Here is a 57,671-nt window from a genome sequence, read left to right as displayed (position 1 = left end):
CAAGGCCGGGAAGGTCACTCTCACCGAGTGGGACCAGAACACCGACCCGGGCACCGACGCCTCCACCGAGGCGCTGAACAAGGCGTTCATGGCGAAGTACCCGAACGTCACCGTCAAGCGGGTCTCCCGCTCCTTCTCCGACCTGAAGACGACCCTGAAGCTGGCCCTCTCCTCGGCCAACCCGCCCGACGTCGTCCAGGCCAACCAGGGCTACCCCGACATGGGCGCCTTCGTGAAGGCGGGCCTGCTCCAGCCCGTCGACAGCTACGCCAAGGTCTACGGCTGGGACACCGCGTTCCCCGCCCAGCTGCTCGACCTCAACCGCTTCTCCACCGACGGCAGGACCTGGAAGACCGGCAGCCTCTTCGGCGTCTCCCAGACCGGCGAGATCGTCGGCATCTACTACAACAAGGCCAAGCTCAAGTCCCTCGGCCTGGCCGCCCCCACCACCCTGGCCGGCTTCGAGACCGCCCTCGCCAAGGCCAAGTCGTCCGGCCTCCAGCCCCTCTCCTACGGCGACGCGGACAAGAGCCCCGGCATCCACATCTTCGGCGTCGTCCAGGCGGCCACCGCCGGCAAGGCCGAGGTCCGCAAGCTCGTCTTCGACGAGGGCGGCGCCAAGTGGACCGACCCGGGCAGCCTGAAGGCGGCCACCACCCTGCGCGGCTGGGCGGACAAGGGCTACCTCGGCTCCGGCTTCAACGGCGAGAGCAAGGACCAGGCGGTCGCGGACTTCGCCGCCGGCAAGTCGCTCTTCCTGGTCGACGGCACCTGGCAGGCCGCCGTACTCGAACCCAGGATGAAGACGAACGTCGGCTTCACCGCGCTCAGCCCGGCCGCCGGACAGCCCCCGCTCACCCAGGGCGGCGAGGGCCTCGCCTGGGCCATGACCGCCAAGTCCAAGCACCCGGACGTGGCCGCCGCCTACATCGACTTCCTCGTCGACAGCAACGGCATGAAGGTCCTCGCCGACCACGGCAACCTGCCCGCCCTGCCGGGGGCCGACTACCAGCCCGCCGCGGGCACCGTCGACGCCGACATCCTCGCCCAGTGGAAGGCGGTCAGCGAGAAGGACGGCCTGCTGCCCTACCTCGACTACACCACCCCGACCTTCTACGACACCCTCACCGCCGCCGTCCAGGAACTGACCGCGGGGCAGCTCACCCCGCAGGCGTTCGGCGCCCGGCTCCAGTCCGACTACGCCCGGTTCCAGCAGGGCAGCTAAGGCGCACCCCCCTCATGGCTGTCACCGCATCCCGCCCGACGGCACGCAAGCGCCCGGCCGACGCCCCCGGCGGGCGCCCGGCCCGGCGCCGCGGCCGGATCCAGTGGAAGGGCTACCTCTACGCCCTTCCCGCCCTGACCGTCCTCACGGTCTTCCTCCTCGTCCCGCTCGGCCAGCTGGTCCAGATCTCCCTCTTCCACTGGGACGGCGTCTCCGCCTCCACCTGGGCAGGGTTCGCCAACTACACCGAGATCGCCCGCGATCCGCAGCTGCGCGCCGGGTTCCTGCACTCCCTGGTCCTCATCCTCTTCTTCTCCGTCCTGCCGATCGGGCTCGCCCTGCTGCTGGCCGCGATCACCACCCGCGCCTCCCGGCTGCGCGGAGTCTCGGTCTTCCGTGCGCTGATCTTCCTGCCCCAGGTGATCGCCATGGTCGTCACCGCGACCGCCTGGACGGCGATCTACGCCCCCGACGGCGTCCTGAACACCGCCCTGCGCGCGATCGGCCTCGACGCGGTCGCCCGCCCCTGGCTCGGCGACTTCACCACCGCCCTGCCGTCCGTCGGACTCATCGGCACCTGGCTGGAGATCGGCCTGTGCCTGGTGCTGTTCATCGCCGGCATCGGCCAGATCCCCGGCGAGCTGTACGAGGCGGCCAAGCTCGACGGGGCGGGCGCCGTACGGGAGTTCCTCGCCGTCACGCTGCCCGGACTGCGCGGCCAGATCACCGTGGCCCTCACGCTCACCGTGATCGCCGCCCTGAAGACCTTCGACCTGGTGTACGTCGCCACCCACGGCGGCCCCGGCAACGCCACCAGCCTGCCCGCCTTCGAGGTCTACAACCGGGCCTTCGGTACCGGCCAGGTCGGTTCGGCGTGCGCCGTCGCCGTGGTGCTGACCGTGCTGATCCTGCTCATCACCTTCCTGATCACCAAGCTCCAGCCCGAGGAGGACGGGACATGATCTCCGCACGCGAACGCGCGCTCAACTACGCCGTCCTGACCGTCTTCGCCGCGCTGGCCCTGATACCGCTGATCGGCGTGGTGGCCTCGGCCCTCACCCCCGCCGCACAGGCCTCCCCGACCTTCACCTGGCCCCACCACCTCGACCTCGGCAACTTCGCCACCGCCTGGCGGCAGGGCCACTTCGCCGGCTACCTGGGCTCCAGCGTCCTGGTCGCGGTCTCCGTCGTGGTCCTGACGGCCGTCCTCGCCGTCCTGGCCGGCTTCTCCTTCGCCCTCTTCGACTACCCCGGCCGGTCACTGCTCTTCTACGTCACCCTGGTCGGCCTGATGGTGCCGCCCGAGGCGTTCGTCATCCCGCTCTACTTCAACCTGCGCGACGCCGGCCTCACCGACTCCTACTGGGCGCTGATCCTGCCGCAGACGGCGCAGTCCCTCGCCTTCGGCGTCTTCTGGATGCGGAACTTCTTCCGCTCGGTGCCGGTCAGCATCATCGAGGCGGCCCGGCTCGACGGCGCGACGGACTGGCGGCTCCTGTGGCGGATCCTCGTCCCCACCAGCCGTCCCGCCCTGCTGACCATGGCGATGCTGGTCTTCATGTGGACGTGGAACGAGTTCCTGCTCCCTCTCGTCATGATCACCGACGAGAACAAGCGCACCGCCCCGCTCGGCCTCGCCTTCTTCCAGAGCGAGCACACCACCCAGTACTCCCTGCTCGCCGCCGCCTCGATCATCGTCGCCCTGCCGGTCGTCGCGCTCTACGTCTTCCTGCAGCGCCACTTCATCTCGGGCATGCTCTCCGGGGCCGTCAAGGCGTGACGGGCAGCGGGCGGACAGTGAGGATCTGCTCGGCCCGGCCCACCGGGCCGTCCACGTCGTACAGGACCGTGCTGGTGAGGCCCTGACCGGTGGGGCCGAAGGTGACCGTGGTGTCCAGTCCGGTCCAGTCGCCGCGCGGCTGCCGGTGCAGGTGGACGGTCAGGTCGACGTTGGGGAACATCCACTGCCCGGGCGGCTGCCGGGCGGCGATGCCGTTGGCGGTGTCGACCAGCGCCATATAGGAGGCGAGCGGGCTCACCGGGACGCCCGCCACCAGGTCCAGCGGCGTGGAGATCCAGGCGGTGGTACGACCGGGGCGGGGCGGGGCGACCGGGCGGACGTCCAGGGAGGAGATGTAGCCGCCGGGCCAGACGTCGGACATCCGCCAGGAGTCCAGCGACTCGGGTGCGGCCGGCCGGTCGTCGGGGCCGCCCGCGACCCCGGTGGTGTCGAGGCCGGCCAGCAGCCAGGCGCGGGCCCGCACGACCGGCCGGCCCGCGATGCGTACGACCGCTTCGACCAGTTCGATGGTCCGGCCGGGGCGGACGGTCTCCACCCGGATCTCGCACTCGTCCAGGGCCAGGCGGCCGAGGATGTCGTAGCTGATCCGCGACAGGACCAGGCCGTCGTCAGGGCCGGCCGCCCGGTGCCGGTCGATGGCGTGGACGACGAGTCCGCCCAGCGGGCTGAAGTGCTGCTCGTCCGGGTCCCAGGCGCCGCCCGCGTGCGCCGTCGGCTTGTAGCGGTGGTCGTCGATCGGTTCGAAGTAACCGCCCCGGGGCGCGGTCGAGAGGGACAACGGTCGTTCTCCTTGCGTGGCACGGGCTTCGGGCGGCGGCCGGAGCAGCCGCCACGTCGGCTGCTCCAGACGCTACCTGCGGCAGAGGCTCCCCACGCATGAGAAGGTGCACAGCGCAACCAATCACGTGCCCCCGTGGCGGGCCGGAGCGTCGCGCCCGGGTGGCCGTCCGGGCCGAACCCGACGCCCCGGCCGCGGGTCTGGGCGAGGCGATGCCGACGGCGGCACCGTCGCCGGCCCCTTCGGCGGTCGCCGACCACGAGCTCGGCCCGGTGTGCACCGACGGCACCCTGTTCAAGCCGGTCGACGCCACCGGCCGACCCGCCCCCGACGGCCCTGGGCGGTCCCGGGCGGTCCCGGGCGGTCCCGGACGGGCGCCCGTCCGGGACCGCCTACCCTGGACGCATGACCAGCAGCAGCGACCGGAGCCCGGTAGTGGACGTTCAGGCACCCAAGACCTACGAAGTGCGCACTTACGGGTGCCAGATGAACGTCCACGACTCCGAGCGATTGTCCGGCCTGCTGGAGGAGGCCGGGTACGTGCGGGCACCCGAGGACGCCGACGGCGACGCCGACGTGGTCGTCTTCAACACCTGCGCCGTCCGCGAGAACGCCGACAACCGGCTGTACGGCAACCTCGGCCGGCTCGCGCCCAGGAAGGCGGACCGGCCCGGGATGCAGATCGCGGTGGGCGGCTGCCTCGCGCAGAAGGACCGCGACACCATCGTGAAGAGGGCCCCCTGGGTCGACGTGGTCTTCGGCACGCACAACATCGGCCAGCTGCCGGTGCTGCTGGAGCGCGCTCGCATCCAGGAGGAGGCGCAGGTCGAGATCGCCGAGTCGCTGGAGGCCTTCCCCTCCACCCTGCCGACCCGGCGCGAGAGCGCCTACGCCGCCTGGGTCTCGATCTCCGTCGGCTGCAACAACACCTGCACCTTCTGCATCGTCCCGGCCCTGCGCGGCAAGGAGAAGGACCGCCGTACCGGCGACATCCTCGCCGAGATCGAGGCCCTGGTGGCGGAGGGCGTCAGCGAGATCACGCTGCTCGGGCAGAACGTCAACGCGTACGGCTCCGACATCGGCGACCGCGAGGCGTTCAGCAAGCTGCTGCGGGCGTGCGGCACCATCGAGGGCCTGGAGCGGGTGCGGTTCACGTCCCCGCACCCGCGCGACTTCACCGACGACGTCATCGCCGCCATGGCCGAGACGCCGAACGTCATGCCCCAGCTCCACATGCCGCTCCAGTCCGGCTCGGACACCGTGCTCAAGGCCATGCGCCGCTCCTACCGGCAGGAGCGCTACCTCGGGATCATCGAGAAGGTGCGGGCCGCGATCCCGCACGCCGCGATCACCACCGACATCATCGTGGGCTTCCCCGGCGAGACCGAGGAGGACTTCGAGCAGACCCTGCACGTGGTCCGCGAGGCCCGCTTCACCCAGGCCTTCACGTTCCAGTACTCCAAGCGCCCCGGGACCCCGGCCGCCACCATGGAGGGCCAGATCCCCAAGGAGGTCGTCCAGGCGCGCTACGAGCGTCTCGTCGCCCTCCAGGAGGAGATCTCCTGGGACGAGAACAAGAAGCAGGTCGGCCGCACCCTGGAGCTGATGGTCGCCGAGGGCGAGGGCCGCAAGGACGGCGCCACCCACCGGCTCTCCGGCCGCGCACCCGACAACCGCCTGGTCCACTTCACCAAGCCGGACCAGGACGTCCGCCCCGGCGACGTCGTCACGGTCGAGATCACCTACGCCGCCCCGCACCACCTGCTCGCCGAGGGCCCGACACTCGCCGTGCGCCGCACCCGCGCGGGCGACGCCTGGGAGAAGCGGAACGCGGCGGAGACGGCCCCGCCGGCCGGTGTCATGCTGGGCCTCCCGAAGATCGGCGTACCGGAGCCGCTGCCGGTGGCCACGGGAGGCTGCGCGGCGCACTGAACGCCCGCCACGCTCAGGGCACGGCCTGTCCTGAACGACACGGTCCGGGCACGGCCGGCGTTGAACCGTGGTGCCCGGACGTAGGCTGCCGTTCATGCTTGTCGCAGCCGCCGTCTGCCCCTGTCCGCCGCTCCTCGTCCCCGAGGTCGCGGCGGGCGCCGCACCCGAGCTGGACACGGCCCGTGCCGCCTGCGCCGACGCGCTCGGCGTGCTCGCCGCGGCCCGCCCCGACCTGCTGCTCGTCGTCGGCCCCGCCGAGCGGCCCGGCCGCGGCGTGTTCCCCCAGGGCAGCAGGGGCACCTTCCGCGGCTACGGCGTCGGGATCGACGTACACCTGGGAGCGGGGCCGCCGGCGGGCGGACGGACCGGCGACGGCGCGGCCGGGGAGCGGGAGCTGCCCGGGTCGCTCGCCGTCGGTGCCTGGCTGCTGGAGCGCGCCGGATGGGCCGGCGCGCCGGTCGAGGCGCTCGGCGTCGGCGAGCCCCTGGAGGCCGACCGGTGCGTGGCGACCGGCCGGGAGCTGGCCGGCCGGGCCGCCCGGGTGGCGATGCTGGTCATGGGTGACGCCAGCGCCTGCCGCACCCTCAAGGCGCCCGGCTACCTCGACGAGCGGGCCGCCCCCTTCGACGCCGAGGCGGCCCGGGCCCTCGGCACCGCGGACCTCGCGGCGATCAAGGACCTCGACACCGGCCTGGCGTTCCGCCTCAAGGCCTCCGGCCGCGCGCCCTGGCAGGTCCTCGCCGGTGCGGCCGAGGGCGCCGGTCTCGCTGGCGCGCTGCTCTACGACGACGCGCCGTACGGCGTCGGCTACCTCGTCGCGACCTGGTCCTGAGACGCCCCCGCGGAACGGCGGACGGCCGGAGCCCGCGGAACGACGGGCAGGCCGGGAGCCCGTGGAACGGCGGACGGCCGGGAGCCCGGTGGCTCTCGGCCGTCCGCCGATCAACGGGACCCGCCCGGCTCAGGAAGCCGGCGGCGGACCCTCCGGCCGCGTCGGGGTGGTGGCGTCCACCGGCGCCGTGCCGCCCATGGCGTCCGGGTGCACGAACCGGTCCATCGCGTGCTTGGCCCTGCCCGTGCCCGTCTGGATCTTGTCGCTGTACTTGCCCTTGGTCTTCTCGTCGACGACCCGCGCGGCCTTGTCCATGCCGTGCTGGAGCTTGTCGATCTTGTCCTCGTGCTGCTGCGCGAGGTGCGAGGCCTTGTCCTTGGCCGGGGCGAGCTTGGCCTTCAAATTCTCCAAAAGACCCATGGTTACCTTCCCTGTGGCTTCCCGCGCGGGCCGCTATGTGCGGGCGTTCTCGCCGGCTTCGTTGTCGGCGGCTTCCCGCGCCGACTGCTGCTTGGGGATCTCGGTGCTCTCGTCGGCCGTGACCGCGTCGGCGGGCTCCGGCTCCGGCTCCGTCCGCGCGTCCACACCGCCGTGGCCGCCGTCGGCGAGACTGCCGTCGGCGTCACTGCCGTCGCTGTGACCGCCGGCGTCGCCCTCCGTCGAGCCGGAGCCCTTCGCCGCCGTCGCCTCGGCCGTCTCCCGCGCCGCGCTCTCCGTCGCGTTCTCCGCCGTGTTTTCTGCCGTGTTCTCCACTTCGGGCCCGGCCGGCTCGACACCGGCCGTGACCTCGGCGCCGGGCTCCTCCGTCGCCTTCGACTTCTTCCCGAGGAGCCGTGCAAAAACGCCCATATCCACTCCATACGTTACTCGTGCGAGCGAAATCCCGCGTGACCCGGTGCGCCCGTCGGCGCCACCCCGGTCGCCGCCTCTCGTGGGCGGCAGGAACCTCGCAACGGCAACGAAGCCCGGACATGTACCGTCACGTAACTCGTTCGAGAGCCGCTTCCGAGGTTTGCGAGACTGGTGCCGTGAGCAGCGCACCCTCCGCCCCCCGTGTCATCGCCGTCGTCGGCCCCACCGCGGCCGGAAAGTCGGACCTCGGCGTCTTCCTGGCCCAACGGCTCGGCGGGGAGGTCGTCAACGCCGACTCCATGCAGCTGTACCGGGGGATGGACATCGGCACCGCCAAGCTGACGCCCGAGGAGCGTGCCGGGGTACCGCACCACCTCCTCGACATCTGGGACGTGAGCGTCACGGCCTCCGTCGCCGAGTACCAGCGGCTCGCCCGCGCCCGCATCGACGCCCTGCTCGCCGAGGGCCGCTGGCCGATCCTGGTCGGCGGCAGCGGGCTCTACGTCCGCGGCGCCGTCGACAACCTGGAGTTCCCCGGTACCGACCCCGAGGTCAGGGCCCGCCTGGAGGAGGAACTCGCGCTGCGCGGCTCCGGCGCCCTGCACGCCCGGCTGGCCGCCGCCGACCCCGAGGCCGGGCGGGCCATCCTGCCCAGCAACGGCCGCCGGATCGTCCGCGCGCTGGAGGTGATCGAGATCACCGGCCGCCCCTTCACCGCCAACCTCCCCGGCCACGACTCGGTGTACGACACCGTCCAGATCGGCGTCGACGTGGCCCGCCCCGAACTCGACGAGCGCATCGCGCTGCGCGTCGACCGGATGTGGGAGGCGGGCCTCGTGGACGAGGTGCGCGCACTGGAGGCGCACGGGCTGCGCGAGGGCCGCACGGCGTCGCGCGCCCTCGGCTACCAGCAGGTCCTCACGGCGCTCGCCGGCGAGTGCACGGAAGCGGAGGCGCGGGCCGAGACCGTCCGTGCCACCAAGCGCTTCGCGCGCCGCCAGGATTCATGGTTCAGGCGCGACCCGCGGGTGCACTGGTTGAGTGGGGCCGCGGCGGACCGCCAGGAACTTCCGCGGCTGGCCCTGGCGTTGGTCGAACGACCGGTCACAGCCTGATCACGTCATGGCATCGGGATGCGCCACCGGTCATCCCGGCCTCCGGCGCCGTGCCATCATCGAGCTTCGATCGCAAGTGGAGTCCTAGGTTGGGAGGGCGCGTGGCGATGGAGGCCGGCCCTCGCGACACCGCACAAGACGCCGAGCACGTCGCGGTAGGGCCCAGTGCGGCCGAGGAGCCTGAGGACAGGCTGAGCTCGGACGGTCCGGACGACACGGTGGGCGGCGGCGTGACCGCCGACGGCCCCGAACCGGAGGAGATGTTCGCGAGCGGCCCCGAGGTCGAGGTCGAACTCCGCCCGCAGCGCCGCCTGCGTCTGTGGCAGCTGGCCCCCATCGTGGGCCTGGCCGCGGTCGGCTCCCTGATGTTCGCGTTCCCGCTGGCCTTCGACTTCGGCGACAGCGGCGCGGTGATCGCCATGCTGGGCCTGCTGATCTGCTTCTGCGCGGCAGGCTGGGGCATGACGGCCGCCCGCCGGGTGGGCTACACCTGGCCGGGCGTCCCGGCGAGGGGCTCGGGCCGGAGACCCGACTGGCGCGTGGTGATCGGCTACGTACTCCTGGTGGCGATCGTGGTGGTCCTGGCCGTCTGGCGCGTGGCGCGACTGCGCTGAGGCAGAGAGCCCCGAAGGGGCGCGGGAACTGCGCGACCAGCTCCCACCGGGCCCGCAGCCCATGCACCACGCGACGCTCCTCTACCCTCGAAGAATGAGCATCCCCTTCCTCAAGGGCCACGGCACCGAGAACGACTTCGTGATCGTCCCGGACCCGGACAACGCCCTCGACCTCACCCCGGCCGCCGTGGCCGCCCTCTGCGACCGCAGGGCCGGCCTCGGCGCCGACGGCGTGCTGCACGTCGTACGGTCCGCCGCGCACCCGGAGGCCAAGGGGATGGCCGCCGAAGCGGAGTGGTTCATGGACTACCGCAACGGCGACGGCTCGATCGCCGAGATGTGCGGCAACGGCGTGCGCGTCTTCGCCCGCTACCTCCAGCAGGCCGGTCACGTCACCGAGGGCGACCTCGCCGTCGCCACCCGGGGTGGCGTCAAGTCCGTCCACATCGACAAGGCCGGCGACATCACCGTCGGCATGGGCCGCGCCCGGCTCCCCGAGGGGGACGTCACAGTGAGCGTCGGTGACCGCGCCTGGCCCGCGCGGAACGTGAACATGGGCAACCCGCACGCCGTCGCCTTCGTCGAGGACCTCGCGGAGGCCGGCGACCTCTACACCCCGCCGCCCTTCAGCCCGCCGTCGGCCTACCCCGAAGGTGTCAACGTCGAGTTCGTCGTGGACCGTGGCCCCGGTCACGTCGCGATGCGCGTGCACGAGCGCGGCTCCGGTGAGACCCGCTCCTGCGGCACCGGCGCCTGCGCGGTCGCCGTGGCCGCGGCCCGCCGCGACGGAGCCGACCCGGCGGTCACCGGGATTCCGGCGACGTACACCGTGGATCTGCCCGGCGGACGGCTCGTCATCACGGAACGGCCCGACGGTGAGATCGAGATGACCGGCCCCGCCGTGATCGTGGCCGCGGGCGAGATCGACGCCGAATGGCTGGAAAACGCCGTCCGTTGAGCTGACCGCACGTAGTGAACCGTGGTCCGGGGCGTCGTACCGCACCCGGATCCACGGCCCCGCTCGGCCTCGGTGGCGAGAAACACCGGCCACCCGCCGAACAGGTGGCGCAAAATCGTAAACCTCCAAATCGTCGCTCGATGGGGTGATCCGTTTCACGCTCGGCGGGAGGCGGTCAATCGGGCGCGACGGGCTCGATAGCATCAAGCACCGGCACGGACGGGGGGACGTCGCCAATCCCTGAGCCACGTATGCCCTGGGGCCCCGTCCGCCGGTCCACGAGCCGGAGGTGTGCCCATGAGTGCGGAGGCCACGAACCCTGCGACGCCCGGTCCTGTAGTGCCCACAGTGGCCCGCAGGAAGGCCCGCCCCCGGATCGACCTGCGTCGACTCGGACTGGCCGCGCTGCTCGGCAACGCCGCCCGCGGCAGACTGCCGGACGCCATCGGCCACGTCGCCGAGGCGCACCGCGCCCATTACCCCGACGCCGACCTCGAACCGCTGCGCCGCGCCTACGTGCTGGCCGAGTCGTCGCACCGCGGCCAGATGCGCAAGAGCGGCGAGCCGTACATCACGCACCCGCTCGCGGTGACGCTGATCCTCGCCGAACTCGGCGCCGAGACCACGACCCTGACCGCCTCTCTGCTCCACGACACCGTCGAGGACACCGAGGTGACGCTCGACCAGGTGGGGGAGGAGTTCGGCGCGGAGGTCCGCTACCTGGTCGACGGGGTGACCAAGCTCGAGAAGGTCGACTACGGGGCCGCCGCCGAACCCGAGACGTTCCGGAAGATGCTCGTCGCCACCGGCAGCGACGTCCGGGTGATGTCGATCAAGCTCGCCGACCGGCTGCACAACATGCGCACCCTCGGCGTGATGCGCCCCGAGAAACAGGCCCGCATCGCCAAGGTGACCCGGGACGTCCTCATCCCGCTCGCCGAACGGCTCGGCGTGCAGGCGCTCAAGACCGAGCTGGAGGACCTGGTCTTCGCGATCCTGCACCCCGAGGAGTACGCCCACACCCGCGAGCTGATCGCGGAGAACACCGCCCGCGCGGACGACCCCCTCGCCGACATCGCCGACGAGGTGCGCGCGGTGCTGCGCGAGGCCGACATCCCGGCCGAGGTCCTCATCCGCCCCCGGCACTTCGTCTCCGTCCACCGTGTCAGCCGCAAGCGCGGCGAACTGCGCGGCTGCGACTTCGGCCGGCTGCTGGTGCTGGTCAACGAGGACGCGGACTGTTACGCCGTCCTCGGTGAACTGCACACCTGTCTGACCCCGGTGGTCTCGGAGTTCAAGGACTTCATCGCGGTACCGAAGTTCAACCTGTACCAGTCGCTCCACACGGCGGTCGCCCGCCCCGACGGGCAGGTCGCCGAGGTCCTCATCCGCACCCACCAGATGCACAAGGTCGCCGAGGCGGGGGTCGTCGCCCTCGGCAACCCCTACGCGCAGGCCGCCGACGCGCCCGCCGCGGACACCGCCGACGACGCCGCCGACGGCGAACGCGCCGACCCCACCCGCCCCGGTTGGCTCTCCCGTCTCCTCGACTGGCAGAAGGCCGCGCCCGACACCGACACCTTCTGGTCCACCCTGCGCGAGGACCTCGCCCAGGACCGCGAGATCACCGTCTTCCGCCCCGACGGCGGCACCCTCGGCCTCCCCGAGGGCGCCACCTGCGTCGACGCCGCCTACGCCCAGTACGGCGAGGACGCCCACGCCTGCATCGGCGCCCGCGTCAACGGCCGCCTCGCGACCCTCAGCACGGTCCTGAAGGACGGCGACACCGTCCAGCTCCTGATGGGCCAGGACCCCGCCTCCGAGCCCTCCCGGGAGTGGCTGGAGCACGCCCACACGCCCGCCGCGCGCATCGCCATCCAGCGCTGGCTCGCCACCCACCCGACGACCGCCGCGGAGGAGCTGCCGGCCCCCGTGCCGAGCCGTCCCGTGCCCGAGCCCCAGGCACCCGCCCCGCGTACCGCCAGCGCCGTGGTCGTCGACCGCCCGGAGGCGGCCGTACGGCTGGCGGGCTGCTGCACCCCCGTACCGCCCGACGAGGTCACCGGTTTCGCGGTACGCGGGGGAGTGGTCACCGTGCACCGGATGGAGTGCGCCGCGGTGGCCCACATGAAGGGCACCGGCCGCCCGGAGGTGGCCGTGAGCTGGGGCGACAGCTCGGGCTGCCGGGTCACCCTGGTCGCCGAATCGTTCGGCCGCCCCCATCTGCTCGCCGACCTCACCGAGGCGATGGCCCAGGAGGGCGCCGAGATCGTCTCGGCGACCGTGGAACCGCCCACCCAGCAGCGCGTCCGCCACACCTACACGGTGGAGCTCCCCGACGCGGCCCACCTGCCGACCCTGATGCGCGCGATGCGCAACGTGCCCGGCGTGTACGACGTGGGCCGGGCGCGACACCAGTGATGCCGTCCTCACCAGGCACGTCACCGGAGTGAGCCGAACGAAATACCGGTGACCTACCCGTTCGGGTGGTTTGGTCGCGAGTCGTCACCGTACGTCGCGAACGCGCTGGTAGCGGTGGTCCATGCCGCTCACCCTCCGCACCCGCCCGCTCAGGCACCGGCGGGCCGCCGCCCTCCTCGCCTCCGCCGTCTCCGTCGCCCTCCTCGGCGCGAGCGCACCGCCGGCCCAGCTGGGCCTCGGCGACCGGCTCTTCCCGTACCTCGGCAACCCGGGGTACGACGTGGCGTCGTACGACCTCTCCTTCACCTACTCCGGCAGCAACAGCAAGCCGCTGCAAGCCGTCACGACCATCGACGCGGTCACCACGGCTGACCTGGACCGGCTCAACCTCGACTTCGCGCACGGCAAGGTCGAGTCCGTGGCGGTCGACGGCCGGCCCGCCGCGTACGCCAGTGCCGGCGAGGACCTGGTCGTCACACCGGACCGGCCGCTGCGGCGGGGCGGCTGGACGCGCATCACGGTCCGGCACACCAGCGACCCGGTGCCCGCCAAGGACCAGGACGGCGGCTGGGTGCGCACCACCGACGGGCTCGCCATGGCCAACCAGGCGGACGCCGCCCACCTGGTCTTCCCGTGCAACGACCACCCGTCCGACAAGGCGATGTTCACCTTCCACGTGACCGCCCCCGACGCCTACACGGTCGTCGCCAACGGCCTGCCCACCGAATCGGTCCGCACCGGCGGCCGGACCACCTGGACCTATCGCACCCAGCACCCCATGGCCACCGAACTGGCCCAGGTCTCCATCGGCCGCTCCGCCGTAGTGCACCGCAAGGGGCCGCACGGGCTGCCGGTCCGTGACGTCGTCCCCAGCGCCGACGCCAAGAAGCTCGAACCCTGGCTGGCCAAGACCCCGGACCAGATCGCCTGGCTCGAGGGCAAGGTCGGACCGTACCCGTTCGAGACGTACGGCGTGCTCATGGCACAGGCGGCCACCGGGTTCGAGCTGGAGACCCAGACCCTCTCCCTCTTCGAGAAGAACCTGTTCGCCGAACCCGCTTACCCCAAGTGGTACATCGAGTCGATCATGGTGCACGAGCTGTCCCACCAGTGGTTCGGCGACAGCGTCAGCCCGCGCGTGTGGTCGGACGTCTGGCTCAACGAGGGCCACGCCACCTGGTACGAGGAGCTGTACGCGGAGGAGAAGGGCCACCACCCCATGATCGACCGCATGAAGGCGGCCTACGGCCAGTCCGACGCCTGGCGCGCCGCCGGCGGCCCGCCCGCGCGGCCCAAGGCCCCCGCACCGGGCCAGAAGATCAGCATCTTCCGGCCGAACATCTACGACGGCGCGGCCCTCGCCCTCTACGCCCTGCGCCAGGAGATCGGCAGGCCGGCCTTCGAGCGTCTGGAGCGGATCTGGGTACAGCGCCACAAGGACGGCGACGCCACCACGGCCGACTTCGTCCAGCTGGCCTCCGCGATCGCCGGACGTGACCTCACCGGCTTCTTCGACGCCTGGCTGTACGGCGAGAAGACCCCGCCGATGCCCGGTCACCCGGACTGGAAGCAGGTCCCGGCCAAGCAGCCGCGCAAGGCCCACAAGTGACGACGGGGCCGGCCCCGGAAAAACGGCGGGGCCGGCCCCGGCAATGACGCCCCGGCAATAACACGGTGCCGAGGCGGCGCCCACCGTGCGACCATCATGGGGCCGGCGCTGCACGGGTCACCGGGAATCTCCCGGGGTACTCGTACGTTGAAGAGGTGTCGGCGCAACAACCGCCGGCACCGGCATTCCCATCGACACTAAGGACCCAATGACCTCCTCTTCTTCCCCTTCCCAGGACACCAGGCGCCTCGCGCAGGACTACCCCGACGGTCTTCGGGCCGATGCCCTGATGGAAGAGGACGTCGCCTGGAGCCACGAGATCGACGGAGAGCGGGACGGCGACCAGTTCGACCGCTCCGAGCGCGCGGCCCTGCGCCGTGTCGCGGGCCTCTCCACCGAACTCGAGGACGTCACCGAGGTCGAGTACCGACAGCTCCGACTGGAGCGGGTCGTACTGGTCGGGGTGTGGACCTCGGGCACCGCACAGGACGCGGACAACTCCCTCGCGGAACTCGCTGCCCTCGCCGAGACGGCGGGCGCGCTGGTGCTCGACGGCGTCATCCAGCGCCGCGACAAGCCCGACGCGGCCACTTACATCGGCTCCGGCAAGGCCCTGGAGCTGCGCGACATCGTCCTCGAGTCCGGCGCCGACACGGTCATCTGCGACGGTGAGCTGAGCCCCGGCCAGCTGATCCAGCTGGAGGACGTCGTCAAGGTCAAGGTCATCGACCGGACCGCCCTGATCCTGGACATCTTCGCCCAGCACGCCAAGTCTCGGGAGGGCAAGGCGCAGGTCGCGCTCGCGCAGATGCAGTACATGCTGCCGCGGCTGCGAGGCTGGGGTCAGTCACTGTCCCGGCAGATGGGTGGCGGTCGCGGCGGCCTGGCCACGCGTGGCCCCGGTGAGACCAAGATCGAGACGGACCGGCGCCGGATCCGCGAGAAGATGGCGAAGATGCGCCGGGAGATCGCGGACATGAAGACCGGCCGCGAGATCAAGCGCCAGGAGCGCCGTCGCAACAAGGTGCCGTCCGTCGCCATCGCGGGCTACACCAACGCCGGCAAGTCCTCCCTGCTCAACCGCCTCACGGGCGCCGGTGTCCTGGTCGAGAACGCCCTGTTCGCGACCCTGGACCCGACGGTCCGCCGGGCCGAGACCCCCGGCGGCCGCCTGTACACCCTGGCGGACACCGTCGGATTCGTCCGCCACCTGCCCCACCACCTGGTCGAGGCGTTCCGCTCCACCATGGAGGAGGTCGGCGACTCCGACCTGATCCTGCACGTGGTCGACGGCTCGCACCCGGCTCCGGAGGAGCAGCTGGCCGCCGTGCGCGAGGTGATCAGGGACGTCGGCGCCACCGACGTACCCGAGATCGTCGTGATCAACAAGGCGGACGCGGCGGACCCCCTGGTCCTCCAGCGCCTGCTTCGCGTCGAGAAGCGGTCCATCGCCGTCTCGGCCCGCACGGGCCAGGGCATCGACGAACTGCTGGCCCTCCTCGACAACGACCTGCCCCGCCCGTCGGTCGAGATCGAGGCCCTGGTCCCGTACACGCACGGCAAGCTGGTCGCTCGCGCCCACAACGAGGGCGAGGTCCTCTCGGAGGAGCACACCGCCGAGGGCACCCTCCTCAAGGTCCGCGTGCACGAGGAACTGGCGTCGGACCTCGCGCCGTACGTCCCGGCACCGCTGGCGTGACGACCGTTACGTGACGGCCCCGCTCCCTTTCGAGGGAGCGGGGCCTTCACATACCCAGGGGCGCGGGGAACCGCGCGACGAGCCACGACGGCGCTGAACCCGCCCGTGGACAGCGGCTCCCACGACGATCGGGCGACCCCACCGCCCTCACTGCCCGGCGAACTCCTTGCTGACCGTCTCGTACACACCCCTCGCCACGGCCCCGAAGCGGGGCCCGGCCAGCCACCCCGAGCTCACCGGCCCGATGGACGTGTTGGACACCAGCGCCACCTTCCCGTCGGCACCCTTCTCCACCCAGCCGCCGCCGGACGCCCCGCCGGTCATCGTGCACCCGATCCGGTACATCGTCGGCGCCGCCGCGTCCACCGACAGTCGCCCCGGCTTGTCCGCGCACTGGTAGAGCAACGACCCGTCGTACGGCTTGGCCGCCGGATACCCCGTGGCCGTGATGCTCGACACCTTCGGCACGGCCGGCGCGTCGAAGTTCACCGGGAGCGCCGAACCGACCGTCTCCTCCAGGGACTTGCCCCCACTGCCCTGCTCCGGCGTCACATGGATCACCGCGTAGTCGTACGACGCGCCGTCGCCGCCGGTCTCCCCGCCCTGGTCGATCCACTGCTGCGAGGTCTGCGCCCCGTCACCCCACCACACCCCGTACGGCGCGACCTCCGACCGGGTCGCCTGCGCCAGCGCCGCACCGGTGAGACCCCTGTCGTTGTACGACGGCACGAACGCGATGTTGCGGTACCAGCCGCCCTTCTTCCCCGCGTGCACACAGTGGCCCGCCGTCCACACCAGGTTGGACTTGCCCGGGTGCGCGGGGTCCTCAACCACCGTCGCCGAGCAGACCATCGTGCCCTCGGGGGAGTCGAAGAAGACCTTCCCCGCCGTGGCCGCGCCGGCGTGGTACGTCGGCGGAACCGCCTTCGCCTGAACCGGTGCCGGAGCCGGATCGGTCACCCCCTGGTCGCCGGAGAGGTCGTTGTCGTCGACGCCCTTGTTCTTGTCCGGGTCGTCGGCGTCCCGCATCCGGTGCGGGTCCCACAGGCCCTTGATGATGGGGTTGACGAAGTCGTTGGCCTCACGCAGCCAGTCGTCCCGGTTCCAGTTCTTCCAGGCACCGTGTTTCCACTTGTCGATGTCGATCCCGTGCTCTTTGAGCTTGTTCTTGATGTCGTCCGGGATCTTTATCTTGCCGTCGCCGGGGTCCGAGGAGACGGACGCGGACGCCGGGCCGCCCGCGTTGTCGTCGCTGGAGCCGCCGCACGCGCCGACGGTGAGCGCCAGCGCCGAGGCGAGGGCGACGCCCGCCAGCGCCCGCGGTGCGCGCCCTCCCCGCCGAGGGACGGACGACGGCCGGATGGATCGCATGGTGGTGACTCCCCCTGTCGGTAAGGAACTTCAGCGCCACACACTATGCGCTCGCTGTGGGGGTCCACCCATGGCCGGGCAACGGTTTCGCTACGGGTCTCACCAGCGGGGCAACCGCAGTTCGTAGCCGGGATCCACGCGCCGCATGTAACCGGTGTCGTCCCGTGTGCGCATTCCCGACTGCAGGTACAGGCGGTGCAGACGGTCGAGAACCTCGTGATCGAGTTCCACACCGAGGCCGGGACCGGTGGGGACGCGGACCTCCCCGTCCCTGAACTCCAGTACACCGGGCCGGATCACGTCGTCGGCGCCGTTCCACGGGTAGTGCGTGTCACAGGAGTGGTCCAGGTTCGGGATCGCCGCCGCGACATGGGTCATCGCGGCGAGGCTGATGCCGAGGTGCGAGTTGGAGTGCATGGACAGCGTGATCCCGAACGCTTCGCAGACGGCCGCGAGTTCACGGGTGCGTCGCAGTCCGCCCCAGTAGTGGTGGTCGGTGAGCAGCACCTGGATCGCGTTCTGCTCGATCGCGGGCCTCAGATGCTCCCAGGCGACCACGCACATGTTGGTGGCGAGGGGGAGGGGCGAGTCCTTCGCCACCGCCGCCATGCCCTCGATGCCCGCGGTCGGGTCCTCCAGGTATTCGAGGACGTCCTTGAGCTCGTCGGCGACGTACTTCGACGTCTGCACCGACCAGGCCACGTTGGGGTCCAGTCGCAGCGGCTGCCCGGGGAACGCCTCGGCCAGCGCCCGCATCGCCGCGATCTCCTCGTCCGGCGGGAACACACCGCCCTTCAGCTTGAACGACCGGAAGCCGTAGCGCTCCTGCATCAGCCGCGCCTGCTCGACGACCCCGGCCGGGTCCAGCGCCGGGCCCCAGTCGTCGCCGACCGCCGGGCGGCCGTCCAGGGCGGGGTGCTCCGCCCACTTGTAGAAGAGGTACGCCGCGAACGGCACCGACTCCCGGACCCTACCGCCGAGCAGATCGCTGACCGGGCGTCCGAGCAGCTTGCCCTGGGCGTCGAGACAGGCCACCTCCACCGCGCTCGTGGTCCAGCCGCGTTCGTGGGAACTGGGCACGGTCGGCAGCAGCGCCGCGTCGATCGCCGCCGACACCGCCGTCGTGTCGAAGACGTCCAGGCCGACGACCGTGTGCGCGGCCGCCTCGAGGCGCTCCAGACGCGCCGTCCCACCGGGGGACTCCCCGAGCCCCACGGTGCCGTCCTCCAGGACCAGTTGCAGCACGATCCGCAGGGCGAGCGGCTCGTGCACACCGTTCGAGTTGAGCAGCGGCGGGTCGCGGAAGGCGATGGGGGTGATGACCAGTTCCCTGATCCGGGTGGGCTTCATGCGTGGACGACCTCCAGTCCGTGATCGATGAGTGCCGCGAGCCGGGCCACATGCTCCGGCGTGGGGTCGACGAGCGGCGCGCGGCCCCCGCCCACGGCCGGACTGCGGAGCGCCCCCCGGCCTTGACCCGGCGGTGGGCAGGCCGTTGAAGAACACGAAGGCGTCGCCCTTCCCGGGCACCTGACCGAACGCCCGGACGATGCGCTGCCTCTCTGCTCGATGTCGAGAACAACACCCCTTGGAATCTCACGACTCCCTCGTGTTCATATCCATGAATCCTCTTCATGGATCTAAATACTGAGCCAAGCTATGAATCTCTTGATCCGCATGTCAAGACATGACGCGGAGTTCACCGAAGGGCAGGGGATCTCAAGGTGACGGCAAGGATCTTCGGAGCGACCCGTAACCCGCCGGACGGTCCGGGGTTGTAGCGGTGGGGGTCCGGCTGCCTGTGTCCGGTACCTCCCGAACAACTCGCCCCTGGACAGCGGGAGGACAGCGAGCCGTGGCCGTGACGGAGTCGGTGACTGGGGAAACGTTTGGGGGAGCACCCGGGGCGCACGAGGTGATTCTCAGGCGCCAGTCCGCGCGCGAGTCGCGGGCCCGCACCTATGCCCGAGCCCTCCCCATCGTGCCGGTGCGGGCACGCGGACTGACCATCGAGGGTGCCGACGGCCGCCGCTACCTGGACTGCCTCTCCGGTGCCGGCGCCCTCGTACTCGGCCACAACCACCCCGTCGTGCTGGAGGCGATCCGCAAGGTACTCGACTCCGGCGCTCCGCTCTCCGTGCTCGATCTGGCGACCCCCGTGAAGGACGCCTTCATCACCGAACTGTTCCGCACCCTGCCGCCCGGCCTCGCAGGCCGCGCCCGCGTCCAGTTCTGCGGGCCCGCCGGGACGGACGCCGTCGAGGCCGCCTTCAAACTGGTGCGCGCCGCGACCGGACGCACCGGCATCCTCGCCTTCACCGGTGCGTACCACGGGATGACCGCGGGTGCGCTGGCCGCCTCCGGCGGAGCAGGCGACGTCCGGGTCGCCCGGCTGCCCTATCCGCAGGACTACCGCTGCCCGTTCGGCGTCGGCGGCCCGCAGGGCGCGGAACTCGCCGCCCGCTGGACCGAGTCCCTGCTCGACGACCCCAAGTCCGGCGTCCCGCAGCCCGCCGGCATGATCCTCGAACCCGTCCAGGGCGAGGGCGGGGTGCTGCCCGCCCCCGACGACTGGCTCCGCCGGATGCGCCGGCTCACGGCGGACCGGTCCATCCCCCTGATCGCGGACGAGGTCCAGACCGGGGTGGGCCGGACCGGCGCCTTCTGGGCCGTCGAGCACAGCGGTGTCACCCCTGACGTGATGGTCCTCTCCAAGGCCATCGGCGGCAGCCTCCCCCTCGCGGTCGTCGTCTACTGCGACGACCTCGACGTCTGGGAACCCGGCGCCCACGCCGGCACCTTCCGCGGCAACCAGCTCGCCATGGCCGCCGGTACCGCCACCCTCGCCCACGTCCGCGAGAACGCCCTCGCCGACCGGGCACGCCTGCTCGGCACCCGCATGCTGAGCCAACTCCGCCGACTCCAGAACGATTTCGCCTGCGTGGGAGACGTACGCGGACGAGGCCTGATGATCGGCGTGGAACTGGTCGACCCAGAGAAGGAGCGACGTCCGCGGGGGGAGGCCACCCCTGCCCCCGGCTCCGTCTCCGACTCCCGGCCCGGCTCCGTTTCCCGGCTCGGGTCCGGGTTCTGCTCCAGCGGTGCGGGCAGTGGGGGTGACGGTGTGGCCCGGTCCGGACCGCATCCCGCCGCCCCAGACCTGGCCGCCGCCGTCCAACGAGCCTGCCTGGAGCGGGGTCTGATCGTTGAGCTGGGTGGACGGCACGCCGGTGTCGTGAGGCTTCTCCCGCCGCTGACGATCACCGACGAACAGGCGGCCGCCGTAATGGACCGCCTCGCCGACGCCGTGGCGGCGGTGGCCCGCGACCCGGCCGCGCACGGCGTCCGCCCCCGCCAACCCGACGGCCTCAAGGATCCGGCCGACTAGCCGGGGCGCCCGGAAATCCGGAAGAGCCGGAAGGCCTCCCAAGCTCCAGCAGCGCCTGAAGACCGGCACGACCCTGGACGTGGGCAAGGCTCCTGACGCCGGCATGACCCTGGCAGCCGTGCTGGGCCTCGCTCCCGGCCGGCCCACCGGGGTCAAACCGGTCGCCCTCCGCCGGAACCCCCACATCATCCACACCACCCTGTCCCCCTCATCCGTCTCCTCTCCCCTCATCCGTCTCGTCTGCCGTCTCTCGCCTTCGTCGCCCGCCCGGACCCGCCGCACTCGACTCCCGACCCCGTCGGCCCCACTCGCCCCGCTCCCGCACGACGCGCATCCGCACCGCCCGAGCCCCGAGGAGCCCCGTGAACGCCACCCCCGACCCCGACGACCCCGGAGACCAGGGCCCACAGGGACGTCCCCTTCCACTCGCCGAGTCGGTCCCCCAGCAACGCGGCCGCGCCTGCCGGCCCGAAAGGCCGAACGACGACACGGAGGACCTTTTGGAACACCCGGATCCCCACACCGCCGCCCAGGCCGCGGCCGTGGAGAACCTGCTCCGCTGCTGGGCGCGCGAGACGAACCTCCCCGCGCCCGACAACGGCACCCTCCGCATCCCGTTGCCCGCCAGCGGTACCGTCCTGATCACCCCCGTCCGCCACTGGTCCCCGACCGGCTGGCACCGCTTCGGCCCACCCCAGCTCTCCGGCGCCCCCGGCTCCGCGCCACCTGTGGACGCGGTCACCCTCGCCGCCCTGCTCGCCCGAGAGACAGCGCCCGGACCCAGGGGCACGGCCGCCCGGGCCGAAACCGCCCCCGGCCGAGCCGCCGCCGACGGCGCACTTCACGTCCGCGAGGGCGCATCCGCCACCCCGGACGCTCCGGACGTCCCTTCCGATGACGACCTCGTGGCCCGCGTCGCCGACTCCCTGCGCCGCACCGCCACCTTCATCGCGGACCGGCGCGCCCGTCCCGCCGACGGCCCCGACCGTTTCCTCGCCGCCGAGCAGGCGCTCCTCCTCGGACATCCACTGCACCCGACCCCGAAGAGCCGCGAGGGCCTGACCGAGTCCGAATCCCGGCGCTACTCACCGGAGCTGCGCGGCTCCTTTCCGCTGCACTGGATGACGGTCCACTCTTCCCTGCTCGCCACCGACTCGGCCTGGACCGAACGCGGCCGTCCCGTGCCCGCACCCGACCTCATGCGACGCCTCACGGACCAGCCCCTGCCGATGCCGGACGGCCATGCCGCCGCCCTGCCCCTGCACCCCTGGCAGGCCCGCGAGCTCCGTCTCCGCGACGTGTCCGCCGCCCTTCTCGACGCCGGACTCCTCCGTGACCTGGGCCCACTCGGCGCCCCCTGGTATCCCACCTCCTCCGTACGCACCGTCCACCGCACCGGTGCTCCCGCCATGCTCAAGCTGTCGCTGGGCCTGCGCATCACCAACTCCCGCCGGGAGAACCTCCGCAAGGAACTCCACCGAGGCGTCGAGGTGCACCGTCTGCTGCGCACCGGCCTCGCCAAGCAGTGGCAGGCCGTCCACCCGGGCTTCGACATCGTGCGCGACCCCGCCTGGCTGGCCGTCGACGACCAGGACGGCCGGCCCGTGCAAGGACTCGACGTGATGGTCCGGCACAACCCGTTCACCCCGGCCGACGACGTGTCCTGCGTCGCCGGACTGATCACGCCCCGGCCCCACGAGACCCCGGCGTCCAACGACGAGCCGTACCACCAACCGCACCATCAACCGAACCAACAGCCGCACGGCAGTGCACCGCAGTCGTACCGCTCCCGGCTCGCTCGGGTGGTCGCCCGGCTCGCCGAACGCACCGGCCGGCCCGTCGGCGCCGTCAGCGCCGAGTGGTTCCTGCGCTACCTGGAGCAGGTCGTCCGCCCGGTGCTGTGGCTGGACGGCGAGGCCGGCGTCGCGCTGGAGGCGCACCAGCAGAACACCCTGCTCCTGCTGGACGCCGACGGCTGGCCCGCCGGCGGGCGCTACCGTGACAACCAGGGCTACTACTTCCGTGAGTCCCGGCGGGCCGACCTGGATGCCCGGCTGCCCGGCATCGGCGAGCACAGCGACACCTTCGTCTCCGACGAGGTCACCGACGAGCGCTTCGCCTACTACCTCGGCATCAACAACGTGCTCGGCCTCATCGGAGCCTTCGGCTCCCAGCGGCTCGCCGACGAGCGTCTGCTCCTCGCGGCGTTCCGAGGGTTCCTCACCGAGACGGCCTGCGGCCCCGCCCGGCTGCGCAGCTCACTGCCCGCCCGTCTGCTCGACTCACCGGTCCTGCGCTGCAAGGCCAACCTGCTGACCCGCCTGCACGGCCTCGACGAACTCGTCGGCCCGGTCGACACCCAGTCCGTCTACGTCACCATCGCCAACCCCCTCCACTCCTGACGCGCTTTCGCACCGCCGTCTCGCCCACTCGTTGTTCTTCCGTTCCGCCGACCACCGCCCGTCCGTCCTCGACCACCGGTCGCGCCCCGCCGCCCACTGCCCCTACTCCAACGATCACCGCCCTTCCTTCGACGATCACCTGACGTCATTCACCCGACCGAGGAACATGCCCCACCTCGTCTTCTGAGAGGAGCGCACCATGCCTCCCACCGACGCGAGCGCCGACGCAGGCCCCGTACCGGTCCATCCCGGCCGCCCCTACCACCCCGGCCGCTCCGGACCCGCCGAGGACACCAGGGACTGCGAGGACACCCTGGACCTCCGCCTGCCCGCCGAACTCCACGCCCTCTTCACAGGGAAGACACCCCGACCCGACGTCGGCGAGAGACCCGGCGCCGCCACCAGGGGGACGCCGACCCCTGGGCCTCTGGACTCGCCGGACCTGCTCGATCACGTGGACACCTGGGGTCCGACTCCGACGCCTGTCGGCTCCTTCCAGCTCGTGCCGGTTCACATGGGACGCGACCTGCCGGTCATCAGCCGCTGGATGAACGACCCTGCGGTGGCCGCGTTCTGGCAGCTGGCCGGCTCACGGGCGCAGACGGAGGAGTACCTGCGGACCCAACTCGCGGGCGACGGACGCACTGTGCCGTGTCTGGGCCTGCTGGACGGCACCCCCATGAGCTATTGGGAGATCTACCGAGCCGACCTGGATCCCCTCGCCCGCCGCTATCCGGCCCGCCCGCACGACACCGGGTTGCACCTCCTCATCGGCGATGCCTCCGATCGTGGACGGGGACTGGGGTCCGCCCTGCTCAGAGCAGTGGCCGATCTCGTACTGGATCGCCGCCCGGCCTGTGCGCGCGTCGTCGCGGAACCCGATCTTCACAACACCCCCTCCGTGGCCGCCTTCCTCAACGCGGGCTATCGCTACGCCGCCGAGGTCGATCTGCCTGGCAAACGGGCCGCTCTCATGATGAGGGACCGGTCCCTACGTCATCTGATGTAGCGCTGTGTGACTGCGCGTACACATGTAGTACGAAGCGGCGGCCGATCGAGTTCCCGGCCGCTCGAGAAAATTCGAAGCGGCCCGAACTCCGGCCCGCCCCTTCCCCGCTGGGTCCGTCCGTTCAGGCGGCACCGGCGTGATCAGACCTCTCGGCTCCGGCTTGACCGCCCGATTGTCAGCGCCGGGCCGTAGGGTGGTCGCGCTATGACGAAGCCCTCACTCCCTGAACTCCTGCATGCCGCTGTCACAGCCGTCGGCGGCACGGAGCGCCCCGGCCAGGTGACCATGGCCGAATCGGTCGCCGAGGCGATCGACGACGGATCCCATCTGCTGGTCCAGGCCGGCACCGGCACCGGAAAGTCGCTCGGCTACCTGGTGCCGGCGCTGGCACACGGGGAGAGGGTCGTCGTGGCGACGGCGACCCTCGCCCTGCAGAGACAGCTCGTGGAACGGGACCTGCCCAGGACCGTCGACGCCCTGCACCCGCTGCTGCGCCGCCGCCCGGAGTTCGCGATGCTCAAGGGCCGGTCGAACTACCTGTGCCTGCACCGGCTGCACGAGGGGGTGCCGCAGGACGAGGAGGAGGGCCTTTTCGACCAGTTCGAGGCAGCCGCGCCGACCAGCAAGCTGGGTCAGGACCTGCTGCGGCTGCGGGACTGGGCCGACGAGACCGAGAGCGGCGACCGCGACGGCCTCACGCCGGGCGTCTCCGACAAGGCCTGGGCCCAGGTCTCGGTCTCCTCGCGGGAATGTCTCGGCGCCTCCAAGTGCGCCTACGGCGCCGAGTGCTTCGCCGAGCTGGCCCGCGAGCGCGCCAAGCTGGCGGAGGTGGTCGTCACCAACCACGCTCTGCTCGCCATCGACGCCATCGAGGGCGCCCCCGTGCTTCCGCCGCACGAGGTGCTGATCGTGGACGAGGCGCACGAACTGGTCTCCCGGGTCACCGGCGTCGCCACCGGCGAGCTCACTCCGGGCCAGGTCAACCGTGCCGTGCGGCGCGCCGCCAAACTGGTCGACGAGAAGGCCGCCGATCAGCTCCAGACCGCCGCCGAGGGCTTCGAGCGGCTGATGGAGCTGGCCCTGCCGGGCCGCCTCGAGGAGATCCCGGAGGATCTCGGCTACGCCCTCGCGGCTCTGCGGGACGCGGCCCGCACGGTGATCTCGGCGATCGGCACCACACGCGACAAGTCGGTCCAGGACGAGGACGCGGTCCGCAAACAGGCGCTGGCCTCGGTGGAGTCCGTGCACGACGTGGCGGAGCGGATCGTGAACGGCTCCGAGTGGGACGTCGTCTGGTACGAACGGCACGACCGGTTCGGTGCCTCCGTCCGCGTCGCCCCGATGTCGGTGTCGGGCCTGCTGAGGGAAAAGCTCTTCGCGGACCGCTCGGTCGTCCTCACCTCGGCGACCCTGAAACTCGGCGGCGACTTCAACGGCGTCGGTGCCTCCCTGGGCCTCGCCCCGGAGGGCACCGAGGGCGAGGACTTCCCGCAGTGGAAGGGGGTGGACGTCGGCTCGCCCTTCGACTACCCGAAGCAGGGCATCCTCTACGTGGCCAAGCACCTCTCGCGCCCCGCCCGGGACGGTGACCGTGCCGACATGCTCGACGAACTCACCGAACTGATCCAGGCCGCGGGCGGCCGTACCCTCGGGCTCTTCTCCTCGATGCGGGCAGCCCAGCAGGCCGCCGAGGAGCTGCGCGTCCGGATTCCCGAGTTCCCGATACTCCTGCAGGGCGAGGAGACGCTCGGCGAGCTGATCAAGAACTTCGCGGCCGATCCCAGGACGTGTCTCTTCGGCACGCTGTCGCTGTGGCAGGGCGTGGACGTCCCCGGCTCCAGCTGTCAGCTGGTGGTCATGGACAAGATCCCGTTCCCGCGCCCCGACGACCCGCTGATGAGCGCACGACAGAAGGCGGTGGAGGAGGCCGGTGGCAACGGCTTCATGGCGGTCGCCGCCACCCATGCCGCGCTGCTGATGGCCCAGGGTGCGGGCCGACTGGTACGGGCGTCCGGGGACCGGGGCGTGGTGGCCGTACTCGATCAGCGGTTGGCGACCGCGCGGTACGGGAGCTATCTCAAGGCGTCGCTGCCCGACTTCTGGTACACCACGGACCGTAACCAGGTCCGGAAGTCGCTGGCGGCCATCGACGCGGTCGCGCAGCAGGCGGAGGCAGAGTGACGTGGGGGCCGGTCCGTCCCCCCGCCGGGACAGGCCGAGCCCCGCGTCGCAGTAGCTGGGCGCCGGGGTCCGGACAGTGCAGGGCCCCGGAACCGGCGCAGGGGTCCCGGGGCCCGATCTGAGGGCGGGCGACATGATCGCCCGCCGCAGGCGTCACACGCGCCGCAGTACCGCGACGACCTTGCCCAGGATGGTCGCGTCGTCGCCGGGGATCGGCTCGTAGGCCGCGTTGTGGGGGAGGAGCCAGACGTGGCCGTCCTCGCGCTTGAAGCGCTTGACCGTGGCCTCGCCGTCGAGCATGGCGGCGACGATGTCACCGTTCTCGGCGACTGGCTGGCGGCGGACGGTCACCCAGTCGCCGTCGCAGATCGCGGCCTCGATCATGGAGTCACCGACGACCTTCAGCACGAAGAGCTCACCGTCACCGACGAGCTGCCGGGGGAGGGGGAAGACGTCCTCGACGGATTCCTCGGCGAGGATCGGACCGCCGGCGGCGATGCGGCCGACCAGCGGGACATAGGACGCGGCGGGCTTGCCGGCGGTGTCCGTGGGCTGCACGGTCACGGCCTGGTCGGAACCACGCACCTCATAGGCGCGCGGGCGGTGCGGATCGCGCCGCAGGAAGCCCTTGCGCTCCAGTGCCATCAGCTGGTGCGCCACCGAGGAGGTGCTCGACAGGCCGACGGCCTGGCCGATCTCCCGCATCGACGGCGGGTAGCCCCGGCGCTGCACCGAGTCCCGAATCACCTCGATCACCCGGCGCTGCCGGTCGGTGAGCCCGGAGCTGTCGGCCCGGATGCCTGGAGGTCGGCCCGGCAGGGAACGCTTGTGTCCCTCGGGGTTCACGGCTTCGTTCATGGCATGCACCGGGTCGAGTCGGCCCTGGGAGCGGTCCTGGGCGGTGATGGTGGCACTGTCTGCGGTCGTGGTCACGTCGGCCCCTCTCGATGGTCTCCCTGCTGGACAACGGTAGTTGCTTTCGAAAGGTTGCGCCAAACACACGTTCGAGTGAAAAAACGAGGTTCGGCGGACGCGATCACATCTCTAGGTGTATGGCTCATGCGGTATCCGGCGGACAAAAGGTTCATTGTTGTACTCTTCACCGCCGGTGACGGCCTCGTGGGCGGGTGCCAGTCTGCCATCAGTGCCGCCGCCGACCGGGATGTCCGTCCCCATCTGCGCCGGAGTCGCACGTGACCTCCGTGCGGCGCTCACGCTATCTCCGAATCCGCCGTAGCGGTACGTGTGCGACACGCGCAACCTGGCGATGTATCAGCCAATCACCACATCTAGTGGTTGGATTGCTACCGCAGCCCACAAGTTGTGGTCCCCCGGGTCTCCGGTCTCTCTGAGATCGCCTATGCTTGGGGCTGCTTCGCGGGACCCATGAGGTCCGGCGAGCCTGTCGAGTCTGCTGTGAGGAGGGTTGGAGATCATGCACTGCCCCTTCTGCAGGCATCCCGACAGCCGTGTGGTCGACAGCCGTACGACCGATGACGGCACGTCGATCCGCAGGCGCCGCCAGTGCCCCGACTGCTCCCGTCGTTTCACGACCGTGGAGACGTGCTCGCTCATGGTGGTCAAGCGGTCCGGAGTAACCGAGCCATTCAGTCGAACCAAGGTCATCAACGGCGTGCGCAAGGCATGCCAGGGGCGGCCTGTCACCGAGGACGCGCTCGCACAGCTCGGCCAGCGGGTCGAGGAGGCGGTGCGCGCCACCGGAAGCGCCGAGCTGACCACCCACGACGTGGGTCTGGCCATACTCGGCCCGTTGCAGGAGCTCGACCTGGTCGCCTACCTGCGATTCGCCTCCGTCTACCGGGCGTTCGACTCGCTCGAGGACTTCGAGGCCGCGATCGCGGAGCTCAGGCAGGCGGCGCAGGACCCCGTCGCGGACGACGAAGGCGCGGCAGTGGGGAGCCAGGAGGACGGTCGCGGGACGGGCGGGACCACTCGGGTGCCCGCGCCCGCCCATATCGCCGGCTGACGGGCGGACCGGAACCGGTCGGAGGACCCGGATCCGGTTGTCGGACGGCGATCCAGGACTTGTTGCGGGGGCAGCTCAGGGTGCCCGCAACGCCAAAACAGAACAGCGTGTCACGGGAACATCGTGGCATTTCAGGGCGTTTTTGCCCGTAGAGGGAGGCGGCATGACAGAGACGGCGAGCGGTCCGGCACGGAGTTCCCGCGCGAAGGGGACGAAGGCCACCAAGGGACTGCGTATCGAGCGCATCCACACCACCCCCGGCGTGCACCCGTACGACGAGGTGAGCTGGGAGCGCCGTGACGTCGTCATGACCAACTGGCGCGACGGCTCGATCAACTTCGAGCAGCGTGGCGTCGAGTTCCCCGACTTCTGGTCGTTGAACGCGGTCAACATCGTCACCAGCAAGTACTTCCGCGGTGCTGTCGGCACCCCGCAGCGCGAGACCGGCCTCAAGCAGCTGATCGACCGCATCGTGAAGACGTACCGGAAGGCCGGCGAGGACTACAAGTACTTCGCCACGCCCGCCGACGCCGAGATCTTCGAGCACGAGCTGGCGTACGCCCTCCTGCACCAGATCTTCAGCTTCAACAGCCCCGTGTGGTTCAACGTGGGCACCCCGCAGCCCCAGCAGGTCTCCGCCTGCTTCATCCTGTCCGTCGACGACTCCATGGAGTCGATCCTCGACTGGTACAAGGAAGAGGGCATGATCTTCAAGGGCGGCTCCGGAGCCGGCCTGAACCTCTCCCGGATCCGCTCCTCCAAGGAACTGCTCTCCTCCGGCGGCAACGCCTCCGGACCGGTCTCCTTCATGCGCGGCGCCGACGCCTCCGCCGGCACCATCAAGTCGGGCGGCGCCACCCGCCGCGCCGCCAAGATGGTCATCCTGGACGTCGACCACCCCGACATCGAGGGCTTCATCGAGACCAAGGTCAAGGAGGAGGAGAAGATCCGCGCCCTTCGTGACGCGGGCTTCGACATGGACCTGGGCGGCGACGACATCACGTCCGTCCAGTACCAGAACGCCAACAACTCGGTCCGCGTGAACGACGAGTTCATGAAGGCGGTCGAGCAGGGCGGGCAGTTCGGTCTGCGGGCCCGTATGACCGGTGAGGTCATCGAGGAGGTCCAGGCCAAGAGCCTGTTCCGCAAGATGGCCGAGGCCGCCTGGGCCTGCGCCGACCCGGGCATCCAGTACGACGACACCATCAACCACTGGCACACCTGCCCGGAGTCCGGCCGGATCAACGGCTCGAACCCCTGCAGCGAGTACATGCACCTGGACAACACGTCCTGCAACCTCGCCTCGCTGAACCTGATGAAGTTCCTGAAGGACGACGGCAAGGGCCACCAGTCCTTCGACGTCGAGCGCTTCAGCAAGGTCGTCGAGCTCGTCATCACCGCGATGGACATCTCCATCTGCTTCGCCGACTTCCCGACCCAGAAGATCGGCGAGAACACCCGCGCTTTCCGCCAGCTCGGCATCGGCTACGCCAACCTGGGCGCCCTGCTGATGGCGACCGGCCACGCCTACGACTCCGACGGCGGCCGCGCGCTGGCCGGTGCCATCACCTCCCTGATGACCGGCACGGCGTACAAGCGCTCCGCCGAGCTCGCCGCGGTCGTCGGCCCGTACGACGGCTACGCCCGCAACGCCGACGCCCACAACCGGGTCATGCGCCAGCACGCCGACGCCAACACCGTCGCCGTCCGCATGGACGACCTGGACACCCCGGTCTGGGCCGCCGCCACGGAGGCCTGGCAGGACGTGGTGCGCCTCGGTGAGAAGAACGGTTTCCGTAACTCGCAGGCGTCCGTCCTCGCCCCCACCGGCACCATCGGTCTCGCGATGTCCTGCGACACCACCGGTGTCGAGCCCGACCTCGCCCTGGTGAAGTTCAAGAAGCTGGTCGGCGGCGGCTCGATGCAGATCGTCAACGGCACGGTCCCGCAGGCCCTGCGCCGCCTGGGCTACCAGGAGGAGCAGATCGAGGCGATCGTCGCCCACATCGCCGAGAACGGCAACGTGATCGACGCCCCCGGCCTCAAGCACGAGCACTACGAGGTCTTCGACTGCGCCATGGGCGAGCGCGCCATCTCCCCGATGGGCCACGTCCGCATGATGGCCGCGATCCAGCCCTGGATCTCCGGTGCCATCTCCAAGACGGTCAACATGCCGGAGACGGCGACCGTCGAGGAGGTCGAGGAGATCTACTTCGAGGCCTGGAAGCTCGGCGTCAAGGCGCTCGCGATCTACCGCGACAACTGCAAGGTCGGGCAGCCGCTCTCCGCCAAGACCAAGGAGAAGGAGAAGGCAGAGGTCACCGAGAAGGCCGAGGCGACCATCCGCGAGACGGTCGAGAAGGTCATCGAGTACCGCCCGGTCCGCAAGCGCCTCCCGAAGGGTCGTCCCGGCATCACCACGTCCTTCACCGTCGGCGGCGCCGAGGGCTACATGACGGCCAACTCCTACCCGGACGACGGCCTCGGCGAGGTCTTTCTCAAGATGTCCAAGCAGGGCTCCACCCTCGCGGGCATGATGGACGCCTTCTCCATCGCGGTCTCCGTCGGCCTCCAGTACGGCGTGCCGCTGGAGACGTACGTCTCGAAGTTCACCAACATGCGCTTCGAGCCGGCCGGTATGACGGACGACCCGGACGTGCGGATGGCGCAGTCGATCGTCGACTACATCTTCCGCCGCCTGGCGCTGGACTTCCTGCCCTTCGAGACGCGTTCCGCGCTCGGCATCCACTCCGCCGAGGAGCGTCAGCGGCACCTGGAGACCGGTTCGTACGAACCCTCCATCGAGGAGGACGAGGTCGACGTCGAGGGCCTGGCCCAGTCGGCACCGCGCACCCAGGAGCTGAAGGCCGTCGCGTCCCCGAGGACCGAGGTGGCCAAGCCCGCCCCCAAGCAGGCTCACACCAGCGCCGAGCTGGTGGAGATGCAGCTGGGCATCCAGGCCGACGCCCCACTCTGCTTCTCCTGCGGCACGAAGATGCAGCGGGCCGGTTCCTGCTACATCTGCGAGGGCTGCGGCTCGACCAGCGGCTGCAGCTGACCAGTCCATGAAGTGAGGTAAGGGGCGCCGGCCAATGCCGGCGCCCCTTACCGTTCGGTGTCTCTGCCGTTCTCACCGTTCGGTGTCTCTGTGTCGTTCGCCGTCAGGGCCGGCCGAGCCCGCCCATCTCCTGGGTGAAGACCACGGGGTCGTCCTCGAAGCCGCGCAGACCGGGCCGGAAGCCCCAGTCGCCGGATCCGTCGCGCACGAACTCCGCGACGGTGGCGGCCGTCGCCCCGAGAACCGAGCCGAAGTCGTCCTCGGCCAGCACGCTGTAACCCTCCCGCACCCGCACGGCCGGGTTCAGGACGTTCACGAACGTCCGGTGCGTGGGCCGCTGCTGGATGACGACTCCGACGATCACGCGCGCGTACCGGCTGTCGAGCCGGTCGAGTTCGAGCGTCATCACCTCGTCCCAGCCGAAACCCTTGCCGTCCTGACTGTCCCGGTTGAGGAAGATGGTGCCGTCGGGCGAACGGCTGTCGAAGTGCACCAGGTAGGCCGGGGTTCCGTACGGATCCGCCGCCGTGAACGTCCCGGCGACGACGTCGAGATCGGTGGGCGGCTGCCCGGACGGGCTGGGATCCCACTTCACCGCGACCTCGACCTTGCGGATCGCTTTGCTGAAACCGCTCACCACGCGTCCCCTTCCCCCCTAGAGGTCCACTTACCCAACTGATGGGCTGCCAAGGCTCTTTGTCCATCGTGCCACGCGCGCGGGGGCGCGTGCGCGGGTGATCTCAGCCGGAGCGTGACCGGCGCCACCCTCCATGGCCTTACGATGGCGCGGTGCTGGTCAAGTGGATTCGCTGCACCGTGGTGGACCGCCGGGGCTTCGAGCGGGGGCAGCGGAAATGGGCGGGGCTTCTGGGGGAGCCGGGATTTCGGGGACAGGGCGGGGGCTGGAGTCGGCAGCGTCCCGGAGTCGCGCACACCTTCGCCTTCTGGGAGAGCCGTGCCTTCTACGACTCCTTCATGGCGCGTTCGCACGACCGACTGGCCGCGTCCCAGTCCGGTACGTACAAGGACCAGCAGGTCAAGCTGTTCGAGTACCGGTTCGATGTGAAGACCGGATTCGAACCGCGGTTCACGGACGCCGACCTGGTCCGGGTGGCGCTCTGCCGGGTGCACGAGGAGCGTGTGGAGCACTTCACCCTGATGCAGGAGAAGGTCTGGAATCCGGCGATGGCCGGTTCTCCCGGCATGATCCGCGGCATGTTCGCGGAGGCCCCGGCCCACGAGTTCCTGATCCTCTCGATGTGGCGGTCGGCGGCCGAGCACGGCAAGTACCGCACCGAACGCGTGGAGCGTCTGGCGCTGCGCGCCCAGACGGAGGCCGACATCGCCGCCCTCAGGGGCGACATCGTGGAACTCGAACCGAGCTGGATCGTTTGAATATCCAACCCTCATTTTGTGTGACCTGCGCTGTATGGGGCCCATCCGAGTGCTCGACTTCGCGTCACTCGATCTAGGGTTTTGGCATGGCACGACCACGGCGCATCGTCCTTGTCCGGCACGGCGAGTCAACCGGCAATGTCGACGACTCCGTGTATGAACGCGAACCCGACCACGCGCTGGCCCTGACCGACCGGGGCTGGCGGCAGGCCGAGGAGACCGGAAAACGCATCCGAGAGATCTTCGGCCGGGAGCGCGTCAGCGTGTACGTCTCCCCGTACCGCCGTACGCATGAGACCCTCCGCGCCTTCCACCTGGACCCGGATCTCATACGGGTGCGTGAGGAGCCCAGGCTGCGTGAGCAGGACTGGGGAAACTGGCAGGACCGCGACGACGTACGCCTGCAGAAGACGTACCGGGACGCGTACGGGCACTTCTTCTTCCGCTTCCCCCAGGGGGAGTCCGGGGCCGACGTGTACGACCGGGTCGGCGGCTTCCTGGAGAGCCTGTTCCGCAGCTTCGAGGCACCGGACCACCCGCCGAACGTGCTCCTCGTGACCCACGGTCTGGCGATGCGCCTGTTCTGCATGCGCTGGTTCCACTGGACGGTCGCCGACTTCGAGTCGCTCTCCAACCCCGGGAACGCCGAGATGCGGATGCTCGTTCTCGGAGACGACGGCAAGTACAGCCTCGACCAGCCCTTCGACCGCTGGCGGGACCCGGAGCCGCACTGGATGAGCGGCTAGGCTGGCCGCGATGACCTCCTCCTTCGACTCCTCGACCCCGGGGCGCCTGGACCGCGCCCTGGCCAGCCTGCGCGGACTCGCCGTCGGTGACGCGCTGGGCTCACAGTTCTTCGTCCCGGTGAACTATCCGCTGCTCAAGCGGCGTGAGCTGCCACCGGGCCCCTGGCAGTGGACCGACGACACCGAGATGGCCTGCTCCGTCGTCGCCGTCCTGGCCGCCCATCAACGCATCGACCAGGACGCGCTGGCCCACTCCTTCGCCACGCATCACGACTTCGACCGCGGCTACGGCCCTGCCGTCAACCGTCTGCTCCGCCTGGTCAGGGAGGGCGGCGACTGGCGTGAGCTGGCCGCCGCGCTCTTCAACGGCCAGGGCTCATGGGGCAACGGCGCGGCCATGCGGATCGCGCCCCTGGGCGCCTGGTACGCGGACGACCCGGAGCAGGCCACCCACCAGGCCGAGATCTCGGCCTACCCCACGCACCAGCACCGTGAGGCGGTCGTGGGTGCCATGGCCGTCGCTGCCGCCGCCGCTCTGGCGGCCGCGCCCGCCGGCCCGCCGAGCCCCGCGGACCTCCTCGACGGCGTCATCTCGCTGATCCCCAGGAGCGCCGTCGGCCAGGGGCTGCGACGGGCCCGCGACATGCTGGACTACGGCGACGCGGGCACCGTCGCGGCCGTCCTGGGCTGCGGACGGCGTACGACGGCTCACGACACCGTCCCCTTCGCCCTGTGGTCGGCGGCGCGTGCCCTCGGCGACTACGAGACCGCGTTCTGGGCCACGGCCCAGGTGGGCGGCGACGTGGACACCACCTGCGCCATCGTGGGCGGCGTCCTCGCGGGCGGCGAGGCGGGAGCACCTCCGGCCGCCTGGGCGCAGCGCACGGAACCGCTGCCGCAGTGGGCTCCGTCGGCGACGGGCGCCGGCGCCGGCGGGTGACCGCCCAGGCGCGCGGGGCACGGCAGGAAGGCCCGGCCCCCGCGCGCCTCTCCCCGTGGGGACCGACCTCACCTTTTGTACTCTCCGTGCCTGGCGGGAACTCTGTGTAATCGCGAGCCGTTTTCCCGGTATCCGATCCGCGCTCCGTCCGGGTGCGGAGGGCGGAGCGGGAAGCGGAGTCGTAGGGGGAGGTGTGGGTGGGATGGGTTCTTCCGATGGTGACCGTGACGCTGACCGCTGTGGTGCGGGCCCCGTGGGGTCAGCCCAGCCCCGGGCCGGCGGTGCCGGCGAGGGCTTCGAGATCGCTTTTGCGGACCTTGATCACCAACCAGGCGGTGAGCAGGCCGATCCCGGCCATCACCGCGGCGGGGACGAACGCCGTCGAGATGCCGTGTGCGAGCACCTCGTGCCCCCACGGCGCGGGCAGCTGACGGGACTTGGCGAACTCCGCCTTCTGCTCCGGCGAACCCTCGGCGAGGAACTTCGGCAGCTGCTTCCTCGCCTCGTCCTTGCTGGCCGTGCCGAACACCGTGGTCAGGATCGAAAGACCCAGCGAGCCGCCCACCTGCTGCATGGCGTTGAGCAGTCCGGACGCCGCTCCGGCCTCGTGCGGGGCGACACCGGACACCGCGGTGACGGTCGCCGTCACGAAGTTCAGCCCCATGCCGAAACCGAAGACCAGCATGGGCCCGAGCACGCCGCCGACATAGGAGCTGTCGGGGTTGATGAACGTCTGCCAGGTCAGTCCGACGACGACGAGCGCCGACCCGGTCATCATGAACGGCTTCGGGCCGAGAACGGGCAGGAACCGCTGCGACAACCCCGCGCCGACGGCGATGGCCGCCGTCACCGGCAGGAAGGCCAGACCCGCTCTGATCGGGCTGTAGCCCAGCACGTTCTGCACGAACAGCACGATGTAGAAGAACATGCCGAACATCGCCGCGGCCAGGCTCAGCATGATCACGTACGTCCCGGAGCGGTTGCGCTCGGCGAACATCCGCAGCGGTGTGATGGGTTCCTTCGCCCGGGTCTCGATGAAGACGAAGGCCAGCAGGAGCACCACCGCGGCGGCGAAGGAGCCCAGGGTCAGGCCGTCGCGCCAGCCGTCCTCCGAGGCCCGGATGAAGCCGTACACCAGGGAGGCCATGCCCAGCGTGGAGGTCAGCGCGCCCGCGATGTCGAAGCGGCCGGGGTGCCGTTCGGACTCGTTGATGTACTGCGGGGTGAGCGCGACGATCAGCAGGCCGATCGGCACGTTGACGAAGAACACCCAGCGCCAGTCGAGCCAGTCGGTGAGCATGCCGCCGGCCAGCAGCCCGATGGCACCGCCGCCCGCGGAGACGGCTGCGAACACGCCGAACGCCCGGTTCCGCTCCGGGCCTTCGGGGAACGTCGTGGTGATCAGCGCCAGGGAGGTGGGCGACGCGATCGCGCCGCCCATGCCCTGGAGGGCGCGGGCGGCCAGCAGCTGCCAGGGCTCCTGGGCGAGACCGCCGAGCAGCGAGGCGAAGGTGAACAGCAGGATGCCGGTCATGAACACCCGGCGCCGGCCCAGGATGTCGCCGGCTCGCGCGCCGAGGAGCAGCAGGCCGCCGAAGGTGAGCGTGTAGGCGCTGACCACCCATGTCAGGTCCGTGGTGCTGAACTTGAGGGCGTCTTGAATGTGCGGGAGCGCGATGTTCACAATCGTCGCGTCAAGTACCACCATGAGTTGGCAGGCGGCGATCACGGTGAGGGCGATGCCTGGGCGCCCCTGCCGACGTGCCGCGCCCGGTTTCTGGCCCTGTATCAGCTGAGAGGTTGTCACTGTGGATCCCCCACGAATGTTTTAGTGAACGTCAGCGTTCACTGTCACGCCAACGGTAGTGAGTCCCCAGTAGAGAACGCAAGCGTTCACTTAACTGCGTCGTGTGCCGCGTCCCCCTTCGCCGTCGCACGCCGCATCCCCCGCTCCGCAATCCCCGCTCCCCTGCTCGCTGGAGAAACTCAGATGGTTACCTCGCGCTGGACCACCGCCCCCGCTCCCCCTCAGGCGGTTTCCCCTCGTCGGCGCGGTGCGGTCCTCGAACGCGCGATCCTGGACGCCGCCTTGGAGCAGCTCAGCACGGTCGGCTGGAACGGCCTCACCATGGAAGGCGTCGCCGCCGGGGCCCAGACCGGGAAGGCCGCGGTCTACCGCCGCTGGTCCTCCAAGGAGGACCTGGTCGCCGACGCCCTGCAGGCCGGTCTGCCGCGTTTCGAGAAGGCACCGGACGTCGGAACTGTGCGCGAGGACCTGTTGGCCCTGTGCCGGCAGGCCCGGGACGCGATGTTCTCGCGTCCAGGCTTCGCGCTGCGGTCAGTGATTCACGAATGCGATCCGGTACAGGTCGAACGGTTCCATGGTGTGATCTTCGAAGGGGTCGTGGAGCCGACCACCAAGCTGATCGGCGAGATCGTCACCCGCGGCATAGAGCGTGGTGAGGTACGGTCCGACGCGGCCAACGGCTATGTCCTCGACGCCATTCCGGCGATGATGATGTACCGCAGCAAGATTTCTGGAAGCGAATGGAGCGACCGGGAGATCGAAGAGATGATCGACGGGCTCATGCTTCCGCTGCTGCTGTCACGCGACGCGTGATCCATGTTCCGGTGGTCGGTCGCGCCCTCCGGGAGGCCGGGGTGTCGCTCGGGGATCAGCGCGGCGTACCCTAAGGGCGCCATGCCGTACGAACCACCTACTCACACCGTCGAGCGCTCCCTTCGCGCCACGACCGGAGCGAAGGTCATTGCCGGTGTCGACGAGGTGGGCCGCGGCGCCTGGGCCGGCCCCGTCACCGTCTGCGCCGCAGTCACCGGTCTTCGCCGGCCGCCCACGGGCCTCACCGATTCCAAGCTGCTGACCATCAAGCGGCGTACGGAACTTGCCGAGGTGCTGCGGACCTGGGTCACGGCCTATGCCCTGGGTCATGCCTCGCCGGAGGAGATCGACGACCTCGGGATGACGGCCGCGCTGCGACTCGCGGCGAGCCGAGCCCTGGAGACCCTGCCGGTCCGCCCCGACGCGGTCATCCTCGACGGGAAGCACGACTACCTGGGCCTGCCCTGGCAGGTGCGTACGGTCATCAAGGGTGACCGTTCGTGTGTGGCCGTGGCGGCGGCCTCGGTGATCGCCAAGGTTCAGCGCGACAAAATGATGGCCGAACTGGGTGTCGACCATGCAGACTTCGGATTTGCGGACAACGCCGGGTATCCGTCGCCCGTGCACAAGGCCGCACTGGAGGAGCGGGGCCCCACCCCGTACCACCGGTTGTCGTGGGCGTATCTTGATGCGCTGCCCCAGTGGCGGCACCTCAAGAAGGCCCGCAGCTGGGCGGAGGGAAGCGTTCCGGAGATCGAGGGTCAGCTCGGCTTCGACTTCTGACGTTCCAGTCGCACTCTTGTGCCACCCGGTTCACCTGACCTGCACCAACGTTTGATAGATATCAGCTCATGCCTCTCATTCCCGAGGAGCCTCAGATTCACGAGAGTGCCCAGGGTCCCCGCGCCACTCCGGCCAGTGGCCGTACCGCGCCGACCCCCCGTCCCGTACCCGGCCCCCGCCCCGCGGCTCCGTCGCGTCCCGGTCGTCCCGGCCCTGTGCGGCCGGCGCCGCCGGTACAGCGCGCAGCGCGTGACGTGGCCAAGCCAGGCCCGTCCGGCCCGGCCGTGCCCGCCGCCACGGCGGCGGCTCCGCAGATCCAGTTGATCCCGGCATCGGTCGAGAGTGCTCTCGACGCGGCCGAGGAAGCGGTGGATCTGCTCCTCGACTCGGGCCGTGCCCCCGGCGACGTGCTGGTGATCACCACCGGCGCGCAGCACCCGTGGGCCGAGCACGAGCTGTCGTTCGGTGAAACCTCCTACTGGGCGCAGCACGACGCGGGTGACGACGTCTTCTACGCGGACGCCGCCCTCGCCTCCCGCGCCGCGACCCGCGCCGTCGTGGTCGTCGCCGTCAACGGCGGCCCGGCCACCGCTGCCGCCACCGCTCTGCCGTTGGCCCTCTCCCGGGCCGGTGCCCTGCTGATCGTCTGCGGCGACCCGCAGCACATCAACTCGGTACTGGGCGCGGGCGTCTGAGCCGTCTGAGGCGCCTCTGGGTCTCCGGAGGTACCGAAGGAGTTCCGGCGGCGATTGGCACAGTGGTGCCTTCGGCATGCCCGGACACCTGACGGACGGTGCCCGCTGCCGTCACGGAGCGGCGGTCAGGCCGGCGGAGGTCCGGAACGCGGGCACCGGGCCTGATCCTCCGAGGTCGCCGAGGCGCCGGCCGGCGGGACGTCCACGCGGGCCCGCCAAGTCGCCCCGGAGCGCGGTGAGTGTTCCTTTCCGGAGCACCGGGTACGGCGGGTCCGGCGTGCCGGGCCGGTGATCCGTGGCCGGCCGGCCTCTGCGCCACGTGTGTCCGGTCGGCTTCTGCTCGCCGTCTATCCGGTCGGCCTCTGTACGAAGGGTGTCCGGCCGGCCCGGCCCCTCACTGGGCCCGGGATTCAGCGAGCGGCCGCGCGGCGCAGTACCTCGGAAGCCGCGCCCCCGGTGCGCGGTGTCAACGGCGGGGCCTGGGACAGGGCGAAGGGCTCAGGAGCGGAGTCGGCACTGGGGCGGCGCCCGCCACGGCCCTCGCCGAGCACCTGCCAGCCGTCGTGCGTCAGAGTGATGTAAGCCCCGCAGCGCAGCCCGTGCAGGGTGCAGGCATCCCGCAGCCCCCACATCCAGGCGCCGTCCTCCTCCGTCCAACGCGCGTCCCCCTCGCGGCAGTAGAGCAGCACGGCGGTACGCACCGGGGTGCGCCGGCGAAGGTCGTGCGGGATGACCCGGCGCAGTTGGTCCAGCAGCACGTTCCGGAACATCCAGCCGTCGGCCGGGGCGGTGCGCCGACTGAAGGAGGCACTGGCACACAGGCGCTCCTCCGGGTCGAGGACGGCCACGATCGCCGTGCCGAGCCGGGGCAGGTGCCGGGTATGCAGCCCGCTGACGACCTCACGGGGGTTCCGCAGCAGCGGTATTCCGGCGTCGGCCCACTCCGCGGGCTCAAGCAGACGGCTGGCGGAAGCGGCGGACGCGGACGTCGACAAGGATGCCGCCGAGGACGGAGCGAATCCGAAGGTCACGTTCCTCCCTTCGGCTACGCGCCCACACTGCGGGCAGGATTGGATTCGGGGGAGCGCGCACCGCAGCAAAGCCCAACCTGATCACGGCCGAGCCGTGCGGGGAGCGGACTTCAATTCTTCCTGTCGAACTTGGATGCGGCAACGAGCAAATGGGGCCACCGACTGTTATCTGGTGGAGTGTGACTTATATCCCTACCCCACGAGACAGCGGATGACCCTCGAGACGTTCGACAACGGCACGTTCGTGCACCGCGGCCGACACCGCGGTCGAACGGCAGCGGGTGGATCAGCCCTGGACCGCCAGGACCAGCGGCAACACCCCCTGCGCCCCGGACCGCCGGAGCAGGCGGGCGGCTACGGCCAGTGTCCAGCCCGTCTCGGTGAAGTCGTCCACCAGCAGCACCGGCCCCTGAGCCTCGGCGAGGGCTGCGGCCAGGGCGGGCGGCACGGTCAGCGCGCCGTCGAGGGCCTTCAGTCGCTGCGCGCTGTTGCTGCGCGGGCCCGGCTGCGCGTCGCCCGCGTACTCCACGCTGCCCAGCAGCGGCAGTCTGCCGATCTCCGCGATCCGTGCCCCGAGAGAGTGGATCAGCTCAGGCCTGGAGCGTGAGGCGACGGTCACGACCCCTCGCGGCCGCGGCTGCGCGTCGGCCGCACCGGCTGCCCAGCCGCCCGGCCCCTTCGCCCAGTCGGCCAGTACGTCCACCACGGCACGGGCCACGTCGTCGGGCACCGGAGTGTCGGGGGCCTGGGGCGCGAGCAGTGGTCGTAGCCGGTTGCCCCATCCGATGTCCGACAAGCGCCCCAAGGCGCGCCCGACCGATGCCTGTTCACCGGCCGGAATGCGTCCCTTGAGGTCGATGCCGATCGCCGGCAGTCCGGTGGGCCACATCCGGCGGGGCTCCACTTCGGTCCCCGCGCGCCCCAGATCGACCCGCGCGGCGTCCACCGCTGCCGAGGAGGTGTCCGCGTTGAAGTGTGGCTGGGCGCAGTTGTCGCAGCGGCCGCAGGGCTTCGCGCCCTCGTCGTCCAGCTGCCGCTGCAGGAACTCCATCCGGCAGTCCGTCGTGGCCGCGTACTCGCGCATCGCCTGCTGTTCGGCGGCGCGCTGCCGTGCCACCCATGCGTACCGATCGGCGTCGTACGTCCATGGCTGCCCGGTCGCGATCCAGCCGCCCTTGACCCGCTTGACCGCGCCGTCCACGTCGAGGACCTTGAGCATGGCCTCCAGCCGGGACCGACGCAGCTCCACCAGCGGTTCCAGCGCGGGCAGCGACATCGGACCGTCGGCCCGGGACAGGACGTCCAGGGTGCGGCGCACCAGCTCCTCCGACGGGAAGGCGAGCGACGCGAAGTAGCTCCAGATCGCCTCGTCCTCCCGGCCCGGCAGGAGAAGTACCTCGGCGTGCTCGACACCTCGTCCCGCACGGCCCACCTGCTGGTAGTAGGCGATGGGGGAGGAGGGCGACCCCAGATGCACCACGAACCCGAGGTCGGGCTTGTCGAAGCCCATACCCAGGGCGGAGGTGGCGATCAGCGCCTTGACCCGGTTGCCGAGCAGGTCCTCCTCGGCCTGCTGCCGGTCCGCGTTCTCCGTCTTCCCCGTGTACGACGCCACGGTGTGACCGCGCTGCCGGAGGAAGGCGGTGACCTCCTCTGCCGCCGCCACGGTGAGCGTGTAGACGATGCCCGACCCCGGCAGGTCGTCCAGGTGATCGGCGAGCCAGGCCATCCGGTGTGCCGCGTCCGGCAGCCGCAGCACGCTCAGGCTGAGGCTCTCCCGGTCCAGCGGGCCGCGCAGCACCAGCGCGTCCGAACCGCCGCCGGTGCCGAGCTGCTCGGCGACGTCCGCGGTCACACGCGCGTTGGCCGTGGCGGTGGTCGCCAGCACGGGCACGCCGGCCGGGAGGTCGGCGAGCATGGTGCGCAGCCGCCGGTAGTCGGGCCGGAAGTCGTGGCCCCAGTCGGAGATGCAGTGGGCCTCGTCCACGACGAGCAGGCCGGTCGCCGCGGCGAGCCGGGGCAGCACCTGGTCGCGGAAGTCAGGGTTGTTGAGGCGCTCCGGTGACACGAGGAGGACGTCCACCTCGCCGGCCGCGATCTCCGTCTGGATCGCCTCCCAGTCCTCGGTGTTCGAGGAGTTGATGGTCCGGGCGTGGATGCCGGCCCGGGCCGCCGCCTCCACCTGGTTGCGCATGAGCGCGAGCAGCGGGGAGACGATCACCGTCGGGCCGCTGCCTCCGGCGCGCAGCAGCGAGGTCGCCACGAAGTACACCGCGGACTTGCCCCAGCCGGTGCGCTGCACGACCAGGGCCCGGCGGCGTTCGGCGACCAGCGCCTCGATCGCCCGCCACTGGTCCTCGCGCAGCCGGGCGCTGCCGGTGTCGTCGCCGACGAGGCGGGCGAGGACGGCGTCGGCCCGAGCCCGGAGATCCGCGTTGTTCGTGTGCTCCATGGGTCCCATACAACAGGACGGGACCGACAGTCCGGGCTGCCTGTGGACGAGGACGGCCTGCTTGGCGTGTCCCTGATTCGACTTATCCACAGGCCCAACCGGAATCACAAGATCCGCGAGATGGTCGGCCCATGACGAATCACAGCGAAACCACCGAACCATCCGAAAACAGCGAAGCCGAGGACGGCCCGACACCCCTCTGCGGATCCGCCCACGACCCCCAGGTCACCCTGCGCACCCCGGCCGAACTGGCCGACGCGCTGCCGTACCTGCTCGGATACCGCCCCGAGGACAGCATGGTCCTGATGGCTCTGCACGACCGGGGCGGCCGTGGCTGCTTCGGTGGCCGCGCCCGGCTCGGCATCCCCGCGAACAAGGACGACTGGGAGTCAGCCGCACGTCAACTGGCCCAGGGCCTGATGGCAGGCAGCGAGCGCCGGGGCGCCCGGCCCGAGCAGATGGTCGCCTACGTCTGCCAGGAACCCGCGCCCGGCGAATCAGGCCGGGACGTGATGCGTCGGCTCGCGCCGCTGGCCCAGCTGCTGCGCACCGAGTGCGGCCGCCTCGACGTGCCCGTGATCGAGGCGCTGTGCATCTCCGACGCCCGCTTCTGGTCGTACTGCTGCCCGGCGGAGGCGTGCTGCCCCGCCGAAGGCACTCCCATGGGACTGCCTGGCACCTCCGTGCTCGCGGCCGCCGCCACCTACGCCGGCATCCAGGTGCGCGGCAGCCTGCGCGAGTTGCGGGCCAGGTTGCTTCCCTGGGAGACCGGCGCCGCGCCGGAACAGGAGATCGCCCTGGACCGCGCCGGAATGGCCCTGGTGCCCCGGATCCTCGACGACGCCTTCCGCGCGCAGGTGGCTGAGGACACCCTGGCCCTCGCCCGCCGGATCATCGAACGGTACGCCGACGCCACCCCGGTCCCCGGTATCCACCAGGCGGACCTCCGCGACGACCGGCTGCTCGCCCACGACGAGGCCGCCCAGCTCATCCTCGGACTACAGGACCGCCTCACCCGCGACCGCGCGGCCGCCTGGATGGAGGATGCCGAGGCCGGACCAGCCCTGCGCCTGTGGCGGGCCCTGGCCCGCCGCTGCGTCGGCCCCTACAGCGAACACGCCGCGGCCCCTCTGACGCTGGCCGGCTGGGTCGCCTGGTCGAGCGGCGACGAACTGGAGGGACGGGAAGCCCTGGCCATGGCCCTGGGTGCCGACCCCGACTACCTCTTCGCCGCCCTGCTGCACCGGGCCTGCAACGAGGGTCTGGATCCGGAGTCGATCCGCCGCTGCCTGCGCACCGCGCGCACGGAACGGGTCCTTGAGGACAGGAGTGCGGCGGACGCGGCGGGCACAGGTGATAGGGCGGAAACGGAGGATACGGCGGATACGAAGGACGCCGGCCCGAGCCCGCTCGCCCCGGATACCGGCCACCCGCCGACCGCCGGCACCGGCGCACCCCCGGCACGCCGTCCGCATGGCGCCGACAACCCCGATAACCCCGACTACACCGTCAACCGCGACAGCACCAACAACACCGACAACCGACCGCGACGACCCGATGCCACCCGGCCCCGACGACAGGAGGGCACCCGAACGCGACGAAGGGGTACGGACACCACCCGACCCGGTTCGACCAGGCCGGACGGCCCGCGTACGCGTACCCGCACCCGCACCCGCACGGCGGAGAGCACCGACGGGAACAGTGTGGAGAAGGCCGACGTACGAGGGGCCAGGACTGGGCCGGAGGAGGCCCGTTCCGGGAACAGCCGCGGTGAGCGCGACGAATGAACGCGAGCATGCCTGGGGCGGCATGTGGTCGGACCTGGGCGAACGATGCGTTCCCGCACCGGTGTCCGGCCGGGTCCGACACGCGGGGGCGTGACCAGGAGCAGCCCGGCTCCGTTCACCTGAGTGGCGGAACGCCGGAACAGGCCGGACCGCCACCCGCCCCTGCGGAACCCTCCGTCCGGCGCCCAGCACGTCGCAGGCGCACAGAGCGCAGAAGAAGCCGCCCCATGCATCAGCCGACTCCGCCTTCCCTCGCCGACGACAGCCGCCGATTCCGGGACGGGCCGCCCTGGCTCGCGGTGCCGGACGACGGCCCGGCACCGCCACGCGGCCGCGCGCCCAGGCCCGCGCCCGTACCCGCGGCCGCCGCACGCACGGCTCCCGGTGTGCCGAGCCCGAAGTACGCCACCGGTCTGCCGCCCACGCACACCGTGCTGATCTGCGTCGCGCTCCCCGGCCTGGCCATCTCCACGGAGGGGGGTCAGCTGACCGGACACGGCCTGGAGGGGTTCTACCGTGGGGGCCGGCGGCTGCTCGGGCGCTGTCAGGTCCGGGTCGCCGGCCGTGAACCGCTGGCCGTCCAGGCCCGCATGACAGGAGCGGACTGCGCTCGCTTCGTCGGCACCCTGCGGGCCTCCCCGACCGCGGGACCTGACCCGGACGTCGTCGTGGAACGCATCCGGCACGCCGACGGCACGGAACGCATCACCCTGCACAGCTCCGCCCTCCACCCCCTGCGGCTGCCGCTGGAAGTGGCCCTCGCCACGGACCTCGCGGAACTGAGCGCCATCGCCTCCGGAGCCCCGGGGCCCGAAATCCCGGCCAGTGTCCACGGCTCCGGCCTGCGCTGGGCCACCCCCCACGGCAACGCGTCGGTCACGGCGGACCCGCCGCCCGCCGACGCGCTCGCCTCGGCGGGGCTGCTCCGGTGGGAGTTCGAACTGCCGCCGGGCGGCACGGCGAGCGTGGAACTGCGGGTGCGTCCGGACGGCGGGGGTCCGCTGCGCGCCGTGGGGCACGCCGCGACCAGCCCCCTGGCACCGGCCCAGGCCAAGGGTGACGACCGCAGAGTCACCGGCCTGCTCAGGACGAGCATCGACGACCTGCAAGCACTGCTGCTCCGCGACCCCGCGCATCCTTCCGACATCTACCTCGCGGCGGGGGCGCCGTGGCGATGCGGCCTGGCCCCGGCCGAGGCCCTCGCCGCCGCCCGGATGACCCTGCCCCTCGGCACCCGTCTCGCCGCCGGCACCCTGCGCACCCTGGCGCGCACCCAGCTCCACGGTCCCGGGCCCCGGACCGGCATGATTCCCGGCCCGCGCCGCGACGCCGGCGCACACCTGCCGCCGGGCTGCACCGGTACGGAGGCCACCCTGCTCTTCCCCGTGCTGCTGGCGGAAGCCCGCCGCTGGGGGCTGCCGGAGCAGGAGACACGGGAACTGCTGCCCGCCGCAGAGCGCTGCCTGACCTGGCTGCGCACCACCGTGGGTGACCGGACATACCTCTGCGATCCCCAGCCTGGCGGGCCCGTGCGCAGCGAGACCCAGGCCCACGCGCACCGGGCCGCGCTGCTCGGTGCCGATCTCCTCGACGCCTACGAACGGCCGGGCGCCACCGGACTGCGGCAGTGGGCGGAGGAACTGGCGAAGGCGTTCCGGGCGGATTTCTGGGCCGAGGACCGGGGCGGCGGCCGTCCGGTGGCGGCCCTGACGCCGGAGGGCCGCCCGCTGACCCAGCTCGGCTCCACAGCCGTGCATCTGCTCGACACCGGCCTGCTGGGCGCGGGCCGTCCGGCGCCCGGTCTGCTCGACAAGGTACGGACCGGGCAACTCGCGCGGCTGCTCGGCGGTCCGGCCATGGACTCGGGCTGGGGACTCCGCGGGCTGGGGGCGAAGGAGGCGGCCCACAGCCCGTTCGGCCACCGGTCCGGGGCCGTCCGGGTCCAGGAGACGGCACTCGCTGTCGCCGGGCTGGCCGTCGCAGGGTACGAGAAGGAGGCCGGCGGGCTGCTGCGCGGCCTGCTGGCAGCGGCCGAGCACTTCGGCCACCGGCTGCCCGAGATGTTCGCCGGGGAACAGCGCTCCGACGGGAGTGCTCCCCTCCCGCATCCCGCCGCCTGCCGCCCGGCTGCCGCCGCCGCCGCCTCCGGAGTCCTGCTCCTCACCACACTCGCCGGCATCCGCCCCGACGCCCCGGCCGGTACCGTCACTCTCCGCCCGGTCTCCAGTGCCCCCCTGGGCGAACTCGGCCTGACCGGACTGCGGGTCGCCGGAGCGCCCTTCTCGGTCCGGGTCAGCCGACTCGGCCTCGCCATGGTCGAGGAGGCGGCCGACGGCCTGCAACTGGGGGTGTGACCCCGGCCCGCCGGAAGGCGAGCGGACCTGGCGGCGCGGTCGTGCGGGAAGGGCGGCCGAGCGTCGTACGCGTGCCGGAACGGAGCGCGAGGTGCATACCCGAGCGAAGTGGATCAGCCGTCGGAGCAAGCGGAGAAGGGAGTGTTTATCGTCAGGCAGACGACTATGATCACCGCATGCCCTACGACCCGTCAGCATTTCCGCCGTTCGCCGTCACCGTGGACCTGGTCGTGCTGACCGTGCGCCGCCATGCCCTGTGTGCGCTGGCGGTCCGGAGAGGCGAGCCGCCGTTCCAGGGGAGGTGGGCGCTGCCGGGTGGCTTCGTACGGGCCGACGAGGATCTTTCGCAGGCCGCGGCGCGAGAGCTCGCGGAGGAGACCGGGCTGCGCGCCCACGACCCCGACGCGCCCGCCCAGGAGGGCGGGGCCCACCTGGAGCAGTTGGCGACCTACGGCGACCCCAAGCGCGACCCCCGGATGCGCGTGGTCAGCGTGGCCCACCTCGCCCTCGCTCCCGACCTTCCCGCACCCCGCGCGGGCGGCGACGCCAGCAACGCGCGCTGGGTCCCGGTGGAGGAACTGCTCGCGCAGGGTGGCTACGGCCGGGACGGCGAACCCGTCGCGCCGCTCGCCTTCGACCACACCCAGATCCTGTCCGACGGCGTGGAACGGGCCCGCTCGAAGATCGAGTACTCGTCCCTGGCCACCGCGTTCTGCCCGCCCGAGTTCACGGTCGGCGAGCTGCGCCGGGTCTACGAGGCGGTGTGGGGTGTGGCGCTCGACCCCCGCAACTTCCATCGCAAGGTGACCGGGACGCCGGGCTTCCTCGTTCCCACCGGCGGCACGACCACTCGCCAGGGCGGTCGCCCGGCCCAGCTCTTCCGGGCCGGCGGGGCGACCTTGCTCAACCCCCCGATGCTGCGCCCCGAGGTGTGAACGGCCGACAGTGCGAACCCCGCGAGGGTTAAACGCCCCTATACCCGGAAAAACGGTCATTCCGCGCTATCTTCCCTAAGGTGATCGAGGCCTTCGGACTGACCAGCACCCCCCGCAAGGCGCACCCGCCCGCGGTCGACGACGTGACCTTCGAGGCGCGCGCGGGCCAAGTCACCGCACTCCTCGGCGAGGCGGGGGCGGGCAAGACCACGACGCTCAGACTGATGCTCGAACTCCAACAGGGCCGTGGTCTCACCCACTTCAGAGGCCGCCCGCTGCATCGCATCGCCCACCCCTCGCGTGAGGTCGGCGTGGTCCTCGGCGACGTTCCCGGCCACCCGGCCCGCTCCGTCCGCGGTCATCTGCGCATGCTGTGCGCGGCGACTGGCGTCCCGGCCCGGCGGGCCGACGAAGTGCTGGAAACCGTCGGCATCGTCAGCCTGCGCGACGAACGCCTGGGCACGCTGTCCCGCGGCATGGACCGCCGCCTCGGCCTCGCCTGCGCACTGCTCGCCGATCCCCACACCCTGGTCCTGGACGAGCCCACGAACGGTCTCGCCGGCCGTGAAGCGCTCTGGCTGCACCGGATGCTCCGGGCGCACGCGACACAGGGCGGCACGGTCCTGTACACCACCGCCGACCCCAAGGAGGCCGCCCGCGCCGCCGACCGGGTCGTCACTCTGGAGGCCGGCAGGCTCGTCGCGGACCAGGCGGCCGGCGAGTTCGCCCGCACCCGGCTGCGCCCCCGCGTCGCCGTCCGCAGTCCCCACGCCGCCCGGCTCGCCGCCCTCCTCAGCAAGGAGGCCCGCACGGCTCACCGTTCCGTGGAAGTCGTCCGGGAAGGCGGCAACCGCCTCTCCGTGTACGGCAGTACGACCGCCGAGGTCGGCGAGACCGCGTTCCGGCACGGCATCCTCGTCCATCAACTCGCCGACGAGACCGGTGACATGGGCCCCGGCGCCGACCTGGAGCCGTCGACGGAGGTCGCGCCGGAGACCGTACGGCGGCAACAGGACACGAGCGAAACGGCCATGGCGCCGGAGTGCCTGGTCACCGAGGCGGTCAGGAGCGCTGCCCGGCCGGACGAACCCGGCAGGCAGGTCCAGTCCGCCGCCGGTTCCACGGTCACCCCGCAACCGCGGGCGTCGGCCGCTCCGAAGTGGGCAGGGCGGTCAGGCGCGGGCGACGCCCCTCCGGACCCGAGCCGGTCCTCGGAAGGCGCCGAGTCGTCCGTCGCGGCCGCGCTCCAGCCGTCCGGCTCCGGCGAGGCGCAGCCCGACGGCCCCCAGGCGGCGTCCGGCTCCTCCCGCTCTTCCCGCGCGGACACGTCCGGCCTCTCCCGCCCGGCCGAGGCATCGGCCGTCGCGCTCAGGCCTCAGTCGGTGGGCGCCTCCGCGGGCACCCGGCCATCCGTCGTGACGGCATCCGCGCAGTGCCCTGCGTCGTCCGCGTCTCCCGACCCGGCGACCCGCACCGCCCCACCGGACCCGGCATCCGCCACCGTCCCCGCCCAGCCACCCGCCGTCACCACCTCCTCCGCCCAGCCGTCTGCCATCGGCACCTCCACCCAGGCGTCGGTGACCGCCGCGTCCGCCCAGCCGTCGGTCGCCGCTGCCTCCGTCCAGCCATCAACAGCGCCCGCCGAATCGTCGACGGCGGCCGCCCCCGCCGAGCCGCCGGTCACTGCCTCCGCTCTCACGTCGGTCGCAGCGGCTGCCGTCGGCGAGTCACCGGCCCCTGCCGCCTCCGCCCAGCCGTCGCCCTCCGCCGCGGCCACCGCCCGACCGCAGACCCGCGAGATGTCCGAACGGACGTCGGCCGGTGAGATGTCCGAACGGACGTCGGCCGGTGAGATGTCCGAACGGTCGTCGGCCGGTGATGAACCGGGCGATCTCGCCGCCCCGGCCGGCTCCCGCCGTCCACGGCCCGGCGCCGTACCCGCCGAAGCCCCCAGCGCCCCCCTTCCCGTCAAGGAGCCGCTTCAGCAGCCGCAGCCCGGCAAGCCCGCCGCGGCAGCCGAAGGCGAAATCCGAGCGGACGCCACTTCCGCCGACTTCCCGGCGGCCCTCGCGCGCCGGCCCGAAGCCTCCGCTCCGGACGCCCTTTCCTTCCTCCCTCCCACCATCTCCGTCCGCACCGCCCCCAGTCCCCTCCGCCCGCTGCGCTACGAACTCCGCCGGGCCGCCGGTATCGGTGCCGGCTTCCTCACCTGCGGTGTCGTACTGCTGTTGTCCGCCGTCACCGCCGTACTGCTGGCCAGGCTCGGGCACACCCCCCAGGCCCGGTTGTTCGCGGCCTGGCCGCGAGAGCTGCCGCTGCCTCCGGCGGCCCTCGGCGCGGGACTGCTCGGGGCATTGGCCTTCGGAGACGAGTTCCGCCACCCCGCGTTGGCGGCGGACCGCGGCACCGTGCCCCGCCGACTGGGGCTGCTCACCGCGAAACTGCTGGTCTCCGGAGCCACCGCGGTACTGCTCTCGTTCCTCACCCTGGGCTGCGACGCCGAAGTGCTCTATCTCGTCTACGGCCGGGAGCTCGCGAAGGTTCCCGCCGACTGGCTACCGCTCACCGTGAGTTGGTTCGGGCTGGTCGTCGGCTGCTCCTGGGCCGGCGTGCTGGCCGCGGGCGTCTTCCGATCCACCACGGCCGGCCTGGCCGCCGTCCTCGCCGTACCCGTGCTCGTGGTGCCGGCCGTGCACGAGGTGCTGCGGGGGCCCGGCGCGCGGATGGCCACCGGTCTCCCGGCGCGGTTGAGGGAAGCGTTCCTGCTCCAGTGGCCCTTCGGGGGAGACCGCTATCTGGTCGGTACGGTCCGAATGCTCGCCCAACCCGTGGGCGGCGCACTGGCGTTGTCACTGGCCGCACTGCTCTGCGCGTACCTGTTCACGACTCTGCGGGCGAGGGCTCGATGAGTGCGGATCGGGCGCTTGCGATCCACCTCTGCCCACAAATCCCTTCAGAACGCCCATTTCTTTCTGATAAGGCGTCAATTGCGACGGCGTGAGCGATCACCCTTTCGTGTGCTTTTCACCAAAGACCTCAAGGGAGTTGGAGGCAGCGCCGACAAAGGATCCGTGAGTACCCTTGCGCACACCATGATGACCGCCGCCCGCTCCGCAGACTCTGGTCTGGTCGGCCCGGGCGAACTCGACCGCTACCCCTACGCGGATGCTCCCGTCACGGAACGTGTCGGCGTGCCCTCCTGGGAGGGCGCCGACCCGGAACTCGGCCGTGTGGGCCGCCGTGCCGCGGGCAGCCGCGGCCGCGGACTGCACGGTCAACTCGTCCAACAGCTCGGTCAGATGATCGTCTCCGGCGATCTGGGCGCGGACCGTCCGCTGGTCCCCGAGGAGATCGGCCAGCGTTTCGAGGTCTCCCGCACCGTCGTCCGTGAGTCCCTGCGGGTCCTGGAGGCCAAGGGGCTGGTCAGCGCCCGCCCCAACGTCGGCACCCGTGTGCGGCCGGTCAGCGACTGGAACCTCCTCGACCCGGACATCATCGAGTGGCGGGCCTTCGGGCCGCAGCGCGACGACCAGCGCCGTGAGCTCAGCGAGCTACGCTGGACGATCGAGCCGCTCGCCGCCCGTCTCGCCGCCGGGCACGGGCGCGAGGACGTCCAGCAGCGCCTGTGCGACATGGTCGAGATCATGAGCCACGCCATGGCGCAGGGCGACGCGCTGACCTTCTCCCGTGCCGACGCCGAGTTCCACTCGCTGCTCATCCAGGTCGCGGGCAACCGCATGCTGGAGCACCTCTCCGGAATCGTGTCGGCGGCCCTCCAGGTCTCCGGCGGCCCGGTCACCGGCTGTGACCGGCCGAACGAGACCTCCCTGGCCCAGCACGCGCGGATCGTCGACGCTCTCGGCGCCGGCGACGGCACGGCCGCCGAATCGGCGATGCGCCAGCTGCTGACCATCCACCCCGAGGTGGAGCGCGTGGTGCCCGCCCCGCGCGAGCACTGATCCGCGCCGAGAGCGGCGCGCTCGGTCGGTGCCACGTCCCCCTGGCGCCGCCGGTCCGGAACCCGCTTCCGCCGGACCCCGCCGGATCCCTCAGGGCTCCGGCGGGGTCCGGCGGCGGGGCGGGCGCAGTGATCGGCCGTACGGAAGTCTCCACGACGGCCGCGTGAACGGGCTCGCGGCGGTGGCGCGACGCACTGGAGCGGTCGTACGAGCAGTCGTACGGTGGAGGGCGCGGGGTCCGAAGGGCCCGGAGAGATCATCGTCGACAACCTCTGCCCATGTCTGACCGTTTTTGAGTGCTTACGGGGTGTGACTCGGGCCACGTAGATTGGGCGTAACGCTCTTGCGAACAACGCGATGACCTAAGAGGTGACAGCCGCGGAGGGAATACGGACGCCATTCATGGCGCTGTGTATCGTCCCGGCCCGCGCCCGCGCCGTCGGCCCATCCCCAAGCCGGCGGTCGGCTCCAGTCCGTCCCGGACGGGGCCGGAAGCCGTTTTCCAACGTTCCGAGAGGTTGTTCGTGTCGGCCAGCACATCCCGTACGCTCCCGCCGGAGATCGCCGAGTCCGTCTCTGTCATGGCTCTCATTGAGCGGGGAAAGGCTGATGGGCAGATCGCCGGCGACGATGTGCGTCGGGCCTTCGAAGCTGACCAGATTCCGGCCACTCAGTGGAAGAACGTACTGCGCAGCCTCAACCAGATCCTTGAGGAAGAGGGTGTGACGCTGATGGTCAGTGCCGCGGAGCCCAAGCGCACCCGAAAGAGCGTCGCAGCGAAGAGTCCGGCCAAGCGCACCGCCACCAAGACGGTCGCGGCGAAGACGGTGACCACCAGGAAGGCGACCGCCACGGCCGCTCCCGAGGTGGCCCCCGCCGCTGCCGCCGACGACCCGGCCGAGGAGGCGGCGCCCGTGAAGAAGGCCGTCGCCAAGAAGGCCCCCGCCGCGAAGAAGGTGGCCGCGAAGAAGACCGCGACCGCCGCGAAGAAGACGGTGGCGAAGAAGACCGCCGCCAAGAAGGACGACGTCGAGGTCCTCGAGGACGAGGTCCTCGAGGAGCCCAAGGCCGGCGCCGAGGAGCCCGAGGGCACCGAGAGCGCGGGCTTCGTCCTGTCCGACGAGGACGAGGACGACGCGCCGGCGCAGCAGGTCGCCGCCGCCGGTGCCACCGCCGACCCGGTCAAGGACTACCTCAAGCAGATCGGCAAGGTCCCCCTGCTCAACGCCGAGCAGGAGGTGGAGCTCGCCAAGCGCATCGAGGCCGGTCTGTTCGCCGAGGACAAGCTGGCCAACGCCGACAAGCTGGCCCCGAAGCTCAAGCGCGAGCTGGAGATCATCGCCGAGGACGGGCGCCGTGCCAAGAACCACCTCCTGGAGGCCAACCTCCGTCTGGTGGTCTCGCTGGCCAAGCGCTACACCGGCCGCGGCATGCTCTTCCTGGACCTCATCCAGGAGGGCAACCTCGGTCTGATCCGCGCGGTCGAGAAGTTCGACTACACCAAGGGCTACAAGTTCTCCACGTACGCCACCTGGTGGATCCGGCAGGCGATCACCCGTGCCATGGCCGACCAGGCCCGCACCATCCGTATCCCGGTGCACATGGTCGAAGTCATCAACAAGCTCGCGCGCGTACAGCGCCAGATGCTCCAGGACCTGGGCCGCGAGCCCACCCCGGAGGAGCTGGCCAAGGAACTCGACATGACCCCGGAGAAGGTCATCGAGGTCCAGAAGTACGGCCGTGAGCCCATCTCCCTGCACACTCCGCTCGGTGAGGACGGTGACAGCGAGTTCGGTGACCTCATCGAGGACTCCGAGGCCGTCGTCCCCGCCGACGCCGTCAGCTTCACGCTCCTCCAGGAGCAGCTGCACTCGGTGCTGGACACCCTGTCCGAGCGCGAGGCCGGCGTCGTCTCCATGCGGTTCGGTCTCACCGACGGTCAGCCGAAGACCCTCGACGAGATCGGCAAGGTCTACGGCGTCACGCGTGAGCGGATCCGCCAGATCGAGTCCAAGACCATGTCGAAGCTGCGTCACCCGTCGCGTTCGCAGGTCCTGCGCGACTACCTCGACTAGATCGCGGTCCTGCGACCAGCTCGCGGTCCTACGACACCGAAGGTCCGGTCCTCCCTCGGGAGGCCGGACCTTCGTGCTGCGCGGTGCGGCCCCCTGGATGACTCTGGGTGTTCCAGTACCACCCAGAGTGAGGAGGGTGCATGCGTCGTCCGTCTGCTCCGGTCCTGATCCGGCCGCTGATCCTGGCGGCCGTCACCGCGGTCATACCGCTGGCCGGCCCGCCCCCGGCGGTCGCTGACAGCGTTGTCGTCGGCGGCTTCCCCATCGATGTCTCGCAGGCTCCCTGGACGGTCGCACTGTCCAGCCGTGACCGGTTCGGGGGTACCCGCGCCGGTCAGTTCTGCGGTGGCGTCGCGATCGGCCGGACCACGGTCCTGACCGCGGCCCACTGCCTGGCCGACGAGGTCGTCGGCGGACCGTACGGCCCGGTGGGCGACCTCAAGGTCATCGCGAACCGCACCGATCTGCTGTCCGCGCAGGGACAGGAGATTCCCGTGACCGTCGCCCGGGTGAATCCGGGCTACGACGCCGAGGCGAACACCGGGGACTTCGCCGTCCTCACCCTCGCCCGGCCTCTCCCGGGCAGCGCGGTGGTCCCGATGGCCGCCGAGGGGGACACCGCCTACACGCCCGGCACCGGTGCGCTGGTCTCCGGATGGGGCGACACCACGGGCGGCGCCGACTACGCACGCCGACTGCACGCGGCACGCGTCCACGTACTGCCTGACGAGACGTGCGAACGCGCCTATCCCGGCAACGCGGACGGCACCTACCAGCCCCACTCGATGCTGTGCGCGGGAGAGTCACGGGGCGGCCCGGACGCCTGCCAGGGGGACAGCGGGGGTCCGCTGGTCGCCGACGGGAAGCTGATCGGGCTCGTGTCATGGGGGAGCGGCTGCGGGCGGCCCGGCAGCCCCGGCGTCTACACGCGCGTCTCGGAGGCCGTACGGGCACTGAGCCCCGACGGGGCTCTCAGTCCCTCACGGCGGCCCCACAAGCCCTCCTGAGGCCCACTGTGGCCGTAAGACGAAGGGCGGTCGCCCTCCTGGGGAGGAGCGACCGCCCGTCACCGGCCTGTGCCGGAGCTGGCTCGTCGTGGGTGCGAGAGGTCAGCGCTCATCTTCGGAAGAGGTGGCCGGAACGGTCGTCAGCCGCTCCGTCTCGTCCTGTATCTCAGCGGCGATCTTCTTGAGTTCCGGCTCGAACTTGCGGCCGTGGTGGGCGCAGAAGAGCAGTTCTCCGCCGCTGAGCAGCACGACGCGCAGGTATGCCTGGGCGCCGCAGCGGTCGCAGCGATCGGCGGCCGTCAGGTGGCTCGCGGGGGTCAGAACAGTAGTCACGTCGCCTCTTCTCTAGCTCGACGAGCTGTCGTACCAGGGTCAACATCCAACCAGCCCGAAAACGTTCCCGCTCGGGGCTTCTCCTCGAAAAAAATCTTTCGAGGTGGCCGTCTGCTGCCGGTTGGCGGCGAATGTGCCGTATTGCGTGTTTTCAGTGCTTACGGGTTCGCGCGGTTCATCGGTCTCATCCTCCCGGCTGGATTGCCGGTTGTTTGTGAGGACGTGCCCGGAGCCTAAATGGTTCATGCCTCCAAGGGAACGTGATATGTACTTCACTCCATCGAGGGATCGAACACTCATACGACCCTGGACTAGGGTGAGGGCCGTACGAGGGTGGCGTTACAACGGCTCTACCAGGCCTCGGTACCCTCTGAACGGCGACCGAAGCCGGCCCCTTACCCAAAAGGGGCTCCACTGAAATTCAGCGAGGAGCGAACCGCGTGACCGCCGATACGTCCGTGCCGTCCACTGCGCTGCTGGCAGGAGCAGACCGGGACGGCTCCAACTACACCGCGCGGCACCTGCTCGTTCTCGAGGGCCTCGAAGCCGTGCGCAAGCGTCCCGGCATGTACATCGGCTCCACCGACAGCCGCGGCCTGATGCACTGCCTGTGGGAGATCATCGACAACGCCGTGGACGAGGCCCTCGGCGGCTACTGCGACCACATCGACGTGATCCTCCACGACGACGGCTCCGTCGAGGTCCGGGACAACGGCCGCGGCATCCCCGTGGACGTCGAGCCCAAGACCGGTCTGTCCGGCGTCGAGGTCGTCATGACCAAGCTGCACGCCGGCGGCAAGTTCGGCGGTGGCTCCTACGCCGCCTCCGGCGGTCTGCACGGAGTGGGTGCCTCCGTGGTCAACGCGCTCTCCGCACGCCTCGACGTCGAGGTCGACCGCGGTGGCCAGGTGCACGCGATCAGCTTCCGCCGCGGTGTGCCGGGCGCCTTCGCCGGCGCCGGCCCGGACGGCAAGTTCGAGGCCGGGAGCGGGCTGCGCAAGACCAAGAGGATCCCCAAGACCCGCAGCGGCACGCGGGTCCGCTACTGGGCCGACCGCCAGATCTTCCTCAAGGACGCCAAGCTCTCCCTGGACACGCTGCACCAGCGCGCCCGGCAGACCGCGTTCCTGGTGCCCGGCCTGACCATCGTCGTCCGCGACGAGTACGGCCTGGGCGAGGGCGGCAGCAAGGGTGAGGAGTCGTTCCGCTTCGACGGCGGCATCAGCGAGTTCTGCGAGTACCTGGCCACCGACAAGCCGGTCTGCGACGTCCTCCGCTTCTCCGGTCAGGGCACCTTCAAGGAGACCGTCCCGGTTCTGGACGAGCACGGCCAGATGACCCCGACCGAGGTCACCCGCGAACTCGGCGTGGACGTCGCGATGCGCTGGGGAACCGGCTACGACGTGACGCTGAAGTCGTTCGTCAACATCATCGCCACGCCCAAGGGCGGCACCCACGTGGCCGGCTTCGAGCAGTCCGTCCGTGAGACGCTCAACGAGGTGCTGCGCGCCAAGAAGCTGCTGCGCGTCGCCGAGGACGACATCGTCAAGGACGACGCCCTGGAGGGCCTCACCGCCGTCGTCACCGTCCGCCTCGCCGAGCCGCAGTTCGAGGGCCAGACCAAGGAGGTCCTCGGCACCTCGGCGGCCCGCCGGATCGTGAACAACGTGATCTCCAAGGAGCTGAAAGGGTTCCTGACCTCCACCAAGCGCGACGCGGCCGCCCAGGCCCGCGTGGTCATGGAGAAGGTGGTCGCCGCCGCGCGGACCCGTATCGCGGCCCGTCAGCACAAGGACGCGCAGCGCCGCAAGACGGCCCTGGAGTCCTCGTCGCTGCCGGCCAAGCTCGCCGACTGCCGCAGCGACGACGTCGAGCGCAGCGAGCTCTTCATCGTCGAGGGCGACTCCGCGCTCGGTACGGCGAAGCTGGCCCGGAACTCCGAGTTCCAGGCGCTGCTGCCGATCCGGGGCAAGATCCTCAACGTCCAGCGGTCCTCGGTCACGGACATGCTGAAGAACGCCGAGTGCGGTGCCATCATCCAGGTCATAGGGGCGGGCTCGGGGCGTACGTTCGACATCGACGCGGCCCGCTACGGCAAGATCATCATGATGACCGACGCCGACGTCGACGGCTCGCACATCCGCTGCCTGCTGCTGACGCTGTTCCAGCGGTACATGCGGCCCATGGTCGAGGCCGGCCGGGTCTTCGCCGCGGTCCCGCCGCTGCACCGCATCGAGATCGTCCAGCCCAAGAAGGGCCAGGACAAGTACGTGTACACGTACTCGGACCGCGAGCTGCGCGACAAGCTCATGGAGTTCCAGAGCACGGGCGTCCGGTACAAGGACTCCATCCAGCGGTACAAGGGCCTCGGTGAGATGGACGCCGACCAGCTGGCCGAGACCACGATGGACCCGCGTCACCGCACCCTGCGCCGCATCAACCTGTCCGACCTCGAAGCGGCCGAACAGGTCTTCGACCTGCTGATGGGCAACGATGTGGCCCCCCGCAAGGAGTTCATCTCCGGCTCGGCGGCGACGCTGGACCGGTCGCGGATCGACGCGTAGCCGCTACGCGGACTGAGTGGACTGAGCGGACTGGGCGGACGCGCCCAGCAGCCCTCGCCGCAGCGCTGATACCGCTGAGCGGCAGTAGTGACCGGAAGCCTCGGCAGACGCCGGGGCTTCCGGCCGTTTGAGCCCCGGCGCCCGGGAGCCTCGGAGCCTCGGTGTCCGGCGCCCCGCGCCCCCGGCCGCCGTCCCCGCCGCGGCCCGCACTCCGCCGGCACGGCACCCTGTAGCCCCGGCGCCCTGGCGTCCCGGCACCCCGGTGTCCCTACGTGCTCCTTCTCCACCCGGGGGTGGAGGGATCGCACCCCTCGGAATCCACCCGTGATCCACCCTCGCGCCGATCTGCTGACCTGTGCGTTTCCGTAGCGTCGAAGGCGTCGGCGGCTTCCGCTCCGGCACCGTCCCTTCCCGCTCATGGAGGCTCTGATGTCCGGGCTCGTCAACGCGTTGCTGATCGTGGCCGTGGTCGTCGTGGTGATCGTGCGCCAGTTCCGAGCCCGGCCCGTCAACACCGGTCGGCGCTGGTGGCTGCTGCCCGCGGTCCTCGCCGTCGTCGCGCTGCGCGAACCCGCGATACTCGACGCCCACCACCGCACCGAATCCGCCCTGCTGCTCGGCACGGAGTTGCTGGTCGGCCTCGGGATGGGCGCCGCCTGGGCCTGGACCACCAAGATCTGGACCGAACCCGACGGAGTGGTGTGGACCAAGAGCACCAAGGCCAGCGGGATGGTCTGGCTCGGCGGCCTGCTCCTGCGTGTGG

At 71.1% G+C, this 57,671-nt stretch carries 43 protein-coding genes (2 of these 43 running past the window's edge); 32 read left to right on the top strand and 11 right to left on the bottom strand.

Annotation, left to right across the window (positions count from 1 at the left end):
- The 3 genes in view from MB828_RS21235 to MB828_RS21225 are tightly spaced (at most 14 nt apart) and all read left to right on the top strand, a layout consistent with a single transcriptional unit that may run on beyond the window.
- Positions 1 to 1,225, top strand: partial view of an extracellular solute-binding protein gene (locus tag MB828_RS21235; protein WP_301649566.1) — the 3' portion only. 164 nt of this gene lie to the left of the window's left edge; 1,225 of the gene's 1,389 nt are visible here — the last part of the coding sequence; its start codon lies off the left edge, out of view; its stop codon occupies positions 1,223 to 1,225.
- Between the two features lie 14 nt (positions 1,226 to 1,239).
- On the top strand, positions 1,240 to 2,187 hold the full coding sequence (locus tag MB828_RS21230; protein WP_301649565.1) for a carbohydrate ABC transporter permease: 948 nt from the start codon (positions 1,240 to 1,242) through the stop codon (positions 2,185 to 2,187).
- The gene (locus MB828_RS21225; protein WP_133028142.1) at positions 2,184 to 3,005 is read left to right on the top strand and encodes a carbohydrate ABC transporter permease; all 822 of its coding nucleotides are present in this window, start codon (positions 2,184 to 2,186) and stop codon (positions 3,003 to 3,005) included. Before MB828_RS21230 ends, MB828_RS21225 begins: the two co-directional genes overlap by 4 nt.
- On the opposite strand, the gene MB828_RS21220 is transcribed toward MB828_RS21225, so the two are convergent.
- On the bottom strand, positions 2,995 to 3,804 hold the full coding sequence (locus tag MB828_RS21220; RefSeq protein ID WP_301649564.1) for a thioesterase family protein: 810 nt from the start codon (positions 3,802 to 3,804) through the stop codon (positions 2,995 to 2,997). The two genes, MB828_RS21225 and MB828_RS21220, sit on opposite strands and share 11 nt — an antisense overlap.
- A 405-nt stretch (positions 3,805 to 4,209) precedes the next feature.
- On the opposite strand from MB828_RS21220, the gene miaB reads away from it, so the two are divergent.
- On the top strand, positions 4,210 to 5,736 hold the full coding sequence (gene miaB / locus MB828_RS21215; RefSeq protein WP_301649563.1) for a tRNA (N6-isopentenyl adenosine(37)-C2)-methylthiotransferase MiaB: 1,527 nt from the start codon (positions 4,210 to 4,212) through the stop codon (positions 5,734 to 5,736).
- A gap of 94 nt (positions 5,737 to 5,830) precedes the next feature.
- The gene (locus MB828_RS21210; protein WP_301649562.1) at positions 5,831 to 6,568 is read left to right on the top strand and encodes a class III extradiol dioxygenase subunit B-like domain-containing protein; all 738 of its coding nucleotides are present in this window, start codon (positions 5,831 to 5,833) and stop codon (positions 6,566 to 6,568) included.
- A gap of 129 nt (positions 6,569 to 6,697) precedes the next feature.
- On the opposite strand, the gene MB828_RS21205 is transcribed toward MB828_RS21210, so the two are convergent.
- The gene (locus MB828_RS21205; RefSeq protein ID WP_301649561.1) at positions 6,698 to 6,988 is read right to left on the bottom strand and encodes an antitoxin; all 291 of its coding nucleotides are present in this window, start codon (positions 6,986 to 6,988) and stop codon (positions 6,698 to 6,700) included.
- Positions 6,989 to 7,021: 33 nt separating this feature from the next.
- Complete coding sequence (locus MB828_RS21200) at positions 7,022 to 7,417, bottom strand: hypothetical protein (protein ID WP_301649560.1); 396 nt, start codon at positions 7,415 to 7,417, stop codon at positions 7,022 to 7,024.
- Between the two features lie 179 nt (positions 7,418 to 7,596).
- Between MB828_RS21200 and miaA the strand changes: the two genes are divergently transcribed.
- The 6 genes from miaA (at position 7,597) to hflX (ending at position 15,836) form a co-directional block, all read left to right on the top strand.
- On the top strand, positions 7,597 to 8,535 hold the full coding sequence (gene miaA / locus MB828_RS21195; RefSeq protein WP_301649559.1) for a tRNA (adenosine(37)-N6)-dimethylallyltransferase MiaA: 939 nt from the start codon (positions 7,597 to 7,599) through the stop codon (positions 8,533 to 8,535).
- Positions 8,536 to 8,642: 107 nt separating this feature from the next.
- Positions 8,643 to 9,149, top strand: a complete 507-nt coding sequence (locus MB828_RS21190) for a hypothetical protein (RefSeq protein ID WP_301649577.1) — start codon at positions 8,643 to 8,645, stop codon at positions 9,147 to 9,149.
- Between the two features lie 94 nt (positions 9,150 to 9,243).
- Positions 9,244 to 10,107 (top strand): diaminopimelate epimerase, encoded by an 864-nt coding sequence (gene dapF, locus MB828_RS21185; protein ID WP_301649558.1) that lies wholly within the window; start codon positions 9,244 to 9,246, stop codon positions 10,105 to 10,107.
- A gap of 297 nt (positions 10,108 to 10,404) precedes the next feature.
- Positions 10,405 to 12,528: a RelA/SpoT family protein gene (locus MB828_RS21180; protein ID WP_301649557.1), complete on the top strand. Its 2,124-nt coding sequence runs from the start codon at positions 10,405 to 10,407 to the stop codon at positions 12,526 to 12,528.
- Between the two features lie 121 nt (positions 12,529 to 12,649).
- A complete protein-coding gene (locus MB828_RS21175) occupies positions 12,650 to 14,137 on the top strand; it encodes a M1 family metallopeptidase (RefSeq protein ID WP_301649556.1) in 1,488 nt (495 codons plus the stop codon).
- Between the two features lie 208 nt (positions 14,138 to 14,345).
- The gene (gene hflX / locus MB828_RS21170) at positions 14,346 to 15,836 is read left to right on the top strand and encodes a GTPase HflX (protein WP_301649555.1); all 1,491 of its coding nucleotides are present in this window, start codon (positions 14,346 to 14,348) and stop codon (positions 15,834 to 15,836) included.
- Between the two features lie 147 nt (positions 15,837 to 15,983).
- Here the strand turns inward: hflX and MB828_RS21165 are convergent, their stop codons facing one another.
- Both MB828_RS21165 and MB828_RS21160 read right to left on the bottom strand, forming a co-directional pair.
- Positions 15,984 to 17,207 (bottom strand): trypsin-like serine peptidase, encoded by a 1,224-nt coding sequence (locus MB828_RS21165; protein WP_301649554.1) that lies wholly within the window; start codon positions 17,205 to 17,207, stop codon positions 15,984 to 15,986.
- A gap of 99 nt (positions 17,208 to 17,306) precedes the next feature.
- Positions 17,307 to 18,557, bottom strand: coding sequence for a glucarate dehydratase family protein (locus MB828_RS21160; protein WP_301649553.1), 1,251 nt, complete (start codon positions 18,555 to 18,557; stop codon positions 17,307 to 17,309).
- Positions 18,558 to 19,062: 505 nt separating this feature from the next.
- Here MB828_RS21160 and MB828_RS21155 point away from each other — a divergent pair.
- The 4 genes from MB828_RS21155 (at position 19,063) to MB828_RS21140 (ending at position 26,187) form a co-directional block, all read left to right on the top strand.
- The gene (locus tag MB828_RS21155) at positions 19,063 to 20,595 is read left to right on the top strand and encodes a diaminobutyrate--2-oxoglutarate transaminase family protein (protein WP_301649552.1); all 1,533 of its coding nucleotides are present in this window, start codon (positions 19,063 to 19,065) and stop codon (positions 20,593 to 20,595) included.
- Positions 20,596 to 20,957: 362 nt separating this feature from the next.
- Positions 20,958 to 22,997 carry an IucA/IucC family protein gene (locus tag MB828_RS21150; protein WP_301649551.1) on the top strand — a complete coding sequence of 680 codons (2,040 nt, stop codon included), beginning with the start codon at positions 20,958 to 20,960 and terminating at the stop codon, positions 22,995 to 22,997.
- Positions 22,998 to 23,196: 199 nt separating this feature from the next.
- The gene (locus MB828_RS21145) at positions 23,197 to 24,006 is read left to right on the top strand and encodes a GNAT family N-acetyltransferase (RefSeq protein WP_301649550.1); all 810 of its coding nucleotides are present in this window, start codon (positions 23,197 to 23,199) and stop codon (positions 24,004 to 24,006) included.
- Positions 24,007 to 24,210: 204 nt separating this feature from the next.
- Positions 24,211 to 26,187, top strand: coding sequence for an ATP-dependent DNA helicase (locus MB828_RS21140; RefSeq protein WP_133028128.1), 1,977 nt, complete (start codon positions 24,211 to 24,213; stop codon positions 26,185 to 26,187).
- Between the two features lie 153 nt (positions 26,188 to 26,340).
- Here MB828_RS21140 and lexA read toward each other — a convergent pair whose 3' ends face one another.
- Positions 26,341 to 27,120 carry a transcriptional repressor LexA gene (gene lexA, locus MB828_RS21135; protein WP_133028126.1) on the bottom strand — a complete coding sequence of 260 codons (780 nt, stop codon included), beginning with the start codon at positions 27,118 to 27,120 and terminating at the stop codon, positions 26,341 to 26,343.
- A gap of 502 nt (positions 27,121 to 27,622) precedes the next feature.
- Here lexA and nrdR point away from each other — a divergent pair.
- The gene (nrdR, locus tag MB828_RS21130) at positions 27,623 to 28,174 is read left to right on the top strand and encodes a transcriptional regulator NrdR (RefSeq protein WP_301649576.1); all 552 of its coding nucleotides are present in this window, start codon (positions 27,623 to 27,625) and stop codon (positions 28,172 to 28,174) included.
- A gap of 163 nt (positions 28,175 to 28,337) precedes the next feature.
- Positions 28,338 to 31,232 (top strand): vitamin B12-dependent ribonucleotide reductase, encoded by a 2,895-nt coding sequence (locus MB828_RS21125; protein ID WP_133028125.1) that lies wholly within the window; start codon positions 28,338 to 28,340, stop codon positions 31,230 to 31,232.
- Positions 31,233 to 31,335: 103 nt separating this feature from the next.
- Here MB828_RS21125 and MB828_RS21120 read toward each other — a convergent pair whose 3' ends face one another.
- Complete coding sequence (locus tag MB828_RS21120) at positions 31,336 to 31,869, bottom strand: TerD family protein (protein ID WP_301649549.1); 534 nt, start codon at positions 31,867 to 31,869, stop codon at positions 31,336 to 31,338.
- Between the two features lie 152 nt (positions 31,870 to 32,021).
- Here MB828_RS21120 and MB828_RS21115 point away from each other — a divergent pair, with 152 nt between their 5' ends.
- The 3 genes from MB828_RS21115 (at position 32,022) to MB828_RS21105 (ending at position 34,313) form a co-directional block, all read left to right on the top strand.
- Positions 32,022 to 32,627, top strand: a complete 606-nt coding sequence (locus tag MB828_RS21115) for a YdbC family protein (protein WP_046728656.1) — start codon at positions 32,022 to 32,024, stop codon at positions 32,625 to 32,627.
- Positions 32,628 to 32,713: 86 nt separating this feature from the next.
- Positions 32,714 to 33,373: a histidine phosphatase family protein gene (locus MB828_RS21110; protein WP_301649548.1), complete on the top strand. Its 660-nt coding sequence runs from the start codon at positions 32,714 to 32,716 to the stop codon at positions 33,371 to 33,373.
- A 10-nt stretch (positions 33,374 to 33,383) separates the two neighbouring features.
- Positions 33,384 to 34,313 carry an ADP-ribosylglycohydrolase family protein gene (locus tag MB828_RS21105; RefSeq protein WP_301649547.1) on the top strand — a complete coding sequence of 310 codons (930 nt, stop codon included), beginning with the start codon at positions 33,384 to 33,386 and terminating at the stop codon, positions 34,311 to 34,313.
- 259 nt (positions 34,314 to 34,572) lie between these two features.
- Here the strand turns inward: MB828_RS21105 and MB828_RS21100 are convergent, their stop codons facing one another.
- Positions 34,573 to 36,120 carry an MFS transporter gene (locus MB828_RS21100; protein ID WP_301649546.1) on the bottom strand — a complete coding sequence of 516 codons (1,548 nt, stop codon included), beginning with the start codon at positions 36,118 to 36,120 and terminating at the stop codon, positions 34,573 to 34,575.
- A 183-nt stretch (positions 36,121 to 36,303) separates the two neighbouring features.
- Here MB828_RS21100 and MB828_RS21095 point away from each other — a divergent pair, with 183 nt between their 5' ends.
- The 3 genes from MB828_RS21095 (at position 36,304) to MB828_RS21085 (ending at position 38,411) form a co-directional block, all read left to right on the top strand.
- Positions 36,304 to 36,933 (top strand): TetR/AcrR family transcriptional regulator, encoded by a 630-nt coding sequence (locus MB828_RS21095; protein ID WP_301649545.1) that lies wholly within the window; start codon positions 36,304 to 36,306, stop codon positions 36,931 to 36,933.
- A gap of 81 nt (positions 36,934 to 37,014) precedes the next feature.
- The gene (locus MB828_RS21090; protein ID WP_301649544.1) at positions 37,015 to 37,716 is read left to right on the top strand and encodes a ribonuclease HII; all 702 of its coding nucleotides are present in this window, start codon (positions 37,015 to 37,017) and stop codon (positions 37,714 to 37,716) included.
- 68 nt (positions 37,717 to 37,784) lie between these two features.
- On the top strand, positions 37,785 to 38,411 hold the full coding sequence (locus tag MB828_RS21085) for a hypothetical protein (protein ID WP_301649543.1): 627 nt from the start codon (positions 37,785 to 37,787) through the stop codon (positions 38,409 to 38,411).
- A 410-nt stretch (positions 38,412 to 38,821) separates the two neighbouring features.
- Here the strand turns inward: MB828_RS21085 and MB828_RS21080 are convergent, their stop codons facing one another.
- Both MB828_RS21080 and MB828_RS21075 read right to left on the bottom strand, forming a co-directional pair.
- On the bottom strand, positions 38,822 to 39,442 hold the full coding sequence (locus tag MB828_RS21080) for a hypothetical protein (protein WP_133028117.1): 621 nt from the start codon (positions 39,440 to 39,442) through the stop codon (positions 38,822 to 38,824).
- A 286-nt stretch (positions 39,443 to 39,728) separates the two neighbouring features.
- Positions 39,729 to 41,894: a RecQ family ATP-dependent DNA helicase gene (locus tag MB828_RS21075; protein WP_301649542.1), complete on the bottom strand. Its 2,166-nt coding sequence runs from the start codon at positions 41,892 to 41,894 to the stop codon at positions 39,729 to 39,731.
- A 131-nt stretch (positions 41,895 to 42,025) separates the two neighbouring features.
- Here MB828_RS21075 and MB828_RS21070 point away from each other — a divergent pair, with 131 nt between their 5' ends.
- The 7 genes from MB828_RS21070 to MB828_RS21040 all read left to right on the top strand — a co-directional run bounded on the left by MB828_RS21070 (position 42,026) and on the right by MB828_RS21040 (position 54,011).
- A complete protein-coding gene (locus MB828_RS21070) occupies positions 42,026 to 43,681 on the top strand; it encodes a DUF4192 domain-containing protein (RefSeq protein ID WP_301649541.1) in 1,656 nt (551 codons plus the stop codon).
- Between the two features lie 227 nt (positions 43,682 to 43,908).
- Positions 43,909 to 46,035 (top strand): glycogen debranching N-terminal domain-containing protein, encoded by a 2,127-nt coding sequence (locus MB828_RS21065; RefSeq protein WP_301649540.1) that lies wholly within the window; start codon positions 43,909 to 43,911, stop codon positions 46,033 to 46,035.
- 176 nt (positions 46,036 to 46,211) lie between these two features.
- Positions 46,212 to 46,970: an NUDIX hydrolase gene (locus MB828_RS21060; protein WP_301649539.1), complete on the top strand. Its 759-nt coding sequence runs from the start codon at positions 46,212 to 46,214 to the stop codon at positions 46,968 to 46,970.
- Between the two features lie 80 nt (positions 46,971 to 47,050).
- The gene (locus MB828_RS21055) at positions 47,051 to 49,879 is read left to right on the top strand and encodes an ATP-binding cassette domain-containing protein (RefSeq protein WP_301649538.1); all 2,829 of its coding nucleotides are present in this window, start codon (positions 47,051 to 47,053) and stop codon (positions 49,877 to 49,879) included.
- A gap of 162 nt (positions 49,880 to 50,041) precedes the next feature.
- Positions 50,042 to 50,929, top strand: coding sequence for a FadR/GntR family transcriptional regulator (locus MB828_RS21050; protein WP_301649537.1), 888 nt, complete (start codon positions 50,042 to 50,044; stop codon positions 50,927 to 50,929).
- A 524-nt stretch (positions 50,930 to 51,453) separates the two neighbouring features.
- Entirely contained in the window at positions 51,454 to 53,004 is a 1,551-nt protein-coding gene (locus tag MB828_RS21045; protein WP_301649536.1) for an RNA polymerase sigma factor, read from the top strand.
- Between the two features lie 140 nt (positions 53,005 to 53,144).
- Complete coding sequence (locus tag MB828_RS21040; RefSeq protein WP_133028111.1) at positions 53,145 to 54,011, top strand: S1 family peptidase; 867 nt, start codon at positions 53,145 to 53,147, stop codon at positions 54,009 to 54,011.
- Between the two features lie 102 nt (positions 54,012 to 54,113).
- Here the strand turns inward: MB828_RS21040 and MB828_RS21035 are convergent, their stop codons facing one another.
- A complete protein-coding gene (locus MB828_RS21035; protein ID WP_133028110.1) occupies positions 54,114 to 54,344 on the bottom strand; it encodes a DUF7455 domain-containing protein in 231 nt (76 codons plus the stop codon).
- Between the two features lie 440 nt (positions 54,345 to 54,784).
- Here MB828_RS21035 and MB828_RS21030 point away from each other — a divergent pair, with 440 nt between their 5' ends.
- Both MB828_RS21030 and MB828_RS21025 read left to right on the top strand, forming a co-directional pair.
- Positions 54,785 to 56,908: a DNA gyrase/topoisomerase IV subunit B gene (locus MB828_RS21030; RefSeq protein ID WP_301649535.1), complete on the top strand. Its 2,124-nt coding sequence runs from the start codon at positions 54,785 to 54,787 to the stop codon at positions 56,906 to 56,908.
- Between the two features lie 429 nt (positions 56,909 to 57,337).
- Positions 57,338 to 57,671, top strand: the 5' portion of a protein-coding gene (locus MB828_RS21025; protein ID WP_301649534.1) for a CcdC protein domain-containing protein. It continues 200 nt past the right edge of the window; only the first 334 of its 534 coding nucleotides appear in the window; it begins with the start codon at positions 57,338 to 57,340; the stop codon falls past the right edge of the window.

It is taken from the genome of Streptomyces arenae, assembly GCF_022343545.1.
Classification (GTDB): Bacteria; Actinomycetota; Actinomycetes; order Streptomycetales; family Streptomycetaceae; genus Streptomyces; species Streptomyces humi.
This window is presented reverse-complemented; position numbering and strand designations above follow the sequence as displayed.

What these genes read in the sequence shown, in the direction of transcription:
- MB828_RS21230 (WP_301649565.1), top strand. Translation starts at nt 1,240, where the DNA reads ATGGCTGTCACCGCATCCCGCCCGACGGCACGCAAGCGCCCGGCCGAC.
- MB828_RS21225 (WP_133028142.1), top strand. Translation starts at nt 2,184, where the DNA reads ATGATCTCCGCACGCGAACGCGCGCTCAACTACGCCGTCCTGACCGTC.
- miaB (WP_301649563.1), top strand. Translation starts at nt 4,210, where the DNA reads ATGACCAGCAGCAGCGACCGGAGCCCGGTAGTGGACGTTCAGGCACCC.
- MB828_RS21210 (WP_301649562.1), top strand. Translation starts at nt 5,831, where the DNA reads ATGCTTGTCGCAGCCGCCGTCTGCCCCTGTCCGCCGCTCCTCGTCCCC.
- MB828_RS21205 (WP_301649561.1), bottom strand. Translation starts at nt 6,988, where the DNA reads ATGGGTCTTTTGGAGAATTTGAAGGCCAAGCTCGCCCCGGCCAAGGAC.
- MB828_RS21200 (WP_301649560.1), bottom strand. Translation starts at nt 7,417, where the DNA reads ATGGGCGTTTTTGCACGGCTCCTCGGGAAGAAGTCGAAGGCGACGGAG.
- MB828_RS21190 (WP_301649577.1), top strand. Translation starts at nt 8,643, where the DNA reads ATGGAGGCCGGCCCTCGCGACACCGCACAAGACGCCGAGCACGTCGCG.
- dapF (WP_301649558.1), top strand. Translation starts at nt 9,244, where the DNA reads ATGAGCATCCCCTTCCTCAAGGGCCACGGCACCGAGAACGACTTCGTG.
- MB828_RS21180 (WP_301649557.1), top strand. Translation starts at nt 10,405, where the DNA reads ATGAGTGCGGAGGCCACGAACCCTGCGACGCCCGGTCCTGTAGTGCCC.
- MB828_RS21175 (WP_301649556.1), top strand. Translation starts at nt 12,650, where the DNA reads ATGCCGCTCACCCTCCGCACCCGCCCGCTCAGGCACCGGCGGGCCGCC.
- hflX (WP_301649555.1), top strand. Translation starts at nt 14,346, where the DNA reads ATGACCTCCTCTTCTTCCCCTTCCCAGGACACCAGGCGCCTCGCGCAG.
- MB828_RS21165 (WP_301649554.1), bottom strand. Translation starts at nt 17,207, where the DNA reads ATGCGATCCATCCGGCCGTCGTCCGTCCCTCGGCGGGGAGGGCGCGCA.
- MB828_RS21160 (WP_301649553.1), bottom strand. Translation starts at nt 18,557, where the DNA reads ATGAAGCCCACCCGGATCAGGGAACTGGTCATCACCCCCATCGCCTTC.
- MB828_RS21145 (WP_301649550.1), top strand. Translation starts at nt 23,197, where the DNA reads ATGCCTCCCACCGACGCGAGCGCCGACGCAGGCCCCGTACCGGTCCAT.
- MB828_RS21140 (WP_133028128.1), top strand. Translation starts at nt 24,211, where the DNA reads ATGACGAAGCCCTCACTCCCTGAACTCCTGCATGCCGCTGTCACAGCC.
- nrdR (WP_301649576.1), top strand. Translation starts at nt 27,623, where the DNA reads ATGCACTGCCCCTTCTGCAGGCATCCCGACAGCCGTGTGGTCGACAGC.
- MB828_RS21125 (WP_133028125.1), top strand. Translation starts at nt 28,338, where the DNA reads ATGACAGAGACGGCGAGCGGTCCGGCACGGAGTTCCCGCGCGAAGGGG.
- MB828_RS21110 (WP_301649548.1), top strand. Translation starts at nt 32,714, where the DNA reads ATGGCACGACCACGGCGCATCGTCCTTGTCCGGCACGGCGAGTCAACC.
- MB828_RS21105 (WP_301649547.1), top strand. Translation starts at nt 33,384, where the DNA reads ATGACCTCCTCCTTCGACTCCTCGACCCCGGGGCGCCTGGACCGCGCC.
- MB828_RS21095 (WP_301649545.1), top strand. Translation starts at nt 36,304, where the DNA reads ATGGTTACCTCGCGCTGGACCACCGCCCCCGCTCCCCCTCAGGCGGTT.
- MB828_RS21090 (WP_301649544.1), top strand. Translation starts at nt 37,015, where the DNA reads ATGCCGTACGAACCACCTACTCACACCGTCGAGCGCTCCCTTCGCGCC.
- MB828_RS21085 (WP_301649543.1), top strand. Translation starts at nt 37,785, where the DNA reads ATGCCTCTCATTCCCGAGGAGCCTCAGATTCACGAGAGTGCCCAGGGT.
- MB828_RS21075 (WP_301649542.1), bottom strand. Translation starts at nt 41,894, where the DNA reads ATGGAGCACACGAACAACGCGGATCTCCGGGCTCGGGCCGACGCCGTC.
- MB828_RS21070 (WP_301649541.1), top strand. Translation starts at nt 42,026, where the DNA reads ATGACGAATCACAGCGAAACCACCGAACCATCCGAAAACAGCGAAGCC.
- MB828_RS21065 (WP_301649540.1), top strand. Translation starts at nt 43,909, where the DNA reads ATGCATCAGCCGACTCCGCCTTCCCTCGCCGACGACAGCCGCCGATTC.
- MB828_RS21060 (WP_301649539.1), top strand. Translation starts at nt 46,212, where the DNA reads ATGCCCTACGACCCGTCAGCATTTCCGCCGTTCGCCGTCACCGTGGAC.
- MB828_RS21040 (WP_133028111.1), top strand. Translation starts at nt 53,145, where the DNA reads ATGCGTCGTCCGTCTGCTCCGGTCCTGATCCGGCCGCTGATCCTGGCG.